Source organism: Billgrantia kenyensis (assembly GCF_013697085.1).
GTDB lineage: Bacteria > Pseudomonadota > Gammaproteobacteria > Pseudomonadales > Halomonadaceae > Halomonas > Halomonas kenyensis.
This window is the reverse complement of sequence record NZ_JACEFT010000012.1, coordinates 57,672-112,735: the sequence shown is the minus strand read 5'-3', so window position 1 is coordinate 112,735 and position 55,064 is coordinate 57,672. Positions and strand designations below refer to the sequence as shown.

Sequence of the window (55,064 nt, the reverse complement as noted above, 5' to 3'; positions counted from 1 at the left end):
CCACAAGAGAATTCGTGCATGCGCCTCTCTCTACTCACCGCCAGTGACGTTCAGCACGACCTGGCCAAGGCCGTCCGCCGCCGACGCCGCGAGCTGAAACTCTCGCGCAACGCCCTGGCCGAGCGAAGCGGTGTGCCGGCACCGACCATCAAGCGCTTCGAGAGCACCGGCCAGATTTCGCTGCGCCAGTTCCTGCTGCTTTGGCAGAGCGTGGACCGGCTGGAACGTGTCGCGGCGCTTGCAGCCCCCCCGCCGAGCACGCCGCAAAGCATCGAGGAGGTGCTGCGCGATGCCTGACTTCGTTCCGGTAAGGCAGCTTGAGGTACTGCGCCGACTCAGTGATGGCCGTCAAATACGCATTGGGCGGTTGGCGCAGAGTCGCCAGGGTGTGTTCTTCCAGTATGACGACGCCTACTGTCGAGAGTTTCACAACCTCTCGCCGTTCCAGCTGGCGTTCGATACACGGCTGCAAGGCGCACCGCGCCAGCCTCATCATGGCCTGCACGGCCTGTTTGCCGATTCGCTGCCGGACGGCTGGGGTCTGATGCTGATGGATCGCCTTTTTCGTCAGCACGGCATATCGCCACATGACGTTACGCCAATGGACCGCCTGGCTTTCGTTGGCGAGCACGGCATGGGAGCCTTGAGCTACCGGCCTGCTTCCGAGCTTGTCGATTACGCTGAATCCTCCCCCTGGAGCAGCCTGGGTGAGCTTGGTGAGCAGGCCCGCCGACTCTTCGAAGGCCATACCGACACCGTGCTCACCGCCTTGGCCCAAGCCGGCAGTTCCGGCGGGGCTCGCCCAAAGGTACAGGTGTATCTTTCACCCAATGTCACTGACCTGGCCAGCACCCACCCACGCGAGGGGTTGGAACCCTGGCTGGTCAAGTTCACTTCGAGTGCGTTGGCATTGGGCCATGAGGAGGGGCTGTGCGAGGCGGCCTACCTGACCCTTGCCCGTCATGCCGGCATCGAGACACCCGAGTGGCAACTGATTTCGCCCCCTGAAGACTCCCCGGCGCTTGCCTGGCTTGCATTGCGACGCTTCGACTGCAGTGCACAGGGGCGTTACCACATGAGCAGTGCCTGTGGCTTGCTGGATGCCGATTTTCGTTCGCCGTCGCTGGATTATGAAGACCTGATCAAGGCCGGCCAGGTTCTGTGCCGCAAACCTGCCGTCGGAAAAGCGCTGTTTCGTCGCGCCATGTTCAACCTCTTCGCCTGCAATCAGGACGATCACAGCAAGAACTGGGCGTTTCTACTCGATGATGAAGGCCAATGGCGCCCCACTCCCGGCTACGATCTGACCTTCAGTCCCAGCCCCTATGGCGAACACACGACGGCGTTCAAGGGCCACGGCAGAAACCCACCCCTCAAGTCCGTTCAGGCGCTGGCCGAACAGGCCGGTTTCACTCGCTGGAGCGAAGCCAGGCAGGCGATAGAGAAAGTCGTGACGGCAGTCAACGGCTGGGAAACCGTTGCGAAGGAGTTGGGTGTCAGCATCCAGACACGACGGGAAATAGAGCGGCGGCTGGGGGCCATCCAAAAAGAAAACCGCCCACTGTGGGGCGGTTGAGCGTGCGACTGGCGTTCTATCAATCCCGCCCGAGCTGGGCGTTCATCATGTCGAACTGCTGCATCAGGTAGTCGCTGGTCTGATTCATCTGGGCGATCATGCCGTCGAGCTGGCCGAACTGAGTGCGGTAGCGGGTCAGGGTGGCCTCGATGCTCTGTTCCATGCGCAGGTAACGTTCGTTGAGGCTCTCGATGCGGCTCTCAGCACCGCTGATGGCGCCCCCCAGGGCACCGTGAGTGCCGCTGAGCTGCGTTACCGTCTCGCTGACCTGCCCGGCCAGGCCGCCCGTGGCGCTGTCGCCGGCAAAGAAGTCGCTCAGCTTGTCCTGATCGTTGGCGATCACCGAGTCCAGGCGGTCCTGGTCGATTTCCAGGGTCCCGTCTAGCTTGAGCGAGATGCCGATGTCGTTGAGCATGGAGAAGCCACCCTCTCCTGCCGCCACGCCGCCGGACAGCACGCTGCGCAGGCGCCCTTCGATGCTGCGTACGGCGCTGTCACCCAGCAGTTCGCCGGCAGACTCGGCATCCCCATCGAAAGCGGTGAGCTCGTTGATGGTGCCCTTCAGCGCATTGAAACCTTCGACGAAGCCGACAACGGCCTCGCGCACCGCGCGGGCGTCCTGCTCCACCGCCACGGTGCTGGTGCCTTCCTGATTGAGGTTGAGAGTCACGCCCTCGATGGCGCCTTCCACCTGGTTGGTGGCGCTGGAGATGGCGATGCCGTTGACGTTCAGCAGGGCGTTTTCACCGACGACATCGACGGCTTTAGCCGTTTCGCTGAAGCTCACGCCATCCGCCTTGGTCAGGTCGGACCAATCCATGCCGGTGATGGAGGCTTCCCGCCCGGTTTCGGTGGACATCAAGGCCAGGCGATGGCCATCGCCGTCGTTGACGATCGAGGCGGTAACACCGGCATCCTCGGCATTGATGGCGTCGCGAATGTCGGCCAGCGAGGCGTTGTCGGCGATGCTGACCGGCACACTGGTACCCTCTTCGCCAGCATGGGTGAACTCGAGGTTCAGCTCTCCGCCGCTACTCACCACCGGTTCGTCGATCGACTCGATTCCCTCCAGACGCGCCGTGGCATAGCTGCCGGCGGAAGCCAGGGTTTCAACGTCGACGACATAGCTGCCCACGCTGGCATCCGCGGTGGCTGCCGCCGACACGGCTTCGCCGCTGACACTGGTGGAGAGACTCTGGTAGAGGGAGGCGTCATTGAGGGCATTGGCTGCGCTCTGGAAGCCGGAGAGCGCGCCCTGAAGTTCGCCGTAGGCGGAGATCTTGACCTGCTGGGTCTCGATCTGACGCTCGATGGGCGCGAGCTTGCCACGTTCGGCTTCGTTGAGCTGGTCGAGCAGCCCGTTGAGGTCGAGTCCGGAGCCGATGCCGAGGGAGGAGATGCTGGCCATGAGGAACTGCCTTGTGCCGATGAATTCAGATACCGGTCATGAACTTGCCTGCCGGCACCTTCCTTGTCTCTCCCCTATCGGCGCCTGACGGGAAAACTTTAGGGAAAAATTGGAAAAATCACCGCGCGTGGATGATCACCTCGACGCGGCGGTTCTGGGCGCGCCCTTCCACGCTGTCGTTGTCTGACAGCGGGCGGGTGTCGGCCAGGCCTACCGCGCGCAGGCGCTGCGCTTCCACCCCTGCCCGCTCCAGGGCGTGAACGATGGCAATGGCCCGCGCGCTGGAGAGCACCCAGTTGGAGGGGAACTCGTCGGTCTGGATGGGGCGGCTATCGGTGTGGCCTTCCACCGCCACTTCGCCCTCGTGACGCTGGATCACCTCCACCAGGCGCTGAATCAGCGCTTCGCCGTCGTCGGTCAGCTCGGCCGCGGCGGTGGGAAACAGCAGTTGGTCTTCCACGCGCAGCTTGATGCCTTCCGCTACTCGCGTTGCCTCGACGCCCTCCAGATCCGGCAGGTAGGGGGCTTCCTGCAGGTTCTCGGCCAGCGCCTGCTGTAGTCCTTCGGCGGCACCGATGGCTTGCGGAGCAATTTCATGCACGTCTCTCGGAGGGCGGTCGGTCACGACCAGCACGAAGTCGCCCTGGGGGACTGCCGCGTTCGCCGCCAGCACCGGCGGGGAAGCCAGCGGTGACGGTGGCATCGGCTCCTGTGGTGCCATGTCCCGCTCCAGCAGGGCAAGCGGGGTCGGGGCGCTGAAAACCGGTAGCGTTTGCGCCACGAGCGGCTCTGCAGCGACGTGGCGCCGCGGCGGGCCAGACACCCCCAGCGCGGCAGAAATGGCCGACTGGCTGAGCCGGCCGGGCACCGGACGCGGTTCGGCCGGCACCGGCAGGGCCTGAGCCATCTCGCTGGGCAAGGGAATCGCGAGTGGGGTGAATGCTGCGGCCGGCTCCGCCTCGTCCGCTCGCCCCAGGTGGGAAAGCGTGAAGATCAGCACCATCAGCGCCACCATGAGGGTCATGATGTCCAGGTAGCCGATCATCCAGCCGCTCTCTTGATCGGCATCGTGATGGGTCGGCATGAGCGACTCGTGGCGCATGGTGCCACGATGCTCGCCGCCATTGGCATGAAGGGTGCTCATCGAAAGGGTGTCACCCGCTTGAGGATGGGGACGAAGTCGCCAAGCCTAACGGCTCGGGCGGGGGATTGAAACGGGGAAAAGCGCTACTTGCCGGCGCTTGATTGGCGCTCAGCCGGCGTGCTCCGGCACTCCGCTACGGGTTGCCAGGTAGCGGCTGGCAAAAAGCTCGGCCGGTACCGCGCGTCCCATCAGGTAGCCCTGGATCAGATCGACCCCGTGCCGGCCGAGGATCTCGCGCTGGGCTTCGGTCTCGACGCCGACGGCGGCCAGGCGCAGCCCCATCTCCCGGGCAAGCGCGGCCACCGCCGCAACGATGGCCGCGCTGCCCCGCTGGCCGCTGTCCAGGCGCTGGACGAAACGCCGGTCGATCTTGAGCACATTGACCGGCAGCTCCTGCAGGTAGCCGAGCGACGCATAGCCGGTGCCGAAATCGTTGATGGCGACCTGGCCGCCAAGTCGCCGCAGGCGCTTGAGCACCACGCTCGCCTGGTGAGGCTTGTCCAGCAGGGTGCGCTCGGCAATCTCGAACCCCAGCAGGCCGGGCGCCAGGCAGTGCTCCTTGAGCTTGGTGGCCACCCGCACCGGAAGGTCCTGCTGCCAGAACTGCCGCGCAGAGAGATTGATGCTGACTGGCACCTGCCCTGCCCCCTTGGCTTCCCAGGCGACCAGCTGCGAACAGATCTGTTCCAGCACGAAGTCATCGAGCTGCGGCAGCAGCGCCGCTCGCTCGGCCAGGCCGATGATGTCCTGCGGCGGCACGTTGCCGAGCAGCGGATGATGCCAGCGAACCAGCGCCTCGGCACCATGCAGCCTGCCGCTCTCTCGCTCGAATACCGGCTGGTAGTGTAGCTGCAGGCCCTCCCCCGTGCGAAGCGCTTCTCGCAGGGCTTTTTCGAGCGCACGCTGGCGATCGTCGAGCAGGTTCATCTCGTTGCGGAACAGGCGATAGCCGTTTCGCCCCTCCTGCTTGGCGCGGTACATGGCCACGTCGGCATTGTGCACCAGGCTTTCGGCCGTCGTGGTGTCGTCCGGATAGAGGCTGATGCCCAGGCTGCAGCCTATGTTGAACTCCTGCCCCTCGATCACGCAGGGCTCGGCCACGGCATTTATCAGACGCCGGGCAATGCGGGTCACCTCGTCGATCTCCTCGAGATCAGGCAGCAGTACCAGAAACTCGTCGCCTCCCAGGCGGGCCAGGGTGTCGTCCTCACGCAGGTGCGTCTGCAACCGCTCGGCGACCATGACCAGCAGCTCGTCGCCGAAGGCGTGGCCCAGGGTGTCGTTGACCTCCTTGAAGTGGTCCAGGTCGACGAAGATCACCGCCAGGCGGGTCTGGTTGCGATGGGCGTGCCGAATCGCCAGCGACAGGCGATCCTCCACCAGGCGCCGGTTGGGCAGGCCGGTCAGGGCATCGTAGTAGGCCAGCTTGCGAATGCGCTCCTCTTGCTCGCGCACGTTGGTGATATCGCTGAACTGCGCCGCATAGTGGGTCACCGCCCCGCTGTCGTCGGTGATGGCGGTAATGGTCAGCATTTCCAGGTAGAGTTCGCCGCTCTTGCGCCGATTCCAGATTTCACCGCGCCAGTAGCCGCTGCGCTTGAGTGCATCCCACATCTGGCGATAGAAGGTGGCATCATGTCGCCCCGAGGAGAGCACCTCTGGCGTCTTGCCGATCACTTCCTCTGCGGTATAGCCGGTCATGTGGGTAAAGGCGCGATTGACGAATTCGATGCGATTGGCGGGGTCGGTGATGATGACCCCTTCCAGCGAGGACTCGATCACGCGTTCGGCCAGCTGCAGGTTCTCACGCGACTTGGCAAGCGCACGATCGCGCTGCTCGAGCGCTTCGCGAAGATCCTGGAGATAGAGCTGCTCGGCACCGGCGAGCATGTCGCGGAAGCCGAGCAGCCCCACCACTTCGTCGGTATCATCCAGCACCGCCAGGTGGCGCACGCGGTGATTCATCAGCAGATCGCGAGCGGAAATCAGGGTGTCGTGCTGATGTACCGTCAGCAGCGGACGGCTGGCCAGCCCATCGATGGGCGTATTGCCGGGATGCCGCGCGACGAAACGCACCAGGTCACGCTCGGTCAGGATGCCAAGCTCGCCGTTGACGCACCTCACCACCACGGCGTCGCACTCGGAAAGGCGCATCGAGCGGGCGGCCTGGGCCAGCAGCAGATGACCTTCCAGCACCAGCACCCGCTGACGCATGGCGGCCTGCACTTCGCGCAGCCTCAGGTAGGGCTCGAGCCCCTGATTAAGGGCCACGTCGGTCTGCGAGAGGATGCCGACAGGCGAACCGGCATCGTCGACTACCAGGTAGTGTCGACGCCGTTCGGCATTGAAACGCAGCGCCGCCTCGCTCACCGAGGTCGTTTGCGCCAGGCTCACGACGGGATGACTCATCACGCTTGAAATCGGCTGTCGAACGGCATCGGGGTCGGCGAAGTTGATCGACAGGACATCGTGCTCCGTCCAGATGCCCAGCGGCTGTCCCGCCTCGATCACGATGATGGAGCTGCACTGGCGTGCGGCCATGCGTTCGGCGGCCATCCACAGCGGCGTTTCCGGTTCGCAGGTCAATAGCCCGGTCTGCATGATGCGATCGATGGGTAGCTCTTGGCTCATGTCCCCTCACTGGCTGGCTATTACTGCTGGCGACACCTGCGGAAAGGCCAAGAGCAAAGGCATGTCCGAAGATTGGCTTGCTCTCGAGGTGTTAACAATCCGTAACGCCATTCTATCCACTTGGCTGCATATTGCATCAACGCAGGGGAAATCAAATTAACGCTGCGACATCGTGTCGCCGGCACAAAAGTGCACAAAAGCATTCAAGTCTTGCGACAGGCTGCCGATAAGACCCATGGGAGAGGCTGTCGCTGGCAGCCTTGGGGAGGATGCTGGGCGCCAGCATCACGTAAGACATATATAAAAGGAAAACATCAAATGTCTTCGCCATTGACCGATGCCACCAATGCCTTGAGCACCTCGGCTCTGCATGATCTGACACCGCGCCAGCGCAAGGAGAGCGTGCTGGCTTCACTGCCCTCAGCCGGCAGCATGCTGGCCCAGGCGGAAAGTCATGGAATATCGCCCGGCCAGGCCGACCTGGTCGAGCCGATTCAGCGCATCAATGAAGTGCTGAAGCAGTATGGCGTGGAATTCGAGCTCAATGACACCTCGCGCGTCATTACTCGTATCGTGGATCGCGAATCGGGCGACGTACTGCGCCAGATCCCCGCAGAAGAAGTGCTGGCCATCGCCGAGCGACTGGATGAGCTTCAGGGCAACCTGATCAGCATAAAAGCCTAGGCCATGCCTGAAAACTGCCTGCGCTTGGCCATACAGCGTTAAAAATCAGTGCCGGGCGCAGGGCGCAGGCACTTTCCAGCCTCAGACCTGCATATTCATGACGTCCTTGTAGGCACTCACCAGGCGATTGCGCACCTGAAGCCCCATCTGGAAGGCCACGCTGGCCTTCTGCATGTCCACCATGACGTCGTTGAGCTCGACGTTGGGATCGCCTGCCTGGAACGCCATGGCCTTGGTATTGGAAGCCTGCTGCAGGCGATTGATACGCTGGATCGAGGCCTGCAGCTCACCGGCAAAGCCGCCCTGCCCCACCTGAGTGGAAACCTGCTGCCCCTTGGCGACCTGGCCGCCGGCCTGGGTGGCCATGGCCTGCATCTGCGCCAAAGCCGACTGGATGGCAGGTGAACTCATGTTCCGCACCCCTCGTCTCGAATGGTTGTCCTGTTCGCCTAAAAGGCCGCTGCAACGGATCGCCGCAACCGACCATGGCCGAATGTAGAGCAAGACTAGCAGGTTACGAAATCCACCAAGCGACCAATTGGAAGGTAAAAGAGGGGCTTTTCCCGCCTTTGGACTGGATGGCGGCTCGCATAATAGCGTTCATCATAGTTACGCCCCTTGCAGGGCGGCCAGAACGCGGTGAACGGATGCAGTCAATGCCTTCTTCCAGCAACACTTACCACGCAGACAAGTGCCCACTCTTGCGGGGGCGCGAATGAGCAACGGCGCCACGACGCAGGAGCGTCAGGACTCCTCATCCAGCGCTACGACCACGGCGATGGTGGAGCGACTCCAGCAGCAGCTGCGCGGCAACCCGCTGATCGCCGTGCTGATCGGCGGCGCGGCGATGATCGCCATCGTGGTCGCACTGCTGATGTGGGCGCGCGCCCCCGAGTATCGCGTTCTCTACAGCAACCTCACGGAAGCCGACGGCGGCCGCATCATCAGCGAGCTGGAAAGCCGCGGCGTGCCCTATCGCTTCAGTGAAGGCGGCACCGCCCTGATGGTACCCGGCGATGCCGTACACAGCCTGCGCCTGCAGCTGGCCGAGCAGGGGTTGCCGCGCGGCGGCAACGTCGGCTTCGAGCTGATGGACAACCAGGCCTTCGGCGTCAGCCAGTTCGCCGAGCAGGTCAACTTCCAGCGCGGTCTCGAGGGTGAGCTGTCCCGCTCCATCGAATCCCTGGGTCCGGTGTCGCGGGCTCGCGTGCACCTGGCCATGGCCCGTTCGTCGGTGTTCGTGCGCGACCGCGAGCCCGCCAAGGCCTCGGTGATCGTGACGCTGGAGTCGGGCCGGGTCATGGGCGACGGCCAGGTCAGCGCCATCGTTCACATGGTGTCCAGCAGTGTTCCCGACCTCGCCGCCGAGAACGTCACGGTGGTCGACCAGAACGGCCGCCTGCTGTCGCAGACCAGTTCCCAGGGCCGCGGTCTCGACGCCACCCAGCTCGACTACATCGCCGAGGTGGAGCGCTCCTTCCAGCATCGCATCGAGAATATCCTGGCTCCGATCCTCGGCCGCGATAACATCAGCGCCCAGGTGGCCGCCCAGATCGACTTTTCCCGCCGCGAAGAGACTTCCGAGCGCTTCGGCCCCAACCAGCCGCCCAACGAGGCGTCGGTGCGCAGCCGTCAGTCCAGCCTCTCCTATAACGGCGGCGACGACATGGCAATGGGTATCCCCGGCGCCCTCAGCAATACCCCTCCGGGAGTGGCCCCCTCGCCCATCGAGCTGCCCACCGATGAGGACGGCGAGTTCACCGAGGAAGCCGAACAGAGCCTGCAAGCCCTGAACAACCTGCGCCAGGATGACGTGGTCAACTTCGAGGTCGATCGCAACATCCAGCATATCCAGCACCGCCAGGGCGAGGTGACCCGTCTGACCGCAGCGGTCGTGGTGGATTACCGCGAAGAACGCGACGAAGACGGCGAGTGGCAGCGCGTGCCGCTGAGCGAGGCTCAGGTCGCCCAGATCGAGCGCCTGGTGCGCCAGGCCATCGGCTTCTCCCCGGCACGAGGCGACGAGATCGAAGTGGTCAACAGCCCGTTCAGCCGCGACGTGGCGGAAACCGAGGAGCTCGAGTGGTGGCAGTCGCCCGAGGTCCATGAGCTGGCCCTGACCATCGGCCGCTATTTGCTGGTGGCCCTGGGTATCCTGCTGGGCTACCTGCTGATCCTGCGCCCGCTGATCAAGCGTCATACCGAGCAGCCGGTGCTGGCCTCCGCCCCGGGTACCGGCCTGCAGGTCCGCGTCGGTGACGAGAGCGAGCCGGCCGAGGGCGAACTCGAGGCCCAGGGCGAGGAAGACGACGAGCTGCGGCCTTACCAGAAGCCGAAGCGCAAGCGCCGCTCGTCGGCCTACGAAGATCATCTGGCCGAGCTGCGCGAGCTCGCCCAGGAAGACCCCCGCATGATCGCGATGATCGTACGCAGCTGGATGAACAAGCATGAGTAGTACCCAAGCGATGAGCGGCACTCGCCGCAGCGCCATCCTGATGCTGGCCCTCGACGAGGACAGCGCGGCAGAGGTGTTCAAGTTTCTCTCGCCCAAGGAGATCCAGCTGCTGAGCATGGAGATGGCGGAGATGGAGCAGGTTTCCCACGAGCAGATGCAGCAGGTCATGCTGGAGTTCAGCCGTGAGACCGAGGAGTTCATCGCGCTCAACCTCAACTCCAGCGAGCACATCCGCTCGGTATTGACCAAGGCGCTGGGCAGCGAGCGTGCCACCGGCCTGATCGAGGACATCCTGGAAAATCAGGGCAGCAGCAGCGGTATCGATTCGCTCAACCTGATGGAAGCCTCGATGGTGGCCGAGCTGATCCGCGACGAGCATCCGCAGATCATCGCCACCATTCTGGTCCATCTGGAGCGCCATCAGGCCGCCGACGTGCTCGAGCATTTCGAAGACAAGCTGCGCAACGACGTGGTACTGCGTATCGCCACCTTCAGCGGCGTGCAGCCGGCCGCTCTGCAGGAGCTCACCGAAGTGCTGTCGGGCATGCTCGACGGCCAGAACCTCAAGCGCAGCAAGATGGGCGGCGTGAGAACTGCAGCAGAAATCCTCAACCTGATGAACTCCTCGCTGGAGGAGACCGCCATCGAGACGGTGCGTGCCCACAGCGAGGATCTGGCGCAGAAGATCATCGACGAGATGTTCCTGTTCGAGAACCTCATGGACCTGGACGATCGCAGCATTCAGCTGGTGCTCAAGGAAGTCGACACCAACTCGCTGGTGGTGGCGCTCAAGGGTGCCCCCGAAGGGCTCATGGAGAAGTTTCTGCGCAACATGTCACGGCGCGCGGCCGACCTCATGCGCGAGGACATGGAGGCCCGGGGCCCGATTCGGGTCTCCCAGGTCGAAGCCGAGCAGAAGGCCATTCTCCAGGTGGTACGTCGCCTGGCGGATTCCGGCGAGATCATGCTGAGCGGCGGGGACGACGCCTATGTCTGAGCGCTCGCCCTCCTCCGCCGAGCGTCACGCCCCCTGGCGCCGCTGGCAAATGGACGAACTGGAGTCGGAGCGCCAGAGAAGCAGCTCGCCCGCGGCGCTGGACCCCGCCGATGAGGCCAGGCGCCGTGCCCAGTTCCAGCGCCAGGCCGAGCTCAAGGCGCTGCGCGAGAAGGTCATGCAGGAGGCCCGCGAGGAAGGCCACCGAGCCGGCTTCGAGGCAGGACGCCAGGAGGGCCATGCCCAAGGGCTGCTGGAAGGACGTGAGGAAGCCCGGCAAGAGCTCGAGCAGCAGATCCACGCTCTGGCAGCCCCGCTTCAGCCGCTTGCCGAGCAATTCACCGCCGCCCTTGAAATGCTCGACGAGGAGATCGCCAACGACCTGGTGGAGCTGGCCTTGGCGACCGGCCATCAGCTCGCCGGCGAGGCGCTCAAGGCGCGGCCCAAGCAGGTGCTGGAGCTGGTCCAGGCACTGATGCACACCGAGCCGCCGCTGGTGGGACAGCAGCGCCTGTGGCTGCACCCAAAGGACCACAAGCTGGTCGAGGAGCACCTCGGTGCCGAGCTTGAGGCGGCTGGCTGGAAGCTGCAGCCAGACCCCCTGCTCACCCGCGGCGGCTGCCGGGTCACCAGCGCCAATGGCGAACTGGACGCCACCTGGGAGAGCCGCTGGCAGGCAGTGAAATCCCAGGTCAGGCGGCGGCGTTCGGCCACCACCGACGATGGCAACGAAGGATAGGGCAGCAACATGACGCAACCCGCGGCATCGACTCCCAATGCGCACCAGGCACGCTGGCAGCAAACGCTGCAGCACGTGCGCGCACGCGTGGAGACGGTGCCCGGCTATCGCACCAGCGGCCGGGTGCTGCGTGCCACCGGCATGGTGATCGAAGCCGTCGGACTGCGCGTAGCCCTGGGCAATGCCTGCCGCATCGAACTGCTCGCTCCCGGCGGCAACGAACCGCCCCGCTTCGCTGAGGCCGAGGTGGTCGGTTTCAACGGCGAGCGCCTGCTGTTGATGCCTCTTTCCGAGATCAGCGGGCTGATGCCCGGCGCCCGCGTCTTCCCCCTGGGCGATGGCCCGGATCATGCGGCGCGTCGGTTTCCGCTGGGCGAATCGCTGCTGGGGCGGGTCGTCGACGGCAACGGTGAGCCCCTGGACGGCCTCGGTCCGCTGGACGACGCGCCGCGTGCTCCGCTCACCACCCCGCCACTCAACCCGCTCAAGCGCGCTCCCATCGACGAGCAGGTCGACGTCGGCATTCGTGCCATCAATGCCCTGCTCAGCGTCGGCCGAGGCCAGCGCATGGGGCTGTTCGCCGGCTCCGGGGTGGGCAAGTCGGTATTGCTCGGCATGATGGCCCGCTACACCGGCGCCGAGGTCATCGTGGTGGGGCTGATCGGCGAGCGTGGCCGCGAGGTGCAGGACTTCATCGACAACATTCTCGGCCCCGAGGGGCGTCGCCGTGCCGTGGTGGTGGCAGCCCCTGCCGACACCTCGCCGCTGCAGCGCCTGCAGGGCGCCGCTTATGCCACGCGCCTGGCTGAAGCTTTCCGCGACGAGGGCAAGAACGTCCTGCTGATCATGGATTCGCTGACCCGCTATGCCATGGCCCAGCGTGAAATCGCGCTGGCCATCGGCGAGCCGCCGGCCACCAAGGGCTATCCGCCCTCGGTGTTCGCCAAGATCCCCAGCCTGGTGGAGCGTGCCGGCAATGCCGAACGCGGTCGCGGCTCGATCACGGCCTTCTATACGGTACTGACCGAGGGCGACGACCAGCAGGATCCCATCGCCGATTCGGCGCGGGCCATTCTGGATGGCCATATCGTGCTTTCACGCACCCTGGCCGAGGCCGGGCACTATCCGGCCATCGACATCGAGGCGTCGATCAGTCGCGTGATGGCCCACATCATCGACGACCAGCAGCTGACCATGACCCAGGCCTTCAAGCGCCTCTTCTCACGCTATCAGCGCAATCGCGACCTGATCAGCGTAGGCGCCTATAGCCCCGGTCACGATCCGCAGCTGGACGAAGCGGTACAGCGCTACCCGCTGCTGGAGCAGTTCCTCCAGCAGGGCATGAATGAAAACGCCTCGATCGAGGCCTCTCGACAGGTTCTGGCTGAAACCCTGGGAGTCAGACAATGAGTGCAACATCACAGCTCGCGATGCTCAGCGACCTGGCTCGCGATGCACGCGACCAGGCGGGACAGCTGCTGGCCGGCGAACGTCAGAACGAGCGCAACGTGGCGGCTCAGCTGGAGTCGCTCAATCGCTATCGGCTCGAGTACGCCGAGCGACTCCAGCAGGCCATGCGCGAAGGCATCGACCCGGCCAGCATGCACAACTACCAGCAGTTCCTGGCCTCGCTGGACGGTGCCCTGCAGCGGGCAAGGCAGGCCCTCGATGCCCAGCAGCAGCGGGTCCAGCACAGCCAGCAGCAGTGGCAGCAGGAACAGAAGCGGCTCTCGGCCTTCGATACCCTGGTATCGCGGCGCGATGCCGAGCGGCAGCGTCAAGAAGCGCGCCGGGAGCAGCGGACCAATGATGAAATGGCAGCCGGACGGCTACTACGCCAGCGCACCGGCCAGCCATGAGTCGGTAAGGAGAAGAACATGAATATCCAGATGATCCTGTCTGCCCTGCCGACGCATCCCTCCGGCAAGCTGGAGCCAGGTGCAGCCCCGGGCCAGTTCGCCCTGGCCCTCGACCAGGCCGGACAGCTGTCCCAGCAGCACGGGCATGCCGAGCTGGCGAATCTCAAGCCCGGCGATGACCTGGCTCGGCCCCTGACGCAAGCCTTGCCTCAAAACATGGCAGCCCAGCAGGCTCTGCTGCAGGCGCTGCATGGCGAGCAACCGCTTGACAGCGAGGCCGGCCTCGCCCAGTCCGATGCGCATCTTGACGAGATCATGGCGCGGCTGGCGCTGATCGATGCCAGCTACTCCCAGGACCCTCAGGCAAGCGAGGCAATGGAGGCGCTCGCAATGCTCAATGTCCCGTTGCAAGAGGGAGCTGAGTCCGAAACGGCGGCGCTTGGATCGCCGCAGGTCGCTGCACTCGCAGCCGCCGTCGCCACGGATTCGGCTCGCCCCGCTGACGCCGACGCCAGCGCACGCCGCACCGACGCCTTGCCCATGTCGGCCAACGCCGGCCAGGCACTGCCTGGCGAGGCGCGACCCGGCACTCCCGCCGCAGCCAACCTTGCCGCTGTGGCAGCCGAGCCCAGCCAGGCCAATGCGGCGACACCGGCTCGCCCGGCAAGCGACGGCTCCGTACAGGCCGGCGCCCTGGCCAAGGTCGCCGCGCCGCAACCCGGCGCCAGCGAACTGCGCGCCCCGGTCACCGACACGGCACGCGGCGGCTTCGTGCCGGAAGCGGCCACCCTGCCACAGCCTGCCAGCACGTCGTCAGGCCAGCCCAGCCCCGCGACACAGCCCGCCCTGCCAGTCCAGCAGGCGGCTGTTGCCACTCCCGTCCAGAGCCAGGCGTGGCCCGGCCAGCTGGGCCAGCAACTGGTGCAGTTCGTTCGCCTTGGCGGCGAGCAGCAGGTCGAGATGCGCTTGAACCCGGCCGAGCTTGGCCCGCTTTCCGTCACCCTGAAAATGACGGAACAGGGTGCCCAGGCCCAGTTCCTGGCGGCTCACTCCCAGGTCAGGCAGGTGCTCGAGCAGGCCATTCCCCAGCTGCGCGAGGCGCTTGCCGAACAGGGCATCACGCTTGGCGACACCTCGGTGGGTGAGCAACGGCGTCAGGATGCCCAGGCCTTCGCCGGCCAGAACGGCGAGCAGGGCCGGCAGGGTACGGCCCAGGGTGAGGCCGGCGCCGAACTGGCGGCCGCCGAAGATCCCGGCGCGGCCACATCCGGCGCCACCGCCGTATCGCTGGATGGCCGGGTCAACCTCTACGCCTGAGACAAAAAGCCAAGATAAGCCCATTCGCGCGGCCTGTTCCTACCATCGCACGCCGCGCGGCTTCGGCATAATCCAACCCATTAGCGGGATTCACATACGAAAGGCAAGGCAATGGCAAAATCGACGGGTGGCTCCTCCAAGCTCCTGTGGCTCATGATACTGCTGGTTCTGGTTTCCATGGCGGCTGCCGGAGCGGCCATCTACATGGTCATGAACGAGCGGGAAAACAGTGGCGAAGCCAGTGCTCAGGCCCAGCAACTCCAGCGCCAGGCGCCGATCTTCGTCAAGATCGATCCGTTCACCGTGAATCTTGCCGATGACAACTTCGGCTCGCGGCTGCTCTATACCGGAATCTCGCTGAAGGTCGGCAACAACGACACCCAGGAGATCCTCAACGAGCACATGCCGCAGGTCCGCAGCCGGCTGCTGATGCTGATTTCCGGCAAGCAGGCGAACGAACTGACCTCCCCGGAAGGCAAGCGCCGTCTCGGCGAGGAAGTCATCGCCGTGCTCTCCGAGCCTCTTACCCAGCCGCAGCCCTCCCTGGACATTCGGGACGTGCTGTTTACCGAGTTCATCGTGCAATAACCGGGTGCCCCTGCCACCATGTCCCAAGACGATCTGCTGTCACAGGATGAGATCGACGCCCTGCTCAAGGGCGTCAGCGGCGACGACGAACCCGTTGCACGAAACGACGGCGATACGCGCGTTCGTCCCTATGACCCGGCGACCCAGCATCGCGTCATCCGCGAGCGCCTGCAGGCGCTGGACATCATCAACGAGCGCTTTGCCCGGCATTTCCGCATGGGGCTGTTCAACCTGCTGCGGCGCAGTGCCGATATCACCGTCGATTCGGTGCGCTACCTGAGCTACAGCGAGTTCTCGCGCAACGTACCGGTGCCGACCAACATCAACATCATCGGCATGAAGCCGCTGCGTGGCTCGGCGCTCATCGTGTTTCCACCGAACCTGGTGTTCATGGTGGTGGACAACCTGTTCGGCGGCGACGGCCGCTTCCTGACCAAGTCGGAAGGCCGCGAATTCACCAACACCGAGCAGCGCATCATCCAACGCCTGCTGCACCTGGCCATCGAGGCCTACGAGGAGTCGTGGAAATCGGTCTACCCGTTGCAGATCAGCTATCTGCGCTCGGAGATGCAGTCGAAGTTCGCCAACATCACCAACTCGCCCAACGAGATCGTGGTCAATACGAACTTCAACATCGAGGTGGGCAATCTTTCCAGCAGCTTCCAGATCTGCATTCCCTACTCGATGATCGAGCCACTGCGCGACCTGCTGGCCAATCCGCTCAGCGACGGCCATCACAACCAGGACGGCTCCTGGAGCAAGCGCATGGCCGGCGAGCTGCGCCGCTCCGAAGTCGAACTGATCGCCAATTTTGCCGAGATCCCCACCCGTATCGCCCATGTGATGGCGCTCAAGGTGGGCGACGTGCTTCCCCTGGAGCTGCCCGAGACGGTCACCGCCAGCGTCGACGGCGTTCCGGTGATGGAGTGCGACTACGGCAGTCAGCACGAGCAGCGCGCGCTGCGTGTGAGACGCATCATCGACCATGGTGCACAGAACCCGGTGTCAAAGGACGCCTTCATCAAGGGCGCAGCGCCTCAAGCCAAGGAATCCAAGCATGACTGATCCCAAGAAACCCGATCAGAACGTTTCCGACGACGATTGGGCCGCCGCCATGTCCGAGCAGGAAACCGAGCCCAAGACCGACGACGACCCCTGGGCCGAGGCCATGGCCGAGCAGGAGGCCGCCGAGGCATCTGCCGGGGCCGAGGACGACCCCTGGGCGGAAGCCCTGGCCGAACAGGAAGCGACCGAAGCGGCCGCGGCCGAAGCGCCGGCAGCGTCCAGCTCACCTGCCCCCGCAGCCCAGTCCGCTGGTGACCGCGTCTTCCGGCCGCTGGATGGGGGCGGTGAAGGCGGCGCGCCGCGCGACCTGGAAATGATCATGGACATCCCGGTCAAGCTGACCGTGGAGCTGGGGCGCACCAAGTTGACCATCAAGCAGCTGCTGGAACTGGCCCAGGGCTCCGTGGTCGAGCTCGACGGGCTGGCCGGCGAACCGATGGATATCCTGATCAACGGCTACCTGATCGCCCAGGGCGAGGTCGTCGTGGTCGATGACAAGTACGGTATCCGCATCACCGAGATCATCACCCCTTCAGAGCGGGTGCAGAAACTCAACCGATGAGCAAGACTCCCTCTCCCGCAGCCGAGACAGGGCTCGAGACCCTCGCCGTCGGTGGCGATGCCCTGGTGGGCATGGCCACCCTCGGCAAGACCGCTGCCGCCCTGGCACTGGTCATCGCCATCATCCTGCTGTGCACTTCATTGCTGCGCCGCTGGGGCCCGCAAAAGCGCGCGGCCGGCGGCCACCTCCAGGTCATCGGCAGCGCTGCCCTCGGCAGTCGCGAGCGCGTGGTGATCGTCGAGGTCGAAGGCACCTGGCTGGTACTCGGCGTCGGTGGCGGCCAGGTCAACAAGCTGCATGACCTGCCGGCACCGGCCCGGCCGGTTGACGCTGCGCCAAAACCGCCGGGCGAAGGCGATCGTTTCGCCACCCGCTTTGCCCGTGCGCTCAAGCAGAATGCCGGCCTGGGCGGCGCCGGGCGGTGAGAGTCATGATTCATTCCCCTCGTTCGCTGCACGTGCTGGCCCTGGGTATTGCGCTCGCACTTGCCATGCTGCCGCTGGGTGCGTATGCCCAGCAGATACCGGGTATCATCAGTCAGCCGCTGGACGACGGTGGCCAGCAGTGGTCGATCCAGCTGCAAACTCTGCTCCTGCTGACTTCACTGGCCTTCCTGCCGGCCGCGCTGCTGATGATGACCAGCTTTACCCGCATCATCATCGTGCTGAGCCTGCTGCGCACAGCCATGGGCACCCAGGCCACGCCGCCCAATCAGGTGCTGCTGGGCCTGGCCCTGTTCTTGACCTTCTTCGTCATGTCGCCGGTGATCGGCATCGCCTATGAGACAGCCTGGGTACCGCTCACTGCGGAAGAGATCAACTTCGAGGAGTTCCTGCTGCTGGCCCAGGAGCCCTTCCGCGAGTTCATGCTGGCCCAGACTCGCGAGCCCGACCTGGCAATGTTTGCGCGCCTGGCAGAAGTCGGTCCCATGCAGGGCCCGGAAGACGTGCCCCTGCGTATCCTGGTGCCGGCCTTCGTCACCAGCGAACTGAAGACGGCCTTCCAGATCGGCTTCACCATCTTCATTCCCTTCCTGATCATCGACCTGGTCGTGGCCAGCACGCTGATGTCGCTGGGCATGATGATGGTACCGCCTGCCACCATCTCACTGCCGTTCAAGCTGATGCTGTTCGTGCTGGTGGATGGCTGGCAGCTGATCATCGGCTCGCTGGCGGAGAGTTTCTTCATATGAAGGCCACAATGACAAGCTGGGCGCCACAGCCCGGCGAGGAGTCACGATGACACCGGAAATGGTCATGGGCATCGCCTACCAGGGCATGCGCGTCACGCTTTTCCTGGCGGGACCACTGCTGATCACGGCGCTGCTGACCGGCCTCACCGTGAGCCTGTTCCAGGCCGCCACCCAGATCAACGAGATGACGCTGTCGTTCATTCCCAAGATCCTCGGGGTCTTCACCGTACTGGTCTTCGCCGGCCCCTGGCTGTTGAAGCTGATCACCGACTTCACCCGCAATCTCTTCACCAGCATCCCCAGCATGCTGATGTGAGTCGGCCATGGTCGAGGTGACGTTCGATCAGCTGCATGGCTGGCTGGTAATCCTGCTGTGGCCCTTCGTACGCATCCTGGCGTTCTTTGCCGCCGCGCCGCTGTGGGGCCACTCCAGCGTTCCCAACCAGGCCAAGATCGGCCTGGCCTTCCTGGTCACGCTGGTCATCGCCCCGGTATTGCCTCCCATGCCCGACGTGCCCCTCGTCTCCTGGGCGGGTTTCGGCATCATGGTGGAGCAGATGCTGATCGGTATCGCCATCGGCCTGGTCATGCATGTGGTCTTTGCCGTGGTGCAGGCGGCGGGTGAGTTCATCGGGTTGCAGATGGGCCTGGCCTTTGCCTCGTTCTTCGATGCCGGCAGCGGGACCAATACCATGATCCTGTCGCGGATCTTCTTCATGGTCGCCCTGCTGCTGTTCCTCGCCCTGGGCGGCCATTTGATGCTGCTCGAGGCGCTGGTGTCGAGCTTCTACGGGCTACCCATCGGCATCGCTGCCTTCAATCCCGCCGCCTTCGAGATGCTGGTGCGCTACGGAGGCACCATCTTCGTGTCCGGTATGTCACTGGCGCTGCCGCTGGTCGGCTCGCTGTTGATCATCAACCTCGCCATGGGCATTCTGAACCGCTCCGCCCCCCAGCTGACGGTATTCAATATCGGCTTCCCCACTTCGCTGACCGTCGGCCTGGTGCTGCTGATGGTGCTGATGACGGATATGGCGCGCTTCCTGCAGCGCCTGTTCAGCAACGGCATCCAGTTCATCTATTCGCTGATCGATATGCTGGCTCCGCTCACCTGAGCCGTTCCCTGCGCTGATAGCACATGCTGCTGGCCCAAAAAAAGCCGCACCGGCGAACCGGAGCGGCGAAAGAGACCCTATTGGAGTTTTCACCGTTAAGGTCTGCAGGGAAGCGGTATCGCTCGAAAAGTGACGGCGTCCCTGCCGAAGACCTTAGAGGTAGTTGAAGAGCGACATGCCCTTGACATCAACGAAGGCTTTCTGGGAAGCCTGCAGGCCAACCTGGCGCAGGCTGTAGTCGGCAATGGCCTTGCTGTAGTCGAGGTCGACCAGGTCAGAGAGCGTCTTGTCGTAGTTCATCATTCGATTGCCGGCCACGGCGTCGACCACGTCCAGTTCGTTGAGGCGAGCGCCCATGGAGGCCCGAACTGTCAGAACGTTATCGAGGCTGTTGTCGAGCTCACGCATCACGGAGTTGATGGTGTTGCGGTAGTGAGCGCGGTTCTCGGGGGAGCCCTGCTGGTCGAGCTCCAGCAGGTCGATGGCATCCTTGAGCGACTTGAACAGGTCCTGGTTGGCATCGGCGTCATTGGCCGGGCGCAGCTGAAACTGATCGCCATCGGCAGGTGTACCCTCGAGCGTGATGCTGACACCACCCACGACGATGGTCTCTCCGGGTTGGTACGGCTGGTTGAGAATCGGATCCCCGTTGGCATCCAGAACATAATCCCCATCAGCGTCCACCGCGCGAATAACGGCGTCGCCAAGGGCATCGACATCAAACTGAAGGGTGAAACTGCTACCAAAAGCAGGATCATCGGCATCGACACGGTTTGGGCCACTGGTGAAGGCCACTGACCCTGCGTTGGCATAGTAGCCACCCTGGACTCCAAGCCCGCTGGGTTCCGCCGGTGCAGTCTCGCGCTCGGCCCGGGCCACATAGCCTGAGCCGGAGGGGACGCTCTGGAAGACTGCCTTGCCGTTGTCAGCCACCGGCATCAGCCGCGAGGCATCGATACGCTGCTCACGCGTATTCGTGTCACCCTTGTACTCGGTGCCTGAAACGCCTTCGCCGGAGGTGCGCGCAAAGGGCGGTGCATTGTCCTGATAGCCGCCGAACAGGTAGCGACCGTTACCGTCGGTGGCATTGGCCTGGCCGATCAGTGTCTCGTAGATGCCGCGCAGCTCGGAGGCCACCGACTGACGGTCGACATCGCTCAGGGTATCGCTCGAAGCCTGTACCAGCAGCGTCTTGGCGCTGGTGATGGCATCTGCAGTACTGTTGAGGACACTTTCGGCCTGGGCCAGGGAGTTACGTGCCGATATTCGCGCATCGGCAAACTGCTGGGTTACCGCCTTGGCCTGGGAAACGCCCACGGCACGCGATGAAGCCTGCGGGTCGTCGGAGGGGTTTACCACCCGGCGTCCGCTGGCGATCTGCTGGCTTACCTTGAGGAAATCGCCCTGCTGGCGATTCATGGATGCCACGCTCTGGTCGAACATGGTTACGGTGCTGATACGCATCGTCTGACTCTCCCCAAGTATCAGTTACGCAGGCCGAGGATGGTATCGAACACCGTGGAGGCGGTATCGATCACCCGGGCATTGGCCATATAAAACTGCTGGTAGCGGATCAGGTTGGCCGCCTCCTCGTCCAGGTTGACGCCGGACTCGGATTGCTGCACTGCCTTGAGCTGCTCGGTGAGTCCCTGGCGCGCGTCGAGATTGACCTTGACGATATTGGTCTGGTTACCCACGTCGCTGACCATGCCGCCATAGGCCTGGCTCAGCGACGAGCGACCTGCCACCAGGGCCTCGCTCTGCAGGTTCTGCAGCGCCAGGGCATTGCGGTTGTCGCCGGTGCCGGAGGCTGCGACGGACAGTGACAGGGTCGCATCTTCTCCATCACCGGGGACGCTATCGACGACGAACTCGACGCCATCCAGGTTGATACGGTCGCCCGGCTCGATACCGATGGCGCCATCATAGGGCTGGCCATTGACAGTGAAGTCGCTCGGATCCGGCGTGGTGACAGTCGTCACACCGCCAGTGGTCGAGAGAGTGAAATCATGCGCGGTAGCGTTGCCGAAGGCACCCGCCTCCGCGCGCAGGCCGGAGACAGCGAGATCGCCTCCCTTCGCCACGAAGCTGCCCGCCGCGATCTTGTCCAGATCGATGATCTGCGACTCCATGTTGGCCGCCGCCCGTCGTACGGGCTGCACCTCGAACCGATCACCGTTGTTAGGCGTATCGCTGAACTCGAGCGTCATGCCGCCGAAGCTCAGCACATTGTCCTCCCAGCTGATTTCGCCGGAGGGTACCGCCTGGCCATTGTCCTTGCGCGTGATCTGCGGTTCACCGCCTTGGAAACGAATGGTGTAGTCGGTGGCACGCAGCTTGTCGATATTGGCCGCATCGAAGCTGGCGGTCTCGATTTCTGCGTCGCTGGTATTACGCGGGAAGGAGTAGGCCTGAGGCTGACCGATGCTGAAGAAATCCCCGCCCTGGTTACCATCGAGGTCCTGGCCCAGGCGATGCTGTTCGTTGAACCCCACCGCCATGGAAACGGCCAGTTGGCCGATCTGGTTCTGGGTCTTGTCCAGGGTTTCGGCACGGAAGGTCATCAGCCCCCCCAGGGCACCGCCCTTGATGGTGCTTTCCGGCAGGGGGATCAGGCTGCCCCCGGAATCCTTGTAGCCCAATACGGTACGCTGCGGGTCGTTGGGCGCATCCATGGCTTCGAGCTTGTAGTGGTTGGTGCCGGAAACCAGCGGCTGGCCGTTGGGCAGGCTGATGTTGTAGCTCTTGCCGTCCTGGATCTCCAAGCGAAGGTCCATTCGCTCACTGAGCTCTGCCACCAGCTGGTCGCGCTGGTTGAGCAGGCTGTTGGGCGCAGAGCCGCTGCGGGCACGGGCCAGGGCGATCTCGCGATTGAGGGTCGCGAGCTGCTCGGTCATGTTGTTGATCTGGGTGACTTCGTCCTTGATCTGGCCGTTGATGCCCTCCTGCATGTCCTGCAGGTAGCTATCGAAGGCACGGAACTGGGCGGTCAGGGTATTGGTGGTGCCCAGCACGCCCTGGCGCGCCGCCGGGTCGGAAGGCGCACCCGCAAGGTCCTCGAGCGAGGAGAAGAAGTTCTGCATCAGCGGCGCCAGGCCCGCCTCGCGGTCGGCCAGCAGGTTGTCGATCTGGCTGATCTGGTTCTCGTAGGTCTTCAGCGCGCTGGACGAACTGGTGGCGGCATTGAGCTGCGACGCCACGTACTGGTTGAACTGGCGCTGGATGTCATTGACCTGAACGCCGGCATCGGCACGGCTCTGGCCGAGGATCGTCAGTTCCCGGTTATACCCCGGGGTGTAGACGTTGCTGATGTTGTTGCTGGTGGTGTTCAGCGCGTTCTGCGCGGCATTGAGGCCGCTCAGGCCGACGGAAAAAATGGTGCTCATTGTGTCGTTTCCTTTCGCCAATGCCTGGTATATCGGCCTGAAACCGGGCAACTTTAGGGATCAGTTGCAGAATCGGGCGCTGAGTTCAGTAGCTGAAAAAGACCAGTGAATCGCCGCGCTGCTGGCCCATGGGTCCCATGCTGTTCATCACCGCAATCAGCTTGTCGGCATAGGCCGGGTCAGTGGCGTAGCCACCCTCCTGCAATGCCCTGGCGGCCTGCTCGGCACTGCCTGCGGTAGTCACTGCCGCATAGCGGGGGTTGTTGCCGATCAGGCGCGCATAGTCGGTAAAGGCCTCCTCGAAGGAGCCATAGACGCGGAAGGTATCGACCACACGCGTGCGCTTGCCGTTGATGTACTCATGGGTGGTGATGTCGGTGGTGCGCCCCTGCCAGCTGCTTCCGGCCTTGATGCCAAACAGGTTGTAGCTGTTGCCACCATCGGCAGTGGCAATCTCGTGACGCCCCCAGCCGGTTTCCAGGGCTGCCTGAGCCAGGATCAGCTCGGCCGGCACACCGGTCTGGCGGCTGGCGGCCTGGGCCGGAGCCGAGAGCCGCTGCATGAAGCGCTGCACGTGCTCGCCACGAGGTGCAGACTCGTTGTTACGCGAGGCGGAAGCCGGGATAGAGTCGCCAGCCGCGGGTTGTGCCGATTGAGCAGGGGCCGACGGCTTGGCATCGACCGCTGCCATGAAGCCACCGCGCAGCGCTTCCAGCTCATCGAGGAAACTGGCCGGCATGGTGACGGGCTCGGCATCTGCCACGGGAGAGGAGGCCTGGCGATCCGCCGCCGGCTCCCCTGTCTCTTCCTCTTCAGGCTGAATCGCATCCTGCAAGACCCGCGGCGTGCCGCGAGGGATACCGGCAATCAGCTCGCTGAGCTCCCGGTCGGCCACACTGGAACGGGACTCGGAGATGCCCAACTGGGTTTCCAATTGCGCAACCAGGTGATCGGCCAGGCCGATACCGCGACCGGCCATGGTCTGGGCCCACTGCTGGTCCAGCATCGACTGGTAGAACTCGCCCTGCTGGCTGTCCAGCAGCCCGCCCGAAGGAATGGTGTCACGCATGCTCTTGAGCATCATTTGCAGGAACAGCGCCTCGAACTGCTGGGCGGCGCCACGCAGGCCGGCTGCCTCGTCGTTCCGCGCCGTGTGCTTGAGCCGCTCGAGGCCCTGTACGTCGAGAGCGAACTGGCTGCCCATGTCCTGGATGCTCATCAGATGATCTCCAGGTCGGCGCGCAGCGACCCGGCGGCCTTGAGCGCCTCGAGAATCGACATGAGGTCGCTGGGTGTGGCGCCGAGTGCGTTGAGCGCATTGACGACATCCACCAGGTCGGCGCCTTCGACCATGCGCAGGTAGGCGTCCTGCTCCTGCAGTTCGATCTCGGTGTCGGGCACGACAACGGTTTCGCCTTCGCCGAACGGTGACGGCTGGCTGACCAGGAAGCGGGTGTCGATGACGATCGACAGGTTGCCATGGGCCACGGCGGCACGCTGCAGGGTTACCGCGCTGTTCATTACCACCGAGCCGGTGCGTGCATTGAAGATGACCTTGGCCGGCGCGTCCACTGGCGTGACGCGGATGTTCTCCACCTGGGCCATGAAGTTGACCCGCGAGTTGGGGTTCATGGGGCCGTCGAGGGCGATGACCCGGCCATCGCGGGCAGCCGCCACCGGGCGCCCGAACTCGCTGTTGATGGCATTGACCACTCGCTGGACGGTACCGAAATCGGCCTGCTTGAGTTCCAGCTCGAGCAGGCCGGCGTTGGCCCCGAGGTCCAGCGCCACCTCACGTTCCACCATGGCGCCGCCGGCGATGCGCCCACCTGCCAGCTGATTGACCTGAACCTGGGCACCCCCCGCCTGCGCTCCGGCCCCACCCACCAGCAGATTGCCCTGGGCAATGGCATAGGTATCGCCGTCGGCGCCCTTCAGCGGGGTCATCAGCAGGGTACCGCCACGCAGGCTGCGCGCGTTGCCGATGGAGGAGACGTTGACGTCGAGCCGCTGCCCGGGCCGCGAGAATGGCGGCAGGTCGGCGGTGACCATCACCGCGGCGACGTTGCGCAACTGCATATTGGTGCCAGGCGGCACGGTGATACCGAGCTGGGACAACATGTTGGTCAGGCTTTGCCCGGTGAACGGTGCCTGCATGGTCTGGTCGCCGGTGCCGTCAAGCCCGACCACCAGGCCATAGCCCACCAGCACGTTGTCGCGCACGCCGGCAAAATTGGCGATTTCGCGAATGCGTTCCGCCTGCGCCGGCAGCGCCAGCAGGCACATCAGCACCAGCAGGGTCAGCTTCGCTGCCAGCGAAGCTAGACGGTTTGGCTTGGAGGTCATGGTATCGGTCATGGTCGCCTCGCTCGCGATCGTCAGAAAGGCGAAATGTTCAGGAAGAAGCGCTGCAGCCAGCCCATGTGCTGCGCTTCACTGATATAGCCGCTGCCAACGTACTCGATTCGCGCATCGGCCACGGAGGTGGAAGGCACGGTGTTCTGGCCGGTGATGGTGCGCGGATTGACCACCCCCGAGAAGCGAATGAACTCCACGCCCTGGTTGATGGCGATCTGCTTCTCGCCGCGCACCCGCAGGTTGCCGTTGTGCATCACCTCGAGCACCGAGACGGTGATGGTACCGGTCATGCTGTTGCTGGCCTGAGAGCCGCCCCCGCCGGCGAAGTCGCTTTCGCCGGAGAGGTTGCCGGAGAGGTCGACGCCCTGCTCGGCCAGGCGCTCCAGCACATCGGGCAGCGCCGAAATATCGAGCCCTGCCGAGCCGCTGCGGTTCATGTTGGACTGCGAGTTCTTGCTGGCACTGACCTGCTCATCCAGCACGATGGTGAGAATATCGCCCACCATGCGCGGGCGGCGATCCTCGAACAGAGGCTGGGAGCCACGTTGCGCCTGGTAGATGGAGCCATTGGCCATCCGCGGCGGCGGCTCGATGATGCTGATCTGCTCCTGCTCGCCCACCACGGAAGCGCGCGGCACCTGGGCACATCCGCCCAGGGCCAGGATTGCGATAGCGACAACCGCCATGACCATCTTCATGACCGAAGTCCTCGCCTCCGAGAGAGTAACCGTACCTTTCATGCTTGCTCGCTTCCGGCCATCCAACCAGGGTATGTCATTGACTTGACGATCAGAGCTGGCTCAGGCGAGCCAGCATCTCGTCGCTGGTCTGCACCGCACGGCTGTTGATCTCATAGGCCCGCTGGGTCTGGATCATGCTGACCATCTCCTCCACCACGTTGACGTTGGAGGTTTCCACGTAGCCCTGGAACAGCCGACCGGCGCCGTTCATGCCCGGCATGGTCTCGTTACGCGGTCCGGAAGCCGTGGTTTCGCGATAGAGGTTGCCGCCGATGCTCTCGAGCCCGGTCGCGTTGACGAAAGTGGAGACGGTGATCTGCCCCACTTCCAGCGACTGGCTGACGCCGGGCTGGGTCACCGAGACGATGCCGTCCTCGCCGATGGAGATCGACAGGGCGTTGTCAGGGATGATGATGGCCGGCTCGAGCGGATAGCCGTTGGCGGTGACCATCTGGCCGTTCTCGTTGAGCTGGAAGCTGCCGTCACGGGTATAGGCGGTGTCGCCATCCGGCATCAGCACCTGGAAGAAGCCGTTGCCGTTGATGGCCAGGTCGCGTGAGTTGTCAGTCTGCTCGAGTCCGCCCTGGGTGTGCAGACGCTCGGTCGCCACCGGACGCACGCCGGTACCGACCTGCATGCCCGAGGGCAGGCGGTTCTGGACGTCGTTCTGGGCGCCGGGCTGACGCAGGTTCTGGTACAGCAGATCCTCGAACACCGCCCGCGAGCGCTTGAAGCCATTGGTGCTGACGTTGGCCAGGTTGTTGGAGATGACATCCAGCTTGACCTGCTGGGATTCCAGGCCGGTCTTGGCCGTCCACAGTGACTTGATCATGATTCTTTTTCCTTGACCCTACGGGCCTTCAGCCCGGGATAGAGGGCATCAGCCTTGAATGGAAAGCAGATTATTGGCCCGCTGGGCGTTCTCATCGGCGGTGCTGATCACTTTCATCTGCATTTCGTAGCGCCGGGCTACGTCGATCATGGCGACCATGGCCTCGACCGCGCTGACGTTGCTGCCTTCCAGTGCCCCGCTGGCCACACGCGCCTCATCGTTCGCTTCCAGCGCTGCGACTTCGCCCTCGGCATCGGGCGGCATGCGGAACAGGCCGTCATCGCCACGCACCAGATTCTGCTCGGCCGTAACCAGCTTGAGCCGGCCCACGTCGACCAGGGCGGCGGGATTCTCGCCTTCACCGATGGCACTGAGGGTGCCATCAGCACCCACGGTGACGCTGGAGCCCAGCGGCACGATGATGGGTCCACCGTCGCCGATCACCGGACGCCCGGCCACGGTGACCAGGCCATCGCCATCCACCGAGAGATCGCCGCGACGGGTGTAGGCCTCGGTGCCATCGTCGGCCTGGACGGCAAGCCAGGCGTCGCCTTCCAGCGCCACGTCCAGCTCACGCCCCGTGCGGGTGATGGGGCCGGGGCTGAAGTCGCTGCCCGGGGTGGTGCCGGCCACCGACACACGGGTCGGCAGTTCGCCGTCGCCCTGTACCGGTACGGCGCGCATGGCATGCAGCTGGGCGCGAAAGCCGCTGGTCGAGACGTTGGCCAGGTTGTGGCTGACCACCGACTGCTGGTCCATGCTCTGCTTGGCCCCGCTCATGGCGGTGTAGAGGATGCGATCCATCGGTCAGGCTCCGGCGGCGCTTAGCGCAGGTTGATGGCGGTCTGCAGGAGCTCGTCCTGGGTCTTGATGGTCTGCGAGTTGGCCTGGTAGGCCCGCTGCGCCACGATCATGTCGACCAGTTCGCGCGCCATGTCCACGTTGGAGGTTTCCACGGCGCCGGAGACGATGCCGCCCAGCAGGCCGGTACCCGGTGCGCCGACCAGCTCCTGGCCGGACTCGGCGGAAGCGCGCCAGACGTTGTCACCGGCTGGCGTCAGGCCCTCGGGATTGCGGAAGCTGACCAGGGCGATCTGTCCGGCGGGACGCGACTCCTCGTTGGAGTAGTTGCGCATGATGGTGCCATCTTCGTCGATGGTGATGCCCACCAGGGTGCCGGAGGTATAGCCGTTCTGGGTCAGGCTGCTGACGGTGGAGCTGTTGCCGAACTGAGTGGAGCCGGCGAGGTTGAGGTTGAAGTTGACATCCTCGGCGCCATTGGTGGAATTGAAGGTCAGTGCCTGCTGGCTTCCAGTCAAGCCTGCAATGGCTTGCGTTCGCGCCAAGACTGCCGCATCAAGCTGTGTTTGTGCACTAGCTAACCCAGCAACACCTGTACCTACTCCAGCGTCTCCATCAGCCAGTGCTGTAAAAACGGCATCATAGTCTGCTAGCGTCGGAGTAGCACTCATCAAATCGGCTATTACTTCATTGATGTCTGCCTCTTCTGTGCTACCTGCTCGCGGATTAAGCCTGCCATCAGCTAATGCAGCTTGCAGCTCTGCCCCCATGGCAGGCGGTGCCATCGGGTCAAGTTCATCCTCTAAACCCGCAAGTTCCTCCAGGAAGGAGTTATATGCATCCACCTCAGCCTGTTCACTTTCAACGTTGTCAAAAACCGCTTGGTCAATAACATCGCCAACACCAACCAGTGTTCCATTCGAGTTGAAACGCATCATGAAGTCGTTGTCGGCATCGTAGTTACCGTCAGCCACGACCTTGGCCTGCCAAAGGTTTTCACCCACCTTCTCGTAGTAGACGGTGGTATTTACCGGATTCCCCAGTGAGTCGTAGACGGTGAAGTTATTGGCATAGTGATAGCTGATCTCGGTGCCGCCCACCTCGGCTACGCTGAGGTCGTCGCTAATGTTCTTGCGCGAGTCCAGGTTGAGGACGGTGCTGGTATTGGTCGTCGCACTGGCCTCGAGCTCTTCCGCGGAGACGTTCAGCGGTACCGGCTGGCCGCCCACCTGCACCTGGCCTTGGGCATTCAGGCCATAACCCATGATCTGGAAGCCCTGGGCGTTCACCAGATCGCCGTTGGACTGCATGTTGAGCTGACCGTTGCGCGAGTAGACCACTTCGCCGCTGGTATCCATGTAGCGGAAGAAGCCCTCACCGGCCACCGCCAGGTCGAGGCTGCGGTTGGTGGACTCGATGTTGCCTTCGCTGAAGTTCTGCAGCACGGCAGAGACCCGCGTACCCAGGCCGACCCTGGAGTTGGCGAAGACGTCGGAGAACTGGACGTTGGAGCCCTTGAAACCGACGGTCTGAGAGTTGGCAATGTTGTTGCCGATGGTTCCCAGCTTCTGGGACTGCGAGTTCAGCCCGCTCAGCGCTTGTGAAAAGCTCATTTTTCGTTCCTCTGCCTACCGGCGAATTTTGCCGCTATACGCGGTTCTATTATCTGAAATCAAAGAATCTGCTTGATCTGGTCGAGCCCGACCTGGCCATAGATGGCGCCGAGGTCGAGCTTGACACCACCGTTGTCGTCAGGCGGCGTTACCCCACCGACAATGGCGTAGTTGAGCGTCGTGGCATCCACTGCCTTGTCGCCGCTGGTGGCCTCGATGCGCACGCGATAGGAGCCCGAGGCCGCCGCCTCGCCCTCGCTGGTGCGGCCGTCCCAGGTGAACGAATCCACACCTGCCTTGACCGGACCGATATCGTAGCGGTTGACCACCTGGCCGCTGGCATTGGTGATCACCACGCGCACGTTGTCGGCTGACCGGGGCAGTTCGATACCGAACGGCGTGGTATGCAGCTCGCCGTCCTCGTCGTGCTCGAGCAGCACGCGGTCACCCGGCACCAGCACGCCCTGGCCGATCAGGCCGGCGGCCTGCAGGCTCTGGCCGGCGTTCATCTGGTCGTTGATGCCCTTGAGCGTCTTGTTGAGATCCTCGATGCCGCTGACGGTATTGATCTGCGCCAGCTGCGTTGTCATCTCATGGTTGTCCATGGGATTGAGCGGATCCTGATGCTGCATCTGGGCGATCAGCAGGGTCATGAAATTGTTGCGCAGCTCGGTGGACTGGCTGGCATCGCGAGCCGAAGGGCCACCCTGGTTCATGCGCGTGACGACATTGGCATCGATGGTATTGGACATGGCTATCAACCCTCACCCAGCGTCAGCGTCTTGAGCATCATCTGCTTGCTGGTATTCATGACTTCGACGTTGGCCTGGTAGGAGCGTGACGCCGAGATCATGTTGACCATTTCATGCACCGGCTCGACGTTGGGCATGGCAACGTAGCCCTCCTCGTTGGCCAGCGGATGCTCGGGGCGATACTCCATGCGCAGCGGAGAAGGGTCCTCCACCACTTCGCGCACACCGACACCACCGATGCCCTGCCTGCCCTGCAGGCGCGACTCGAACATGACCTGCTTGGCGCGGTAGGCCTCGCCGTCGGGACCGGCCACGCTGTCGGCATTGGCCAGGTTGCTGGCCGTGACGTTCATGCGCTGCGACTGGGCGCTCATGGCCGAGCCGGCGATATCGAACACGGAAAACATCGACATGATAAGATCTCTCTCGTCTGATCCGGCTGGTTATTCCGGCTGCATGGCGCTCTTCAGCCCCTGGATGCGGCTGTTCATGATGGTCAGTGCGGCCTGGTAGCGCACCGCGTTGTCGGCGAACTGGGTACGCTCGCGGTCCATGTCCACGGTATTGCCATCCAGGCTGGGCTGGTCGGGCACCCGGTAGAGCAGGTCCTGCCTTGGCGCTGCCATGGCCTGCCCCGCCAGATGACGCTCGGAGGTACGTGCCATGGCAAGCCCGCTGCCTGCCGGCCGGCCCTGCTCGACTGCCTTCTTGAGCTCACTGGCGAAGTCGATGTCACGCGCCTTGTAGTTCGGCGTATCGGCGTTGGCAATGTTGCTGGCCAGCACCTGGTGGCGCTGCTGGCGCAAACCCAGCGCCTGCTGGTGGTAACTAAAGGCGGCCTCGAGCTGGTCGATCATGCCGGCACTCCCCTGCGATCCCGGGTGGAAAACATGCGGAACTTCTTGAGGTTGAAGAGTAACGACACCGCTGTCATTCCAATGGTCCAAACAGGCCCCTTTTCCTCGCTCATTTCCACTCTTTCAGTCCACCGCCCCCCGCTAGAATCCAGCCATCACCCCCATGCCGGACGGTCTGCCCAATGCGCCTGCCCCGCCCCACCCTGCTGGTTTCGCTGCTTCTGGCCGGCCTGCTGTCGCTGACGTCAGCCACGGCCGACGACAGCGAGCTGCTGCAAGCCGTGCATGGCTTCCTGCATGAGCAGGCCAGCGCCATGGGCGATGAACTGGTCATCGAACTGCATCCTCCTTCTGCCAGGCTGCCGACCTGCGAGGCGCCCGAGCCGTTTCTCACGCGAGCAGGCGAAGTGCCCCTCGGCCGGGTTTCCGTGGGCGTTCGCTGTGGCCAGGATGGGCGCCAGGTGCGCTACCTGCAGGCCGTTATCGGCGTCATCGGCGAATACCCGGTGCTGTCCGAACCGCTCTCGGCAGGACAGACAGTGCGACGCGAGCATCTGGTCATGCAGTCGGGAAACCTGGCCGACCTGCCCAATCGGGCGCTACTCGAGGTCGAGGAGGTCGTGGGCCAGGTAGCGACACGGGCGCTCAACCCCGGGCAGCCGTTGCTCGAGCACCAGTTCCGCAGCCTGCCCCTGGTGGAAAGAAACCAGCGGGTCACGATCGAAGCCAGGGGACGAGGCTTTCGCATTGCCCGCGAGGGCCAGGCGCTGGAGCCCGGCGCCCTGGGCGATCGCATCCGCGTACGCCTGGACAACCGTGAGGTGATGACCGCAGAGGTGGTCGACAAGGGCGTCCTTGTCGTAGACTTCTGACAACGACTCCGATGACAATGCCCCTGCACACCGAACGAATGCGCTCTGCCGTCACATCCGCAAGCCGCGTGGAAACTCCTGGCGCAAAACGAGGCCTAAAGTTTTTCCACGCGCTGCCGATAGCAGGTAAAAGCATTCGGTCATGAGGCGACTAACGTGAAGATCAACAGCCAGAACCCCTTGACTCGCCCGCCCCAGGCGACTCAGCGCGAAGAGGCCCAGCCGGTCAAGGGTGCCACGCCTTCGGGAAAACAGGATTCCGGCCCTTCGGCCGCGACCCACTTGAGCCACAAGGCCGCCGACGCATCGCGCGACATCGACATGGCGCGGGTCGAAGAGATTCGCGAAGCCATTCGTGAAGGCCGCCTGGAAATTCGCGCCGAGCGTGTTGCCGACTCCCTGATCGAGTCGCTGGCTGCGGAGAGCCGTGAATCATGAGCCTGGCCAGGCTTCTTCGTGAACAGCAGCAGCGCCTGGACGGCATACTCGACCTGCTTCGGCAGGAGCGCACGCTGCTTTCCAGCGCCGAGATCGACAGCGAACGGCTTGCCGATCTCGCCAAGGGAAAGCAGGAACTGCTGGCGAAACTGGAAGCCAGCGAAACCCTGCGCCAGGGGGTGCAGCGCCGACTTGGCTATGCCGACGGCGCTTCCGGTGCACGCCAGGCTGCAGCCGATGCCGGCTGTGAGGCAGAATGGGCTCACACCCTCGAGCTGACCCGGGAGGCCCAGCGTCTCAATACACTCAACGGTGAACTGGTCGGCCTGCGCATGGAGCAGAACACGAGGCTGCTCGACTTCATTCACCAGGCTGCCGAAAAAACCGTCTACCGCGCTAGCGGTCAAGTGGCGGCGCAGCCGGGCCGCATCAACGCCTCCGTCTGATCATCCGGGGCTCAGAGCGACGCCTGATGCACAGCCCCATGCATCGCCCCCTTCTTGGCCCACTTCTTGTGACTTGCACGATTTCAGCCTCGGCACTCGACTTGCCGGGGCTGCCACTGTGATCTGCTACCACAGGCTGTCGACCAGGTCTTCATCCGAGGCCGCGATGACTACGGTATTGCGCCCTGCTGCCTTGGCCTGATAGCTCGCCTGGTCGGCACGAGCCAGCACGGGCTCGATCGAATCATCTCCCTCCTGAAGCGCCGTGACGCCCATGCTCAGGGTGATGCTGTAGACCTTGCCTGCACTGCTCACCGTCACTTCGGATACGGCACGACGCAGGGACTCGGCGATCTCGCCAGCCTGTTTGAGCGTGCAGCTGGGCAACAGGACGGCGAATTCATCCCCGCCCTGACGAGCCACGTGGTCGCTGCGGCGCACTTCCCAGGCCACGACCTGCGCAACACGCCTCAGCATCTCGTCACCCATGGCATGCCCGCCTTCGTCGTTGATCGGCTTGAAGTGATCGAGGTCGAACAGGATCAGCACGGAAGGAGTGCCGGTCTTGGCGTATTCGGCCAGCGCTTCCTCGAGACGTCGCTCGAAACCACGCCGATTCAGCAGGCCTGTCAACGGGTCGTGCTCGGCCTCCCAACGCTGCAACGCTTCCTGCTGGCGCCGCTCGGTGATGTCCTTGACCATGCCGACGAAGCCCAGCGGCTGGTCGTTGCCCTTCACCTGGCTGGCATGCACCTCGACCCACAGGGTAACCCCGTCCGGACGCAGGAAACGCAACTGACGGACAAAGTCGCTCCCGGTGGCAAGGGTATGGCGCCACATGTCCTGGGTGCCCTCCCTGTCGTCGGGGTGGATCCGCTCCCACCAGTCACGCGCGGTAGTCATCACATCGAACCCGAGCAGCTCCAACAGCGACGGATTCAGGTAATTCACGTGCCCCTTGAGGTCTGCCACGAACATGCCAAGAGGGGTAGAGCCGAGCACGGCATCGAGGAAAGCCTGGCGATCACGCAGGTTTTCCAGTGCCGTCAGCCTTTCGCGCTCAAGCCGGTTGAAACTGCTGGCGACCTGACTCAGCTCCTGCATGCTGGTGGAGAGCTCGAGGTAGCGCCGCTTTCCAGCGCCAACCTGAGCGATCTGCCGCTCGAGCCGATGCAGGGGCTTCAGCAGGCGCTGAACCAGCCAGCGCATGGTAACCAGCAGCAACATGGCAAGCACCAGCCATGCCCACCAGAGCCTGATCAGGAAATCGCCCAGCGGCTCCTGCACCTGCGCCTGGGGCAGCGCCACCTTGACGACCCAGTCTGCCGGCCAGATCTGACGATAGGCCATCAGAGCCGGGGTATCGCCGGCACCGTTGGCAACGGTCTCCCCCTCCCAGCCGAGCAATGCCAGCTCGAGAGCCTCGGAGTCGTCGAAGGAATCGACCCCTGACACCCTTGGATAACGACGCGGATGAAAGAGCAGTTCGCCGCCCGCCGTAAGCACCGACACGTAACCATTTTCGCCCAGCCGAATCGCTTCCAGGCGTCGGAACATGCCGCCATGACTCAGGTTGACCATGCCGCCGACGATCCCTGCAAAACTGCCTTGCTCGTCGAATCTCGGCACCAGCATCAGCACCAGGGAGTCGCCGCTGACCCTACCGGTGAATGGGCGGCTCACATATGGCCACGGGGAGTGGCGAACCCTATTGAAATACTCGGTTTCCGCGGTCTCGAGCCCGGCACGCCCCGGAATTTCTGGTAAGTCCGCCATGACGCGACCATCGGCCTCGGTGACCATCAGGCCTTCGAACCACTCCAGCAGGACCTGATGGCTCGCCAGCCGCTCCGACAACTCCTCCGGCTCCACCCCCCTGAGCGAGCGCTCCAGCCGCTCCAACGCACGCAGCCTGCGGTCAACCTGCTCGGTGAGGTCATTGGCGATCAATTGGGACTCGTAGCGCAGGTGGGCCAGGTTGGCTTCATCGACGAGATCCTTGCCGAACTGCCAGGCCAGCATCAGTACGGCGCCGACTGTCACCAGCCAGGTCATCACCAACCCGGTCAGCAGGCGCCCCTGTAGCGAGAAAAACGAGCGGGCAAGGGACCCGATACGCGTCGTCACGTGAAAGCATGTCCTTCAAGTCAAGGTTGGCTGGTCGCCTGTCAATAAAGTGACAAGCCTCGACGCCTTCCCTTGGCAGCCCTGCCCCGGCAGCAGCGGTCAGTACTGTTATCGGCACGACTTAAGCGAACTTGAGCTCTGCAAGTGCATCCAATATCTTACGCTGCCAAACTCCGTCCCTCTCAACGAAACCGCTTGTTTCCCTCAAGTTCAGCAAACTGAGGACGATAATCTCCCTTAGCCCTCTCAATCATGAAATAGACAAAGCTCACAGATGACCCAATCCGGTAACCGCCCTCCGAGCAAGCAGGTTCACATGCTTGCCCAGCACCCTGCTCGGCTCGTCCAGCATGCCTTTGAGCAGAGCCAGACCGGCATGGTCCTGACCGATGCCGAAGGCAGGATCGTGCTGGTCAACGATGCCTTCTGCCGTATTGCCGGCAGCGACCGCGGCGAGACAACCGGTTGGGCGATCGAGCACTTCTTCGTGTCCCTTAGCCCTCCTTCCAGGCTGCCCACCTCCATGGATCGGGCGACGGGCGAGCCGCGTTCCTGGCAGCAGGAGGTGTTGTGCCGCCAGAGCAATGGCGAGTCGGTACCTGTCCTGATGTCAGTGGATGCGCTGCTCGACGATCAGCATGTCGTGCATCACCTGCTGTATTCCTTCGTCCGGCTCAGTGCCTCGGCTGGGGAACTGCCGAATGACCGACACTGGATTCACATCGATTCCATGACCGGCCTGCCCAACTGGCTGCTGTTGAGGGATCGACTCAGCCATGCCTTGGCCCAGGCCGAGCGCGCGGACACCACGTTGGCCATGCTGTTCATCGACATCGACCGCTTCAAGGCGATCAACGATGCCGTTGGCCACCTCGAGGGGGACCGCATGCTGGGGGAAATCGCCAGGCGACTGCAACAGGAAGTACGCAGCAAGGACACCCTGGCTCGGCTTGGCAGCGACCAGTTCGTGGTTCTTCTGGAGAAAGACGGTACCGCCGAGGCCGCCCAGGCCGTGGCCGAACGGCTACAGGAAGCCCTGGAGCCGCCGTTCACTTCCGGCGACCGCTACCTGCTGGTGACGGCATCGGTCGGCGCAGCTCTCTACCCAGGCGACGCCGAGGACGAGGAAACGCTGATCGCAGCGGCACGAAGCGCCATGTTCACTGCGCGCAAGAAAGGGCCCGGTCGCCTGGCCTTCGTCGACCACCGCCTGACCTCACGGCTCAAGGAGAAACACCGGCTCGAGGGCTTGCTCACTGAAGCCATCCATATGCCGGATCGTCATTTCGTGCTGCATTACCAGCCCGAGTTCGACCGCCATACGCTGCAATGCACCGGGCTGGAAGCTTCTCTGCGTTGGAAGCACCCCGATCGCTGGCAGCACCCCCCCTACCACTATCTCGAGAGTGTCGCGCGCCTGGGGCTAGGCGTACGGCTCAACCGCTGGATGATCCAGACGGCCATCGCAGCCCATCGCCAATGGGGAACGGACCACTCCCCCTTGGGAAAGCTTGCGGTCTCGATCCAGCTATGTGAAGCCCATCTGGCACACGACACCTACGACCACCGACCGCTGGACCATTTCCTGCAGCATCAGGATACGTCGACTTTCGAATGGCTGGCATTGAAGGTACCTGCGCAGTGCCTGGGCAGCGACCTGGAAATGGCCAACCATATGCTCAAGCGACTCGAGCAGCTCGGCATTCGCCTCGCCGTCGGCGAACTCGGTAGTGACCCGGTGGATCTCGCCTGGCTGTCTCGCCTGCCCTTCCGCAAAGGCACCATCGATGCCCACCTGACCACGGCGTATCGCGATGGGCTGCGCCTGGTAGAGGCCTCTTGCCGCATGCTCAATGCGCTGGACATCGAGCCGGTGATCACCGGCATCGACGACGAAGCCGTGGCCACCTTGCTGGAATCCACCTCTTGCCGCCTGGTACAGGGCAACCTCTACTGCCCGGCCATGTCGGCAGATGCAGTAGCCCAGTGGCTTGACGAGCACCCACCCCTCACCGACGAGACCTGACCCCGTGCCGATTCACGCCTCGTTGCCACGGGCCAGGTCGAGCTGATCGGGATACCGCGGAGGATAGGCCTCGAGATAAGCCTGGCTGACTCGCAACACACGCGCATCGTCATGCTTGCCGCCCGCCAGTTGGAAGCCGACGGGCAGGCCATCCGGCGTGAAACCGCAGGGAACCGAGGAAGCCGGCTGCTGGCTGAGGTTGAACGGATACGAGAAAGGCGCCCACTCTTCCCAGTCACGCATGCCGCTGCCCGGCGGCACGTCATGGTTGAGTGCAAACGGTCGCACCGCCACCGAGGGCGTCATCACCAAGTGATAGCGCTGGTTGAAGTGCTCCAGGCTCTCCGTCAGCCGCGCCCTGTCCCTGAGGGCGTAGAACATGTCCAGCGCGGTCAATTGCTCCGCGCGCTTTGCATCCGCCACCAGGCCGGCGTCGAGCAACCGGCGCTGGCGTTCGCTGTGTTCGCGGTAAACCGCCAGTGATGCGGTAAACCAGAGCGTATTGAAGATGCGGATAGGAGACTCGAAGCCCGGATCGACTTCTTCCACCTCGGCGCCGAGCGACTCCAGCCGCTTCGCGGCCTCGCGCACACACTCGGCCACCGCCGGGTCCACCCTGGCATAGCCCAGGGTGGGAGAAAAGGCGATACGCATGCCCTGGACGCCGCTGCCAAGCTCCTCCCCCCAACTCTCCGGCTGCCCGCGAAGCGCATAGGGGTCGCGATAATCGTAGCGACCGATGACGTTGAGCATGAGCGCCGCGTCTGACACGGTGCGGGTCAATGGCCCCAGGTGCGACAGCGTGGGCTCCTCGGATCGCGGCCACTCCGGCACCCAGCCGAAGGTGGGCTTGAACCCGAACACGCCGCAGAAGGAAGCGGGAATGCGTATCGAGCCCCCCGAGTCACCGCCCTGGTGCAGAACCCCCATGTTGAGCGCCGCCGCCACGGCGGCCCCGCCAGACGACCCCCCCGGCGTGAGCCGTGTATCCCAAGGATTGGCCGTGGCCCCGAAAACGCGATTGTCGGTGATGGCCTTCCAGCCGAATTCCGGCGTATTGGTCTTGCCCAGGATGACTGCACCTGCCTCGCGCAGTCTGCGCGCTGGTGGCGCATCCTGCTCGCAGGGAGCATCCGACACCGTGAGCGAGCCCTTGCGCGCGGGCAAGCCGACGGATTCGGTCAGATCCTTGAGCGAGACAGGGATTCCATCGAGCGGGCTGAGCGGGCGCCCCTCCCGCCAGCGCTGGGTCGATGCCGCAGCGGCGGCATTCGCACCTTCTCTGTCGACGATGACATAGGCATTGACGGTGCCGTTGAAGCGATCGATTCTCTCCAGGGCCGCTGCCGTCGCCTCCTCGGGCGAAGCCTGGCCGCTTGCGAAGAGCCGGCGAAGCTGATCTGCATCCATGGCGCCAAGGTCGGTGCTGCTCACTAGAACCTCCGTTTTCCAAGCGAACCCCTACAGTGTGGAAAAACCAGCGCAAAAGGCCAAATCCGGGTGTGCAATCTGAGATAGCGCAAAGGCCGGGATTCAGCGACGCCGGTCGCGGCCAGCCAACCAGCTACCCGCTGCCACACCAACCCACGCTCCCATGGCTGCCAATACGGACGGTTATTGCGAGAGACCGGCAGGGGCTTCGTCTCCAACGTCGTCGTGTCATGACAAGGTGGCCCAGCGAAACGCAGCGGTTTTGTGTTCAGCGGCCTCCAGAGACTAAGCTCGTTTAGCGGGCATGGGCTTTGCCAAGAGGAATGTCGTCATGAATAAAGCCCTGGTTGCTACTGCCTGCGCCATTGGGGTCGGCGCTGGCGTTCATTTGCTCAGCAGCACAACGGAGGAAGCCGTTGCAGTGGACCCTGGAGGGCTGACGCCAGATCAGCAGCGCTACTGTGACAGGGTCGACCAGTGGTACAGGGAAGAAATGCTGGATGTGGAACCGAAATGGCGCCATGGCCACCCCGACGAACGCGGCACTTATGCCGAATGGTGCACCGACATGTAGACCATCCCGCCTGGAGCAAGGTCGCTCGGATGAGCCCACCGTGTCACGGCTTAACTGACTGATAGCAGGGACCCAGTGGGTGCGCAACTAGGGAAGCGAGGGCCATCCGTGGCCGCAGTGCGTCCTTGCCGTGGCGCCGTGGGGGGTGCCCTCCCTGGGATTCTGCAGGGGATTGATCAGCGTTTCCTTACGCGTCAGCGCCACACTTCAAAAGTAGCAGACGAAGCGAGACCGCGTTTTTATCCATGTTATGGCCACTTGTAAGCGATCAACCTCACCACTTGTAAGATATCGCCTACACGTAGCGCACGACATCACGTTAACCCAGGCATCGCCGGTCCCAGGGAGCCACCTGCCGCCCTGGCCCTGCGCTTCCGCCTGGCGCACGAAAAAGCCGCTTGGCGCGATGCGCTAAGCGGCTGATTCATCATGTCTTGTTGGTGGAGCCTAGCGGGATCGAACCGCTGACCTCAACACTGCCAGTGTTGCGCTCTCCCAGCTGAGCTAAGGCCCCACAGGTTCCCGCCAGGCGAGAACGAGGCGAATCTTACCTATCGCATACGGGCTCGTCAACACCTGTACGCAAGGAGTCCCTGCGTTGAGAATAATGGGGTATCCGTATGCTCGTTCAATTTCCCTTACGTGGCGAGTATGGCAAGCTTGCCCCAGAACTCCCCCGAGTTCAGCGAGGATCGCGGAATCCGTTTCAAGCTTCGTGGGGCGAGCATTCGCCACCGCCAGCTTACGTAATGACGAGGATGTCAGCCTTGATCAAGGTGCTTATAGTCGATGACCACCATCTGGTTCGAACCAGCATCGCCCGCCTGCTGGAAAATGAAGAGGACATCGAGGTAGCGGGCGAAGCCGCCAGTGGCGAGGAAGCCATCACCCTATGCCGCAAGCTGGAGCCCGATGTTGTGCTGATGGACTTGCGTATGCCGGGCATCGGCGGGTTGGAAGCCACACGCAAGATCATGCGCAACAGCACCGACGTGCGCATACTGGCACTGACCGGCTTCATGGAAGACAACTTCGCCCAGCGCATGCTAGAGGCGGGCGCCGGCGGCTTCATCAGCAAGGATACCCAGGTCGTGGACATGGTCGAGGCCATTCGCAGCGTCTTCGCCGGGCACCGCTACATCAGCCCCGATATCGCCCAGCGCCTGGTGCTGTCCAAGTTCGACTCGGAGGAGAACCCCTTCGACCAGCTTTCCCAGCGCGAGCTGCAGGTCGCCATGATGATCGTCAACTGCCAACGTGTCTCTGAAATCTCGGATCGCCTGTTCCTCAGCCCCAAGACCGTCAATACCTATCGCTACCGCATCTTCGAGAAGCTTGGCGTGCAGACTGACGTGGAGTTGACACACCTGGGGCTGAAGCACGGCCTGGTCGAAGGGTTCGACACCACCAGCTGAATGGGCGTTTCTGGTAATCTGTAGCTCCATGCCAGACAGCCAGCGCACATGACCTTCGATTCAAGGCAGTTCCTCGCCAACCTGACCCAGTCCCCGGGCATCTACCGTATGCTGGATGAACGCGGCGACACGCTCTACGTGGGCAAGGCAAAGCGTCTCAAGGCCAGGCTGGGCAGCTACTTCCGCGGTGCGCTCAACGCCAAGACCCAGGCCATGGTGTCGCGCATCGCGGATGTCCAGGTCACGGTGACACGCAGCGAGATCGAGGCACTGCTGCTCGAGCAGACGCTGATCAAGGAGCTGCGGCCGCCCTACAACATCCTGCTGCGTGACGACAAGTCATACCCTTTCGTCTTCGTCAGCGATCGCCACCCTTACCCCGCACTCGAGTACAAGCGTGCCCGCAAGCGCCACGGGGACGGCCGCTACCTGGGCCCCTACCCTAGCAGCGGCGCAGTGAGGGAAAGCCTGTCGCTGGTACAGAAGATCTTTCGTATTCGCAACTGCGAGGATAGCGTCTTCTCCCATCGCACCCGCCCCTGCCTGCAGTATCAGATTCAGCGCTGCAGTGCGCCCTGCGTGGGCTATATCAGCGAAGAGGATTACCGCCGCGACCTCGAGCATGCGGTGATGTGTCTGGAGGGGCGCAGCGAGCAGGTCACCCAGGAGCTGACCGAGGCCATGGAATTGGCCAGTCGCAACCTCGCCTTCGAGGATGCCGCCCGCCTGCGCGACCAGATCCAGCACCTAAGGCAACTGCAGCAGCGCCAGTTCGTTGACACCGAGGGCGGCGATGCCGATGTCTTTGCCCTGGCGGAGGGTGAAGGCGCACTGTGCATCTCCGTGCTGGCCGTGCGTCAGGGTCGGCTGCTGGGCGCTCGTCACCATGCGCCGGGCAACGGCCTGGGCCTGGATGCCGCCGAGCTGCTGGGTGAGTTCGTCAGTCAGTTCTACCTGGGCCAGGGGCGAGAAGTCCCGCGTGAGGTGATCACCAGCCTGCCGCTGCCCGACAGCGAGATCCTGGAAAGCGCCCTGGCCAGTCGCGCCGGACGACGCATACGCGTGACGCACAGCGTGCGCGGCCATCGCAGCCAGTGGCTCGAGCTGGCCAGGACCAACGCCGAACAGCAGCTGTCCAGCCGCCTGGCAAGCCAGGGAGAGCTCGATCGCCGTTTCAAGGCCTTGCAGGAAGCCCTGGATCTCGACGCGCCCCCCGAACGCATCGAGTGCTTCGATATCAGCCACAGCCATGGCGAGGCAACCGTCGCTTCTTGCGTGGTGTTTGATCGTAACGGGCCACGCAAGTCGGACTATCGGCGCTTCAATATCGAGGGCGTGGCAGCGGGTGACGACTATGGCGCCATGCGCCAGGCCCTTGGCCGGCGATTCCGGCGCCTGGTGGAAGGCGAGGGTATGGCGCCTGACGTTCTGCTGCTGGACGGCGGCAAGGGTCAGCTCAACCTGGCTCACGACGTACTGGACGAGATGGGCCTCGGCCAGATCAGGATGCTGGGCGTGGCCAAGGGCAGCACGCGCAAGGCAGGCCTGGAAACCCTGTTCATTGAAACCATCGACAATACCCTCGACCTACCCGCCTCTTCGCCGGCCCTGCACTTGATCCAGCACGTGCGCGACGAAGCCCACCGCTTCGCGATTACCGGCCACCGCAACCGTCGCGACAAGGCGCGCCGCAGCTCTGCCCTGGAAGGCATCGCCGGGATCGGCCCCAAGCGACGTCGTGAGCTGCTGCGATTCTTCGGCGGCCTGCAGGGTGTCAGGCAAGCCAGCCGCGAGGAGCTTGCCCGCGTTCCCGGCATCAGCGCCGCGCTTGCGGACACGATTCATCGTTCGCTGCATGGATGACAGGACGCGGTACAGATAGAATGGGGCCAGATTTTGCCTGGCCATCGAATGTATCATTGGCCAGCAAACTCACCCCCCGGCTGCTTTGATCTCTGGCAAGGACTTCGTGTCAATGAACATCCCCAACATCCTGACGCTGGCAAGAATCGCCTTCATCCCGCTGCTGGTGGTGTTCTTCTACCTCCCCTACTCCTGGAGCATGCCGGTGGCGGCCGGCCTGTTCGCGCTCGCCGCCGTGACCGACTGGCTCGATGGCTACCTGGCTCGTCGCTGGGATCAATCCACCCCCTTCGGCGCGTTTCTCGACCCCGTGGCCGACAAGCTGATGGTCGCCGTGGCTCTTGCCCTGCTCATCGAGCGCTTCGACAGCATCTGGCTGACCCTGCCTGCCCTGGTGATCATCGGCCGAGAGATCGTGATCTCGGCTCTGCGCGAATGGATGGCCGAAATGGGCAAGCGCGGCAGCGTCGCGGTCTCCTGGCTGGGCAAGGTCAAGACGACCCTGCAGATGATTGCCCTGCTGCTGCTGCTGGCTTTCGCGCCGGGAACCCAGCTCTCCCTGCTCGGTGTCGTCACCCTTCATGCCGCCGCCATCATGACCCTGTGGTCGATGGTCATGTACCTGCGCGCGGCCTGGCCCCACCTGAGTCGCGCCATGTAATCGGCGCCCCTCTGACACCAACAAGTGATTGACATCAGCGAGCTTCTCCGTATAATTCGCACTCGAGTCAAGCGGGAATAGCTCAGTGGTAGAGCATCGCCTTGCCAAGGCGAGGGTCGGGAGTTCGAATCTCCTTTCCCGCTCCAATCTCTTGCGGGTCAAGCTCCAGGAGAGGCGGTATCGAGAAGGTCATGAGCCGGTTTGCCGGTGCGATCGATCTCTTCCCCGTTACAACGACTCATTGAGGCTGGATGGCAGAGTGGTTATGCAGCGGACTGCAACTCCGTGTACGCCGGTTCGATTCCGACTCCAGCCTCCACTCCTTACTCCGTTCAGCTGCCTGCTCGAAACCGTGCCGCCCGGATGGCGAAATTGGTAGACGCAAGAGACTTAAAATCTCTCGGTGGCAACACCGTGCCGGTTCGAGCCCGGCTCCGGGCACCAGGCTCTTCGTTATCCCACACCCCTTCCTATCCAGCCGGACTTCTTTGCGGCATGCTGTCTGACGCAACAGGCTTCAGCGAGACTGCGCATGGCCCCAAGCACACCGGCTCGTAGCGAACATGATGTACTGGTCATCGGCGGAGGCGTCGCCGGACTGACACTTGCCCTGCATGTCGCCGACAGGCGTCGAGTCACCCTGATACGCCCCGCCAGCGACGATCAGGGCGCCAGCCGCTGGGCCCAGGGCGGCATCGCCGCGGTACTCTCTCCCCACGACAATTTCGATGCCCATGTGGAGGACACGCTCGTCGCCGGTGACGGGTTGTGCGACGGGCGAGCCGTGCGCTTCACCGTGGAGCAGGGGCCAGCAGCGATCGAGTGGCTGCTCTCCCTCGGGGTTCCCTTCACCCGCGACGAGAGCCCCGGCGCCAGCTACCCCTACCACCTGACCCGCGAGGGCGGACATGGTGCTCGCCGCATCATTCATGCCGAGGATGCCACCGGCCTTGCCGTGCTGGATACCCTCCAGCAGCATGTCCAGGCACATCCGTCCATTACGATCCGCGACGACCTGGTTGCCATCGGCCTGCTGGCCGACAGCCGGAACCACTGCCGTGGCGCGCGCTGCCTGGATGATCAAGGCCACCTGCACGAGATGGTGGCAGGCGACACGGTGCTGGCTACCGGCGGCGCCAGCGGCATCTACCGGCATACCACCAGCCCTCATCCGGCCAGCGGCGAAGGCATGATGATGGCCGCCGAACTGGGTGCAGAGCTGATGAACCTGGAATTCCAGCAGTTCCACCCGACCTGCCTTTACGACCCAGAAGGTCCGCCGTTTCTAGTCAGCGAGGCAGTGCGCGGCGAAGGCGGCCGGCTGTTCAGCACCGACGGGCGCCGTTTCATGCCGGACCTCGACTCCCGCGCAGAATTGGCCCCCCGGGACATCGTCGCTCGCGCCATCGATGCCGAGATGCAGCGTACGGGCTCCCCGCACGTGTGGCTTGACCTGACGCACCTGGGCGATACGGCGATTCGACACCACTTTCCCACGATCCACGCCCACTGCCTCGGTCGCGGGCTGGACATCACCCGGCAGCCGATACCCGTCGTGCCCGCGGCCCACTACAGCTGTGGCGGCATTGCTACCGATCTTGACGGCAGCACCAGCGTGCCGGACCTGCATGCCATTGGCGAGGTGGCCTATACCGGCCTGCATGGCGCCAACCGCATGGCCAGTAATTCACTGCTGGAATGCCTGGTCTATGCGCGCAGCTGCGCAGCCAATCTGCGACACCGTCATCCTTCTTTCACGGCCCCACTGACAGCCGCTGCCGGTGGCAACGCCCAGGTCGACGCCCAACGTATCGACAGCTGGCGAACCGCCATGCGCGACATCATGAGCCGACATGTGGCGATCGTACGCCGCGACTCGGGGCTCGATACGGCGGCCAGGGAATTGGCGGAATTGGATAGCAACGTGAGCAGTGCACTCGAGGATGCAGCGCCTGCGGTGAAGCTGGCGAGCCTGCGGCATGCCGTGCGCCTGTCACGCCTGACAGTCATGGCAGCACGCATGCGCCGAGAATCGCGTGGCCTGCACTTCAACCCGGACTGCCCAGGTCAGGCGCCTGCCGCCCTGCCCTCCCGGCTCCGGCTCTCAGATCTGCCACGCTTCGACTGAAGCGACACACCTGGCCCCCTCAGCGAACCAGAGCCCGCCGTAGCTGGCGCAACGCCGAAGCCGGCGCGCTATCGGGCCACAGCCATGTGGTGCGCCCGTCTATCTCCAGCGCAATCAGCCAGGGGCCCAGATAGGTGCAGCCTGGCCTGACCGGCACGGCCTCGTCAGCCGACTCGGGTCGCCATGACCAGGACCACCCACCTTGTGGCTCAGGCAGCATGTGCAGTTCGCCACGCGCCTGCCCGCGCCACAGCCATCCACCCAGCAGCAAAAGCCACGCCACTGCCGGCACCGCCAGCCAACCCGGACCATGAATCAGGACGACGGTGGTCACCGCCAGGGCCAGCAGCCACTGGCAACACCAAGCCAGCCTAGATGGGACGATGGGAATCGTTGTCGGGGTTCTCGGCATGTTGCTGAATGAGAGTGACGATACGTTCGAACTGAGGGGCGGGAGGCTCGCGCTGCATCAACCAGCCGAACAGATCCTGATCCTCGCCCTCGATCAGTGCGCGATAGGCTGCCTGATCCTCGGCGCCAAGCTGGTCGTAGCAGTGCTCGAGAAAGGGAATCAGCAGCAGGTCGAGTTCCCACATCCCGCGCCGAGAGTGCCAGTAGAGCCGCTTGCGCAGGGCGGCGGCATCGGGGGTATTCGCTTCGCTCAACGTTGGCCTCGGTGACAAGAATGACTGGGCTGCCCAGTATACCGGACTCCTGGAAATGAAGCAGTGCTTGGAGCAGGTTTGCGACTTTTCCTTGACCATGGTCGTAGTGCGTTGTTTTATCACGATTTGAGCAGTATGCTGACGGAAGAATAAGAATGCCGCCCCGGTCCCACCGGACCGGGAATCGCCTGGAGATGACCCGATGACCAAATCCGAATTGATCGAACAGATCGCCATGCGTCAGCCTGAGCTTTCGGTCAAGGAAGTCGAATCCGCGGTTCGCCTGATCCTTGATGACATCACCGACACCCTGGCCGAGGGGGGGCGGGTCGAAATCAGGGGGTTCGGCAGCTTTTCCTTGCACTATCGGGAGCCGCGGGTAGGGCGCAATCCCAAGACCGGCGAGCCGGTCGCACTGGAGGGCAAATTCGTGCCACACTTCAAGCCTGGGAAGGAGCTTCGCGAGCAGGTCAATGCCAGCCGCGCCCTCGGCTATTAATATCATCGTCATTCACAAGGGATAGACTCATGCGTTGGCTAAAAGGCCTCATCCTGGCCATTATCCTGCTGGCGGTACTGCTGGTCGGCATCCTGTTCGCCGTCAACAACCAGCAGACGGTACCGCTCAACCTGATCTGGCTGGAGTTGCCGTCGGTTTCGCTCTCGGTGTGGCTGCTGGCCGCCCTGGTGTGCGGTGTCGTGCTGGGCATGCTGGCAATGACAGGCGTATGGCTGAGGCTACGCACTGCGCTATCCCGAGCCCAACGCTTGAACCGCCAGCAGCGCAAGGAACTCGACCGCCTGCGCGTTCAGGAGCTCAAGGAATTGCCGTAAATGCCCGATACCCTGCTGCTTGTCCTGCTGATGGCCGCCGTTGCCATCGGCTGGTGGCTAGGCCGACGCGAGCGACAGGGTAAGCGCGATTCTGCGTCACCGAATACGCTCTCGCGAGATTATTTCGTCGGCCTCAACTATCTGCTCAACGAGCAACCCGACCGCGCCATCGAAACGTTCGTCAGTGCCCTCGAGGTCAACAGCGAAACGGTCGACACCCATATCACCCTGGGCAACCTCTTCCGTACGCGCGGCGAAGCCGACCGCGCCGTAAAGATTCACCAGAACCTGCTCGCTCGCCCCACCCTGACCGCCTTGCAGAGCGATCAAGTTCAGCTGGAGCTGGCCCGCGACTTTTTCCACCTGGGGCTGTTCGACCGCAGCGAAAGACTGCTTCAGCAGCTGGTGCGGGAATCCAGCCACGATGACATTCGCCATGCTGCCAAGCGTCTGCTGGCCGACCTCTTCGACCGCGAAGGGGAGTGGCAGGCGGCCTTTGAAGTGGCCTACCCGAGCCTGATTCGCCAGCACGACGACATTCGCCGCGCTGCGGCCCACTGGCTCTGCGAGCTGGCCGATCAGGAGCGCCACTCGGCCAGTCCGGGGCTTGCCCGCAAGCACCTGCGTCGCGCGCTCTCCACCGACCCGCGCTGCGTGCGCGCCAATCTGCTGTTAGCGGCCATGGCCCAGGATACCGGGCACTATCGCGACGCCATCCGCATCCTGATGCGCATCCCCGATCAGGATCTCGACATGATGCCGATCGTGCTCGACCCCCTGCATCACGCCTATACGATGCTCGATGACGAGGCCGGCCTGGTTGCCTGCCTGGAGGAGCTGCTCACCCGCGCCCACGTTACCAGCCTTATCATCCTGCTGGCTGAAACCCAGCGACGGCGGCTCGGACTGCAGGCCGCCATCGAGCTGGTCAGTGAGCAGCTGAATCGCGCCCCGAGCCTGGGTGCACTCGACTACCTCCTCGATCTTTACCAGCAACAGCAGCAGGCGCAGGGCGTCCCTGACAACCGCCTGCAGTTGCTCAAGCAGCATACCCATACACTGCTCACGGCTCGCCCACGGCATCGCTGCCAGCGCTGTGGCTTCGCCGGACAGCCGCTGCACTGGCAATGCCCCAGCTGCCGCAGCTGGGGCACGACCCGGCCCATCACGGGGATCGAGGGGGAGTAAGCTCCTTCTCGATGTCCAGCAATGCCGCCATGGGATCCTCTGCCTGGGTGACCGGCCGGCCCACCACCAAGTGAGTGCTCCCCGCCGCCATGGCCTCGGCCGGCGTCATCACGCGACGCTGATCGCCCTGCGCCGCACCCTGTGGCCTGATGCCCGGCGTCACCTTGAGGAACTCAGGCCCACAGAGCTCGCGCAGCCTGGCGGACTCCTGGGCCGAGCAAACCACTCCATCCAGGCCACAGTCGCGTGTCAACAAGGCCAGCCGCTCGACATGAGTCGCCGGAGGAGCGCTGACCCCTACCTCCAAGAGATCATCCGCCGTCATGCTGGTCAGCACCGTGACCGCGATCAGTCGTGTTTCGAGACCGTGACGCTCCAGCCGTTCACGTGCTGCCTCCATCATTCGCCTGCCGCCGCCGGCGTGCACGTTGACCATCCATACACCCTGCTCGGCAGCCGCCTGTACGGCAGCCGCCACGGTATTGGGGATATCGTGGAACTTGAGATCCAGAAAGACCTGAAAACCGCGCCCATGCAGCGCCTCGAGGACATCGGGGCCGCTACGTGTGAAGAGCTCCTTGCCGACCTTGACGCGACAACGCTCTGGGTCGAGCCGGTCGGCCAGGCACAGGGCGGCATCGAGCGAAGGGTGATCGAGAGCAATGATCAATGGCGAATCACAAGACACGTTGGGCCTCCGGCTGAATGACAGAATGCGTGATTATACCAGCCAGGGGCGACTAACCGTTCATCCTGGCCTGAACTATGCTCATAACTAGCGTGTAACAAGCGCGACGCGTTTCTTCACGAGGTTTCAGGCAACGACAACGACAATATCCTGCGCCGATGGACCGGGAGGACTCCATGACTAGTGAGCAACGCATTGGCCCCATCGCCCTGCCAGATAATCGCGCCCAGCGCGTACTCTCCGCCCTGCTCGAGGGTTCCGGCGTCACCCTGAACGGCGACGCGCCCTGGGATCCCCAGATCTACCACCCCGATTTTTGCTCGAGACTTCTGCGCCACGGCTCGCTTGGGCTTGGCGAGTCCTATATGGACGCCTGGTGGGAGTGCGACAGCATCGACGAACTCGCCTGCCGCTTGCTGCAACACGGCCTGGGCGAACGAGCACGCCCACCATCGGATCGCCTGATGTATCGCCTCCAGGCGGGGTTGATCAACTTGCAGAGCCGGGCCCGCGCCTACATGGTCGGCGAAGCCCATTACGACCTCGGCAACGACCTCTTCGAGCGCATGCTCGACCCCACCATGTGCTACTCCTGCGGCTACTGGAAGGAGGCAGAGAGTCTTCACCAGGCTCAGCTCGCCAAGCTCGAACTGGCCTGCCACAAGCTGGATCTGCGCCCCGGGATGCATGTGCTGGACATCGGCTGCGGCTGGGGCAGCTTCGCCGAATATGCTGCGAGGCATCACGGCGTTTCAGTCACCGGGATCACCATCTCGCGCGAACAGGCCGCACTGGCACGCGAACGCTGCACCGGGCTGCCCGTGGAGATAGCACTGATGGATTACCGCGACCTGGAGGGCTGCTATGATCGCATCGTCTCGATCGGCATGTTCGAACACGTCGGACATCGCAACTATTACCTCTACTTCCAGACCGTGAACAGGCTGCTGGCGAAGGGCGGCCTCTTCCTGCTGCATACCATCGGTTCCAATACTTCCGAAGTCTGCGTCGACCCGTGGATTGACCGCTACATCTTCCCCAACGGCATGCTCCCTTCGGCCAGGCAGGTGGCAGAGGCAAGCGAAGGCCAGCTCCTGCTGGAGGACTGGCACAACTTCGGGCCCGACTACGACAGGACGCTGATGGCCTGGCGCGACAACTTCGACAGCCACTGGCAGGAACTGGCGGGGCGTTACAGTGAGCGCACCCGCCGCATGTTTCGTTACTACCTCTCGGTCTGCGCGGGTGCCTTTCGCGCACGAGACCTGCAGCTATGGCAGATCGTGTTCTCCAATGACCGCCGACCGCGGTATGACGCCCCTCGCTAACCGCAGGCCAAAGGCAGCGGCTTGTGCACTGTCTCAAATTGCTGACAAAATATGTCGCCGATTTCCTACAGGTCACGACAGGTGCGTTACGCAGTGTTACATCGTATATTAGTCCTTCGCTAAACGGCTCATCCCTTCATACCAGCTGCTTCGCGCCCAGGACTGCCGGGAAGCTCGCCGAGCCGTGACAGAACAAGCACGTTTGTACCTGCCCAGCGCAGGATAAAAGGGTACACCCGCATGACAGAAGAAAACGCCATGACGGGTGGGGGTCTGGACGAGCCGGTCGGCTTGCATGCCTTCGCCGCACGGCTGCCTGGGGTCATTTTTCAGTTTCATCGTGACCACAATGGCCATATGCACTTCCCCTACCTGGCCGGGAGCGGCACCGGCTTGCCTGGCATCGACCGCGACAGGCTGAGCCAGGACGCGCGCCATATGCTCGAGCGACTGAACGCCGAGGACTATCCGCGCGTCATGGCCGCCATCGAGCGCTCGGCGCGCTGGCGGGTGCCCATTGCCACCAAGTTTCGCCTGCGCCTCCCGAGTCGTCGCTCACGTTGGGTCGCATTACGTGCCCAGCCCGAAGACGCCAAGACCGGCGTCCTGTGGCATGGGCTGATGATAGACATCACCGAACAAATGGCAGAAGAGACGAGGCTGCGCCGGCTGTCGGATACCGACGACCTGACCGGCCTGGCCAATCGGCGCCGCTTGATTTCCCGGCTGGACGAGGAAATTGCCAGGAGTACGCGTCATGGTACGCCGCTGTCGTTGATGCTCATCGACCTGGACCATTTCAAACAGGTCAACGATACCTGGGGACACCTCCAGGGCGACCAGGTACTGACGGAGTTCGCCAGCTTGAGTGATCGGCTACTCCGTGAAGAAGACATCATCGGCCGGCTTGGTGGAGAGGAATTTGCCGTGGTTCTGCCGCTGACGCCACTGGTGGCGAGCCGCCCCCTGGCCGAACGTCTACGGGCTGCCATCGCCGAGCACGATTTCGGCCTTTCACCCGGACAACTTACGGCCAGCATCGGCCTCGCCGAGTACCGCCTGGGCGAGCCCAGGGACACCCTGATCGACAGAGCCGACCAAAGCCTGTACGCAGCCAAGCGCCAAGGACGAAACCGTGTCGTCAGCTGAGCGCTGCCTTCAACCGGACCGCTTACGCCGCTGCGTCCAGCGCATCACGGCATGCAGCGGCAGGTAGAGCACGAATGGCCAGACGAGCAACAGCAGCACCAGATAGGTCAGCGAGCCGAGCATATCCTGATGAGCGCCGAAAGGGCCGTGCACCCAGTTGATGTTGCGCTCAGGGTCAGTGAAAAGATAGCTCAATGGCAACAGCAGCCAGGTCAGGCCTGTCTGCCACCACAAGGCGCGACGCTCGTAGCCCAGTTTCAGCACGGCAAAGCCTGCGACCAACGGCAGAACGACATGATAGAGCGACAGCACCCTGGCCAACCGGGGGTGTTCGGGATCCAGCATGTATTCGGTACCGCCGATGGGATGCACCCCGGTCAGCCATGCCACGCCGACATCCAGAGTCCAGAAGGCACCGACCAGAGCCACGGAAAGCCACTGCATGGACAGCAGCAGCCGATGCTCCCACCACAGGCCAACGAGAATCAGGAAGCTGGCTACGTTACATAGCCAGAAATAGTTCTGAGGCCCCAGCATTACCGCATAGGCCGGCGCCCAGAACAGGATCCAGGCCGTGAACGCCAGCTTGAGCCAGAGCGGCAAGGCGCTATGCTGGTGCATTGATAACTCTCCTCTCATTCGGCGACCCAGCCTGACCATGCTCATGGCAATAGCCTAGTCGCAGACCGACGCTCCAGGAGGCAGCATGACCCAACTATCTCGCCAACCTTGTGAAGCCTGCCGGAAACACTCACCCACAGTATCGGAAGCCGAGATCAAGCTGTTCAAGCCCGAGGTTCCCGAGTGGCGGATTGTTAAGCGCGATGGCATCATGCAGCTTGAGCGGGCCTTTACCTTCGACGATTTTCGGCAGGCCCTGGCTTTCACCAACCGTGTGGGTGAGATCGCCGAGGCCGCCGGCCATCATCCGGCACTGTTGACCGAATGGGGCAGGGTCACCGTGAACTGGTGGACCCACAAGATCAATGGCCTGCACCGCAACGACTTCATACTTGCCGCCAGAACCGACGAGGTAGCGAAATAAATGTTCGAACATATTGAGCGGGTTCCCGGGGACGCCATCCTCGGCCTGATCGAGGCCTTCAAGAAGGACACCAACCCCCAGAAGGTCGATCTCGGCGTCGGCGTCTACAAGGATGGCCAGGGCAACACGCCGGTGATGCGCGCCGTCAAGGAAGCCGAGGCCCTGCTGCTCAAGAACGAAACCACCAAGACCTATATCGGCTCCCACGGCGCTCCGGAATACGGCGAAGTGATTCTGCCCATGGTACTGGGTAAAGACTCACCGGTTCTCGCCGCCAAGCGCGCCAGTGCCACCCAGTCCCCCGGCGGCACCGGTGCCCTCAGACTGGCGGCCGACTTCATCAGCACCCAGCTTCCCGGCAAGGGCATCTGGGTCAGCGATCCCACCTGGCCTAACCACCACGGCATTTTCACTGCTGCGGGCATCGACCTGCACAAGTACCCCTATGTCGATGCCGAGAACCGCCTCGACTTCGACGGGATGCTGGCCGCGGTCAAGCAGATCCCCGCCGGCGACGTCATCGTGCTGCACGCCTGCTGCCACAACCCCACCGGCTTCGACCTGGACCGCGACCAGTGGCAGCAGATCCTCGAGGTGGTGCGTGAGCGCAACCTCCTGCCGCTGATCGACTTCGCCTATCAGGGCTTCGGAGAAGGCCTGGACGAAGACGCCTACGGCGTACGCCTGATGGCTGAAAGCCTGGACGAAGTGATCATTACCAGCTCCTGCTCCAAGAACTTCGGTATCTACTGCGAGCGTACCGGCTGTCTGATCATGGTGGCGAAGGACAGCGAGCAGATGGAGAACGTTCGCTCCCAGGTCGCCATCGTGGCACGTGAGAACTACTCCAACCCGCCCGCCCATGGCGGTGCCATCGTCAGCGAGATCCTGCACTCCGCCGAGCTTGCCGCCCTGTGGCGCGAAGAGCTTACCGAGATGCGCGACCGCATCAACACCCTGCGGCGCGATTTCGTGGAGGCGCTGAAGCCCTATGGACTCGACCAGAAATACGCCTGTGTTGCCGAGCAGCGCGGCATGTTCTCCTATACCGGCCTCAAACCGGAGCAGGTAGACCGACTGCGCGACGAGTTCGGCATCTACATGGTGCGCTCGGGTCGTGCCAACGTCGCCGGCTTCTCCCAGGAGAACCTGCCCTACCTGGCCAAGGCCATCGCCGCGGTCAACTGAGCCTTGTTGCGGAAACGCCATGTCCCGGCCGGGGCATGGCGTTTCGCATTCTCAGGTTGCGCTCGGTAGCATCTCAGGCGCTAGAGCCATCGAAGAGCGGCCGCATGTTCTCGATCAGATAGCGGTCGTCGAACCCGGCCTCCTCTTTCAAAGCCTCCAGGTCCGGCAGGGTGATCGAGTGGCGGTCGCGAATGACCAACCCGTCATCGCCCAGGGCGGTAAAGGTGCGACTCACATGCACGGGACTCAGGCCCAGGAGATCGGCGAGCACTTCCTGGGACAGGGGCAGTCGAAAGCTCTCCTTGCCGCTGCCCTGGGTCTGCCTGAGGCGCTGGAACATCTCCAACAGGAAGTGGGCCAGCTTCTCGCGCGCATTGCGCCTCGCCAGATTGACCAACCGCTCGGTAAGCATCACCTGCTGGCGGCTGGCGATGGCGAAGAGAATCGACGTCAGCGAGTAGGAGCAGCGGAAGATATTGGTCAGGTTCCGGTGAGGGAAGAAGCAGACCTCGCCATCCTCGACCATCTGCACGCCCGCCAGGCGCTGCGAAAAGGCAAACTCACGAAGACCGATGATATCGCCTGGCAGGTAGATATCGAGGATCTGGCGCGTCCCATTTTCGAGATTGCGATAAGAGAACGCCCAGCCTCGCTTGAGGGTGCAGAAGTCATGCGCCTGGTCCCGTTCGTCCCACAGGTGGATCCCTGCCCGCACCGGCGTAGCGTTGTCCTCCAGCTGGATCAGCAGGCGCCTGTCCTGATCCGACACGGGAGCGTAATAATTGAAATGACGTACGATGCAGCTGTCTTTGGCAGCCTCTTCAGAGCTCATCGACACTCCCCTCTGTACGAGCATGACGGAATAGACCAACGCCGAGTTGACCAAACAGTCAGGACGAAGGCAGACTGAAGCTGCCTTGTATACAACCCCAAATACACAAGAGGCTCAACATGGCGGCTTCCCCCGTGCACTACCCTTGGTACAAGAAGGAGGACACCGACGCCTTCTTCGCCCTTTTTCAAAACAATATCGCGAATTTCGTCATCATTGCCATCACCATGCTGGGCATGGGCTTTCCTGCCTCGATCGTCTTCGGCCAGGTGCTGCCAGGCGCCGCCGTCGCGGTAATGATAGGCAATTTCTACTATGCATGGAGCGCGGCGCGGCTGGCTCGCAAGGAGAATCGAGCGGACGTCACCGCCCTCTCCTACGGCATCTCCACGCCGGTCATGTTCGTGTTCCTGTTCGGCGTGCTGCTCCCTGCGAAGCAGCTCACCGGCGATGCCGAACTGGCCTGGAAGGTCGCCGTCGCCGCCTGCTTCATCAGTGGCGCCATCGAAGCGTCTGTCAGCCTGATCGGGCGCTGGGTACAGTATCACCTTCCCCGAGCCGCCATGCTGGGCGCCGTGGCCGGCGTGGCGCTGACCTTCATCGCCGGCGAAATGCTGTTCAAGACGCTGGAAATGCCGGTCATCGGCCTGCTGGTCCTGGCCATCATCATTGTCGGGCTCATCGCCCGGGTGGCCATGCCCTTCCGCCTGCCGACCTCGCTGTTTGCCATCATTGTCGGCACTGCCATGGCCTATCTGATCGGGGATGCGGGCGGTGAGCGTTTCAGCGACGCCTTCACCCACCTCGGCTTCTATCCGCTGCTACCCAACCTGGCCTGGTTCGAAGGTCTGGGACTGCTCTTCACCGGGATGCTGGCAGTACTCACGGTAGTGCTGCCAATCACGCTCTACAACGCCATCGAGACCATGAACAATGTCGAAGCCATGGAAGCGGCGGGCGACAAATACGATGTTCGCGAGTGCCAGGCAGTCGACGGTGCCGGCACCATGCTGGGCGCCCTGTTCGGCGGCGTCTTCCCCACCACGGTCTACATTGCCACCGTGGGAGCCAAATGGATGGGAGCGGGACGCGGGTACAGCATCCTCAACGGTGCGGTCTACGCGATTGCCACCATGTTCGGTCTGATTGCCGCCATGGCCGCGATCATCCCGGTCTCGGTAGTGGCCCCGATCCTGGTCTTCGTCGGCATGTCGATGATCGCGACCGCCTTCCAGAGCAACGATACCCGCTATTACCCGGCCGTGGCCCTGGCCATGCTGCCCTACTTCGCCAACTACGTAATGACGCGCTTCAACAACGCTGCCGGTGAAGCCGTGGAAGGCATCTCGGCAGGCATCGTGCCGTTGGGCCAAGGTGCCATGTTCATGGCCATCTTGATTGGTGCCATGACTGTCTCGGTGATCGATCACCAGTTCCGTCGTGCCGCCGCCTTCGCCGGCGTCGCGGCCGGCTTCTCCTTCGTCGGGCTGATGCATGC

The 55,064-nt window shown here is 63.4% G+C and carries 55 protein-coding genes and 4 tRNA genes (1 of these 59 only partly in view); 36 read left to right on the top strand and 23 right to left on the bottom strand.

Going from position 1 to position 55,064, the window contains the following annotated elements:
- Positions 1-18 precede the first annotated feature (18 nt).
- Both H1D44_RS11600 and H1D44_RS11595 read left to right on the top strand, forming a co-directional pair.
- Complete coding sequence (locus tag H1D44_RS11600; RefSeq protein ID WP_181515007.1) at positions 19-297, top strand: helix-turn-helix domain-containing protein; 279 nt, start codon at positions 19-21, stop codon at positions 295-297.
- Positions 290-1,576 (top strand): type II toxin-antitoxin system HipA family toxin, encoded by a 1,287-nt coding sequence (locus H1D44_RS11595; RefSeq protein WP_181515006.1) that lies wholly within the window; start codon positions 290-292, stop codon positions 1,574-1,576. Before H1D44_RS11600 ends, H1D44_RS11595 begins: the two co-directional genes overlap by 8 nt.
- 19 nt (positions 1,577-1,595) lie before the next feature.
- On the opposite strand, the gene fliD is transcribed toward H1D44_RS11595, so the two are convergent.
- The 3 genes from fliD to H1D44_RS11580 form a co-directional block, all read right to left on the bottom strand.
- A complete protein-coding gene (fliD, locus tag H1D44_RS11590; RefSeq protein ID WP_181515005.1) occupies positions 1,596-2,984 on the bottom strand; it encodes a flagellar filament capping protein FliD in 1,389 nt (462 codons plus the stop codon).
- A gap of 118 nt (positions 2,985-3,102) precedes the next feature.
- Entirely contained in the window at positions 3,103-4,128 is a 1,026-nt protein-coding gene (locus H1D44_RS11585) for an OmpA family protein (protein ID WP_181515004.1), read from the bottom strand.
- A 108-nt stretch (positions 4,129-4,236) separates the two neighbouring features.
- Complete coding sequence (locus H1D44_RS11580; protein ID WP_422671666.1) at positions 4,237-6,684, bottom strand: EAL domain-containing protein; 2,448 nt, start codon at positions 6,682-6,684, stop codon at positions 4,237-4,239.
- Positions 6,685-7,077: 393 nt separating this feature from the next.
- On the opposite strand from H1D44_RS11580, the gene H1D44_RS11575 reads away from it, so the two are divergent.
- Positions 7,078-7,443, top strand: a complete 366-nt coding sequence (locus tag H1D44_RS11575) for a flagellar protein FlaG (protein WP_181515002.1) — start codon at positions 7,078-7,080, stop codon at positions 7,441-7,443.
- Between the two features lie 81 nt (positions 7,444-7,524).
- On the opposite strand, the gene fliE is transcribed toward H1D44_RS11575, so the two are convergent.
- Entirely contained in the window at positions 7,525-7,854 is a 330-nt protein-coding gene (fliE, locus tag H1D44_RS11570) for a flagellar hook-basal body complex protein FliE (protein WP_181515001.1), read from the bottom strand.
- A 304-nt stretch (positions 7,855-8,158) separates the two neighbouring features.
- Here fliE and fliF point away from each other — a divergent pair, with 304 nt between their 5' ends.
- The 13 genes from fliF (at position 8,159) to fliR (ending at position 19,329) form a co-directional block, all read left to right on the top strand.
- Positions 8,159-9,898: a flagellar basal-body MS-ring/collar protein FliF gene (gene fliF, locus H1D44_RS11565; RefSeq protein WP_181515000.1), complete on the top strand. Its 1,740-nt coding sequence runs from the start codon at positions 8,159-8,161 to the stop codon at positions 9,896-9,898.
- Complete coding sequence (gene fliG, locus H1D44_RS11560) at positions 9,891-10,895, top strand: flagellar motor switch protein FliG (protein WP_220128055.1); 1,005 nt, start codon at positions 9,891-9,893, stop codon at positions 10,893-10,895. The genes fliF and fliG overlap by 8 nt, the downstream gene beginning before the upstream one ends.
- Entirely contained in the window at positions 10,888-11,631 is a 744-nt protein-coding gene (locus H1D44_RS11555; protein WP_181514999.1) for a flagellar assembly protein FliH, read from the top strand. The genes fliG and H1D44_RS11555 overlap by 8 nt, the downstream gene beginning before the upstream one ends.
- Before the next feature lie 9 nt (positions 11,632-11,640).
- Positions 11,641-13,041: a flagellar protein export ATPase FliI gene (gene fliI, locus H1D44_RS11550; protein ID WP_238984512.1), complete on the top strand. Its 1,401-nt coding sequence runs from the start codon at positions 11,641-11,643 to the stop codon at positions 13,039-13,041.
- The gene (gene fliJ / locus H1D44_RS11545; protein ID WP_181514998.1) at positions 13,038-13,490 is read left to right on the top strand and encodes a flagellar export protein FliJ; all 453 of its coding nucleotides are present in this window, start codon (positions 13,038-13,040) and stop codon (positions 13,488-13,490) included. The genes fliI and fliJ overlap by 4 nt, the downstream gene beginning before the upstream one ends.
- Before the next feature lie 18 nt (positions 13,491-13,508).
- Positions 13,509-14,807, top strand: coding sequence for a flagellar hook-length control protein FliK (locus tag H1D44_RS11540; protein ID WP_181514997.1), 1,299 nt, complete (start codon positions 13,509-13,511; stop codon positions 14,805-14,807).
- 111 nt (positions 14,808-14,918) lie between these two features.
- The gene (gene fliL, locus H1D44_RS11535; RefSeq protein WP_181514996.1) at positions 14,919-15,395 is read left to right on the top strand and encodes a flagellar basal body-associated protein FliL; all 477 of its coding nucleotides are present in this window, start codon (positions 14,919-14,921) and stop codon (positions 15,393-15,395) included.
- An 18-nt stretch (positions 15,396-15,413) separates the two neighbouring features.
- Positions 15,414-16,460: a flagellar motor switch protein FliM gene (fliM, locus tag H1D44_RS11530; protein WP_181514995.1), complete on the top strand. Its 1,047-nt coding sequence runs from the start codon at positions 15,414-15,416 to the stop codon at positions 16,458-16,460.
- Positions 16,453-17,022, top strand: coding sequence for a flagellar motor switch protein FliN (fliN, locus tag H1D44_RS11525; protein WP_181514994.1), 570 nt, complete (start codon positions 16,453-16,455; stop codon positions 17,020-17,022). Before fliM ends, fliN begins: the two co-directional genes overlap by 8 nt.
- Positions 17,019-17,447 (top strand): flagellar biosynthetic protein FliO, encoded by a 429-nt coding sequence (gene fliO, locus H1D44_RS11520; protein ID WP_181514993.1) that lies wholly within the window; start codon positions 17,019-17,021, stop codon positions 17,445-17,447. The genes fliN and fliO overlap by 4 nt, the downstream gene beginning before the upstream one ends.
- A 65-nt stretch (positions 17,448-17,512) precedes the next feature.
- Positions 17,513-18,214: a flagellar type III secretion system pore protein FliP gene (fliP, locus tag H1D44_RS11515; protein WP_275299095.1), complete on the top strand. Its 702-nt coding sequence runs from the start codon at positions 17,513-17,515 to the stop codon at positions 18,212-18,214.
- A gap of 46 nt (positions 18,215-18,260) precedes the next feature.
- Positions 18,261-18,530, top strand: a complete 270-nt coding sequence (gene fliQ / locus H1D44_RS11510) for a flagellar biosynthesis protein FliQ (RefSeq protein ID WP_181514992.1) — start codon at positions 18,261-18,263, stop codon at positions 18,528-18,530.
- A 7-nt stretch (positions 18,531-18,537) separates the two neighbouring features.
- Positions 18,538-19,329 carry a flagellar biosynthetic protein FliR gene (gene fliR, locus H1D44_RS11505; protein ID WP_181514991.1) on the top strand — a complete coding sequence of 264 codons (792 nt, stop codon included), beginning with the start codon at positions 18,538-18,540 and terminating at the stop codon, positions 19,327-19,329.
- A gap of 153 nt (positions 19,330-19,482) precedes the next feature.
- Here the strand turns inward: fliR and flgL are convergent, their stop codons facing one another.
- From flgL to flgB, 11 genes are all read right to left on the bottom strand, one after another.
- Entirely contained in the window at positions 19,483-20,793 is a 1,311-nt protein-coding gene (gene flgL / locus H1D44_RS11500) for a flagellar hook-associated protein FlgL (RefSeq protein WP_181514990.1), read from the bottom strand.
- A gap of 20 nt (positions 20,794-20,813) precedes the next feature.
- A complete protein-coding gene (gene flgK, locus H1D44_RS11495) occupies positions 20,814-22,715 on the bottom strand; it encodes a flagellar hook-associated protein FlgK (RefSeq protein ID WP_181514989.1) in 1,902 nt (633 codons plus the stop codon).
- 85 nt (positions 22,716-22,800) lie between these two features.
- On the bottom strand, positions 22,801-23,934 hold the full coding sequence (flgJ, locus tag H1D44_RS11490) for a flagellar assembly peptidoglycan hydrolase FlgJ (RefSeq protein WP_181514988.1): 1,134 nt from the start codon (positions 23,932-23,934) through the stop codon (positions 22,801-22,803).
- On the bottom strand, positions 23,934-25,001 hold the full coding sequence (locus H1D44_RS11485) for a flagellar basal body P-ring protein FlgI (RefSeq protein ID WP_422671665.1): 1,068 nt from the start codon (positions 24,999-25,001) through the stop codon (positions 23,934-23,936). Before H1D44_RS11485 ends, flgJ begins: the two co-directional genes overlap by 1 nt.
- A gap of 92 nt (positions 25,002-25,093) precedes the next feature.
- Positions 25,094-25,771, bottom strand: coding sequence for a flagellar basal body L-ring protein FlgH (locus H1D44_RS11480; protein WP_238984511.1), 678 nt, complete (start codon positions 25,769-25,771; stop codon positions 25,094-25,096).
- Between the two features lie 91 nt (positions 25,772-25,862).
- Positions 25,863-26,645: a flagellar basal-body rod protein FlgG gene (flgG, locus tag H1D44_RS11475; RefSeq protein WP_181514986.1), complete on the bottom strand. Its 783-nt coding sequence runs from the start codon at positions 26,643-26,645 to the stop codon at positions 25,863-25,865.
- A 48-nt stretch (positions 26,646-26,693) separates the two neighbouring features.
- Positions 26,694-27,449: a flagellar basal body rod protein FlgF gene (locus tag H1D44_RS11470; RefSeq protein WP_181514985.1), complete on the bottom strand. Its 756-nt coding sequence runs from the start codon at positions 27,447-27,449 to the stop codon at positions 26,694-26,696.
- A 20-nt stretch (positions 27,450-27,469) separates the two neighbouring features.
- Positions 27,470-29,059, bottom strand: coding sequence for a flagellar hook protein FlgE (locus H1D44_RS11465; RefSeq protein WP_181514984.1), 1,590 nt, complete (start codon positions 29,057-29,059; stop codon positions 27,470-27,472).
- Between the two features lie 59 nt (positions 29,060-29,118).
- Positions 29,119-29,811, bottom strand: coding sequence for a flagellar hook assembly protein FlgD (gene flgD / locus H1D44_RS11460; protein WP_181514983.1), 693 nt, complete (start codon positions 29,809-29,811; stop codon positions 29,119-29,121).
- A gap of 5 nt (positions 29,812-29,816) precedes the next feature.
- On the bottom strand, positions 29,817-30,224 hold the full coding sequence (gene flgC / locus H1D44_RS11455) for a flagellar basal body rod protein FlgC (protein ID WP_181514982.1): 408 nt from the start codon (positions 30,222-30,224) through the stop codon (positions 29,817-29,819).
- Between the two features lie 30 nt (positions 30,225-30,254).
- On the bottom strand, positions 30,255-30,668 hold the full coding sequence (gene flgB / locus H1D44_RS11450) for a flagellar basal body rod protein FlgB (protein ID WP_181514981.1): 414 nt from the start codon (positions 30,666-30,668) through the stop codon (positions 30,255-30,257).
- 182 nt (positions 30,669-30,850) lie between these two features.
- On the opposite strand from flgB, the gene flgA reads away from it, so the two are divergent.
- From flgA to H1D44_RS11435, 3 genes are all read left to right on the top strand, one after another.
- Entirely contained in the window at positions 30,851-31,540 is a 690-nt protein-coding gene (flgA, locus tag H1D44_RS11445) for a flagellar basal body P-ring formation chaperone FlgA (protein WP_181514980.1), read from the top strand.
- A gap of 156 nt (positions 31,541-31,696) precedes the next feature.
- A complete protein-coding gene (flgM, locus tag H1D44_RS11440) occupies positions 31,697-31,978 on the top strand; it encodes a flagellar biosynthesis anti-sigma factor FlgM (protein WP_181514979.1) in 282 nt (93 codons plus the stop codon).
- Positions 31,975-32,424, top strand: coding sequence for a flagella synthesis protein FlgN (locus H1D44_RS11435; protein WP_181514978.1), 450 nt, complete (start codon positions 31,975-31,977; stop codon positions 32,422-32,424). Before flgM ends, H1D44_RS11435 begins: the two co-directional genes overlap by 4 nt.
- 126 nt (positions 32,425-32,550) lie before the next feature.
- Here the strand turns inward: H1D44_RS11435 and H1D44_RS11430 are convergent, their stop codons facing one another.
- Positions 32,551-34,551, bottom strand: a complete 2,001-nt coding sequence (locus tag H1D44_RS11430) for a sensor domain-containing diguanylate cyclase (RefSeq protein WP_338073482.1) — start codon at positions 34,549-34,551, stop codon at positions 32,551-32,553.
- Between the two features lie 316 nt (positions 34,552-34,867).
- Here H1D44_RS11430 and H1D44_RS11425 point away from each other — a divergent pair, with 316 nt between their 5' ends.
- Positions 34,868-36,577, top strand: coding sequence for a putative bifunctional diguanylate cyclase/phosphodiesterase (locus tag H1D44_RS11425; RefSeq protein WP_181514977.1), 1,710 nt, complete (start codon positions 34,868-34,870; stop codon positions 36,575-36,577).
- Between the two features lie 12 nt (positions 36,578-36,589).
- On the opposite strand, the gene H1D44_RS11420 is transcribed toward H1D44_RS11425, so the two are convergent.
- Positions 36,590-38,011, bottom strand: coding sequence for an amidase (locus H1D44_RS11420; RefSeq protein ID WP_181514976.1), 1,422 nt, complete (start codon positions 38,009-38,011; stop codon positions 36,590-36,592).
- A 328-nt stretch (positions 38,012-38,339) separates the two neighbouring features.
- Between H1D44_RS11420 and H1D44_RS11415 the strand changes: the two genes are divergently transcribed.
- Positions 38,340-38,582 carry a hypothetical protein gene (locus tag H1D44_RS11415; RefSeq protein ID WP_181514975.1) on the top strand — a complete coding sequence of 81 codons (243 nt, stop codon included), beginning with the start codon at positions 38,340-38,342 and terminating at the stop codon, positions 38,580-38,582.
- A gap of 438 nt (positions 38,583-39,020) precedes the next feature.
- Here H1D44_RS11415 and H1D44_RS11410 read toward each other — a convergent pair.
- Positions 39,021-39,096 (bottom strand) — tRNA-Ala (locus tag H1D44_RS11410).
- A gap of 253 nt (positions 39,097-39,349) precedes the next feature.
- Here H1D44_RS11410 and uvrY point away from each other — a divergent pair.
- The 7 genes from uvrY (at position 39,350) to nadB (ending at position 44,649) form a co-directional block, all read left to right on the top strand.
- A complete protein-coding gene (gene uvrY / locus H1D44_RS11405) occupies positions 39,350-39,997 on the top strand; it encodes a UvrY/SirA/GacA family response regulator transcription factor (protein WP_181514974.1) in 648 nt (215 codons plus the stop codon).
- A 48-nt stretch (positions 39,998-40,045) separates the two neighbouring features.
- Positions 40,046-41,860 carry an excinuclease ABC subunit UvrC gene (uvrC, locus tag H1D44_RS11400; protein ID WP_181514973.1) on the top strand — a complete coding sequence of 605 codons (1,815 nt, stop codon included), beginning with the start codon at positions 40,046-40,048 and terminating at the stop codon, positions 41,858-41,860.
- 112 nt (positions 41,861-41,972) lie between these two features.
- Positions 41,973-42,521 carry a CDP-diacylglycerol--glycerol-3-phosphate 3-phosphatidyltransferase gene (gene pgsA / locus H1D44_RS11395; RefSeq protein ID WP_181514972.1) on the top strand — a complete coding sequence of 183 codons (549 nt, stop codon included), beginning with the start codon at positions 41,973-41,975 and terminating at the stop codon, positions 42,519-42,521.
- 71 nt (positions 42,522-42,592) lie between these two features.
- A tRNA-Gly gene (locus H1D44_RS11390) sits at positions 42,593-42,667 on the top strand.
- Between the two features lie 99 nt (positions 42,668-42,766).
- A tRNA-Cys gene (locus tag H1D44_RS11385) sits at positions 42,767-42,840 on the top strand.
- Positions 42,841-42,878: 38 nt separating this feature from the next.
- Positions 42,879-42,965 (top strand) — tRNA-Leu (locus tag H1D44_RS11380).
- An 88-nt stretch (positions 42,966-43,053) separates the two neighbouring features.
- Positions 43,054-44,649 carry an L-aspartate oxidase gene (nadB, locus tag H1D44_RS11375; protein WP_181514971.1) on the top strand — a complete coding sequence of 532 codons (1,596 nt, stop codon included), beginning with the start codon at positions 43,054-43,056 and terminating at the stop codon, positions 44,647-44,649.
- Between the two features lie 19 nt (positions 44,650-44,668).
- Here the strand turns inward: nadB and H1D44_RS11370 are convergent, their stop codons facing one another.
- Entirely contained in the window at positions 44,669-44,983 is a 315-nt protein-coding gene (locus H1D44_RS11370; protein ID WP_181514970.1) for a hypothetical protein, read from the bottom strand.
- 37 nt (positions 44,984-45,020) lie between these two features.
- Complete coding sequence (locus H1D44_RS11365; protein WP_181514969.1) at positions 45,021-45,314, bottom strand: FAD assembly factor SdhE; 294 nt, start codon at positions 45,312-45,314, stop codon at positions 45,021-45,023.
- Between the two features lie 202 nt (positions 45,315-45,516).
- Between H1D44_RS11365 and H1D44_RS11360 the strand changes: the two genes are divergently transcribed.
- From H1D44_RS11360 to lapB, 3 genes are read left to right on the top strand one after another with little or no spacing between them, the layout of a single operon-like run.
- Complete coding sequence (locus H1D44_RS11360) at positions 45,517-45,813, top strand: integration host factor subunit beta (RefSeq protein WP_181514968.1); 297 nt, start codon at positions 45,517-45,519, stop codon at positions 45,811-45,813.
- A gap of 29 nt (positions 45,814-45,842) precedes the next feature.
- Entirely contained in the window at positions 45,843-46,148 is a 306-nt protein-coding gene (locus H1D44_RS11355) for a LapA family protein (RefSeq protein ID WP_181514967.1), read from the top strand.
- Complete coding sequence (gene lapB, locus H1D44_RS11350; RefSeq protein WP_181514966.1) at positions 46,149-47,336, top strand: lipopolysaccharide assembly protein LapB; 1,188 nt, start codon at positions 46,149-46,151, stop codon at positions 47,334-47,336.
- Here the strand turns inward: lapB and pyrF are convergent.
- Positions 47,314-48,024 (bottom strand): orotidine-5'-phosphate decarboxylase, encoded by a 711-nt coding sequence (gene pyrF / locus H1D44_RS11345; RefSeq protein ID WP_181514965.1) that lies wholly within the window; start codon positions 48,022-48,024, stop codon positions 47,314-47,316. The genes lapB and pyrF overlap by 23 nt on opposite strands.
- A 176-nt stretch (positions 48,025-48,200) precedes the next feature.
- On the opposite strand from pyrF, the gene cfa reads away from it, so the two are divergent.
- Entirely contained in the window at positions 48,201-49,352 is a 1,152-nt protein-coding gene (cfa, locus tag H1D44_RS11340; protein WP_181514964.1) for a cyclopropane fatty acyl phospholipid synthase, read from the top strand.
- A 240-nt stretch (positions 49,353-49,592) separates the two neighbouring features.
- Positions 49,593-50,501 carry a GGDEF domain-containing protein gene (locus tag H1D44_RS11335; RefSeq protein ID WP_181514963.1) on the top strand — a complete coding sequence of 303 codons (909 nt, stop codon included), beginning with the start codon at positions 49,593-49,595 and terminating at the stop codon, positions 50,499-50,501.
- A 9-nt stretch (positions 50,502-50,510) separates the two neighbouring features.
- Here H1D44_RS11335 and H1D44_RS11330 read toward each other — a convergent pair whose 3' ends face one another.
- Positions 50,511-51,122: a hypothetical protein gene (locus tag H1D44_RS11330; RefSeq protein WP_181514962.1), complete on the bottom strand. Its 612-nt coding sequence runs from the start codon at positions 51,120-51,122 to the stop codon at positions 50,511-50,513.
- Positions 51,123-51,207: 85 nt separating this feature from the next.
- Between H1D44_RS11330 and H1D44_RS11325 the strand changes: the two genes are divergently transcribed.
- On the top strand, positions 51,208-51,546 hold the full coding sequence (locus H1D44_RS11325) for a 4a-hydroxytetrahydrobiopterin dehydratase (protein ID WP_181514961.1): 339 nt from the start codon (positions 51,208-51,210) through the stop codon (positions 51,544-51,546).
- The gene (locus H1D44_RS11320) at positions 51,547-52,734 is read left to right on the top strand and encodes an amino acid aminotransferase (RefSeq protein WP_181514960.1); all 1,188 of its coding nucleotides are present in this window, start codon (positions 51,547-51,549) and stop codon (positions 52,732-52,734) included. It abuts the gene before it with no gap.
- Between the two features lie 73 nt (positions 52,735-52,807).
- On the opposite strand, the gene H1D44_RS11315 is transcribed toward H1D44_RS11320, so the two are convergent.
- Entirely contained in the window at positions 52,808-53,566 is a 759-nt protein-coding gene (locus H1D44_RS11315; protein ID WP_181514959.1) for a Crp/Fnr family transcriptional regulator, read from the bottom strand.
- A 119-nt stretch (positions 53,567-53,685) separates the two neighbouring features.
- Between H1D44_RS11315 and H1D44_RS11310 the strand changes: the two genes are divergently transcribed.
- On the top strand, positions 53,686-55,064 hold the 5' portion of the coding sequence (locus H1D44_RS11310; RefSeq protein ID WP_238984510.1) for an NCS2 family permease. It continues 205 nt past the right edge of the window; 1,379 of the gene's 1,584 nt are visible here — the first part of the coding sequence; its start codon is at positions 53,686-53,688; the stop codon falls past the right edge of the window.

What these genes read in the sequence shown, in the direction of transcription:
- H1D44_RS11600 (WP_181515007.1), top strand. Translation starts at nt 19, where the DNA reads ATGCGCCTCTCTCTACTCACCGCCAGTGACGTTCAGCACGACCTGGCC.
- H1D44_RS11595 (WP_181515006.1), top strand. Translation starts at nt 290, where the DNA reads ATGCCTGACTTCGTTCCGGTAAGGCAGCTTGAGGTACTGCGCCGACTC.
- fliD (WP_181515005.1), bottom strand. Translation starts at nt 2,984, where the DNA reads ATGGCCAGCATCTCCTCCCTCGGCATCGGCTCCGGACTCGACCTCAAC.
- H1D44_RS11585 (WP_181515004.1), bottom strand. Translation starts at nt 4,128, where the DNA reads ATGAGCACCCTTCATGCCAATGGCGGCGAGCATCGTGGCACCATGCGC.
- H1D44_RS11580 (WP_422671666.1), bottom strand. Translation starts at nt 6,684, where the DNA reads ATGGCCGCCGAACGCATGGCCGCACGCCAGTGCAGCTCCATCATCGTG.
- H1D44_RS11575 (WP_181515002.1), top strand. Translation starts at nt 7,078, where the DNA reads ATGTCTTCGCCATTGACCGATGCCACCAATGCCTTGAGCACCTCGGCT.
- fliE (WP_181515001.1), bottom strand. Translation starts at nt 7,854, where the DNA reads ATGAGTTCACCTGCCATCCAGTCGGCTTTGGCGCAGATGCAGGCCATG.
- fliF (WP_181515000.1), top strand. Translation starts at nt 8,159, where the DNA reads ATGAGCAACGGCGCCACGACGCAGGAGCGTCAGGACTCCTCATCCAGC.
- fliG (WP_220128055.1), top strand. Translation starts at nt 9,891, where the DNA reads ATGAGTAGTACCCAAGCGATGAGCGGCACTCGCCGCAGCGCCATCCTG.
- H1D44_RS11555 (WP_181514999.1), top strand. Translation starts at nt 10,888, where the DNA reads ATGTCTGAGCGCTCGCCCTCCTCCGCCGAGCGTCACGCCCCCTGGCGC.
- fliI (WP_238984512.1), top strand. Translation starts at nt 11,641, where the DNA reads ATGACGCAACCCGCGGCATCGACTCCCAATGCGCACCAGGCACGCTGG.
- fliJ (WP_181514998.1), top strand. Translation starts at nt 13,038, where the DNA reads ATGAGTGCAACATCACAGCTCGCGATGCTCAGCGACCTGGCTCGCGAT.
- H1D44_RS11540 (WP_181514997.1), top strand. Translation starts at nt 13,509, where the DNA reads ATGAATATCCAGATGATCCTGTCTGCCCTGCCGACGCATCCCTCCGGC.
- fliL (WP_181514996.1), top strand. Translation starts at nt 14,919, where the DNA reads ATGGCAAAATCGACGGGTGGCTCCTCCAAGCTCCTGTGGCTCATGATA.
- fliM (WP_181514995.1), top strand. Translation starts at nt 15,414, where the DNA reads ATGTCCCAAGACGATCTGCTGTCACAGGATGAGATCGACGCCCTGCTC.
- fliN (WP_181514994.1), top strand. Translation starts at nt 16,453, where the DNA reads ATGACTGATCCCAAGAAACCCGATCAGAACGTTTCCGACGACGATTGG.
- fliO (WP_181514993.1), top strand. Translation starts at nt 17,019, where the DNA reads ATGAGCAAGACTCCCTCTCCCGCAGCCGAGACAGGGCTCGAGACCCTC.
- fliP (WP_275299095.1), top strand. Translation starts at nt 17,513, where the DNA reads ATGCTGCCGCTGGGTGCGTATGCCCAGCAGATACCGGGTATCATCAGT.
- fliQ (WP_181514992.1), top strand. Translation starts at nt 18,261, where the DNA reads ATGACACCGGAAATGGTCATGGGCATCGCCTACCAGGGCATGCGCGTC.
- fliR (WP_181514991.1), top strand. Translation starts at nt 18,538, where the DNA reads ATGGTCGAGGTGACGTTCGATCAGCTGCATGGCTGGCTGGTAATCCTG.
- flgL (WP_181514990.1), bottom strand. Translation starts at nt 20,793, where the DNA reads ATGCGTATCAGCACCGTAACCATGTTCGACCAGAGCGTGGCATCCATG.
- flgK (WP_181514989.1), bottom strand. Translation starts at nt 22,715, where the DNA reads ATGAGCACCATTTTTTCCGTCGGCCTGAGCGGCCTCAATGCCGCGCAG.
- flgJ (WP_181514988.1), bottom strand. Translation starts at nt 23,934, where the DNA reads ATGAGCATCCAGGACATGGGCAGCCAGTTCGCTCTCGACGTACAGGGC.
- H1D44_RS11485 (WP_422671665.1), bottom strand. Translation starts at nt 25,001, where the DNA reads ATGTGCCTGCTGGCGCTGCCGGCGCAGGCGGAACGCATTCGCGAAATC.
- H1D44_RS11480 (WP_238984511.1), bottom strand. Translation starts at nt 25,771, where the DNA reads ATGAAGATGGTCATGGCGGTTGTCGCTATCGCAATCCTGGCCCTGGGC.
- flgG (WP_181514986.1), bottom strand. Translation starts at nt 26,645, where the DNA reads ATGATCAAGTCACTGTGGACGGCCAAGACCGGCCTGGAATCCCAGCAG.
- H1D44_RS11470 (WP_181514985.1), bottom strand. Translation starts at nt 27,449, where the DNA reads ATGGATCGCATCCTCTACACCGCCATGAGCGGGGCCAAGCAGAGCATG.
- H1D44_RS11465 (WP_181514984.1), bottom strand. Translation starts at nt 29,059, where the DNA reads ATGAGCTTTTCACAAGCGCTGAGCGGGCTGAACTCGCAGTCCCAGAAG.
- flgD (WP_181514983.1), bottom strand. Translation starts at nt 29,811, where the DNA reads ATGTCCAATACCATCGATGCCAATGTCGTCACGCGCATGAACCAGGGT.
- flgC (WP_181514982.1), bottom strand. Translation starts at nt 30,224, where the DNA reads ATGTCGATGTTTTCCGTGTTCGATATCGCCGGCTCGGCCATGAGCGCC.
- flgB (WP_181514981.1), bottom strand. Translation starts at nt 30,668, where the DNA reads ATGATCGACCAGCTCGAGGCCGCCTTTAGTTACCACCAGCAGGCGCTG.
- flgA (WP_181514980.1), top strand. Translation starts at nt 30,851, where the DNA reads ATGCGCCTGCCCCGCCCCACCCTGCTGGTTTCGCTGCTTCTGGCCGGC.
- H1D44_RS11435 (WP_181514978.1), top strand. Translation starts at nt 31,975, where the DNA reads ATGAGCCTGGCCAGGCTTCTTCGTGAACAGCAGCAGCGCCTGGACGGC.
- H1D44_RS11425 (WP_181514977.1), top strand. Translation starts at nt 34,868, where the DNA reads ATGCTTGCCCAGCACCCTGCTCGGCTCGTCCAGCATGCCTTTGAGCAG.
- H1D44_RS11415 (WP_181514975.1), top strand. Translation starts at nt 38,340, where the DNA reads ATGAATAAAGCCCTGGTTGCTACTGCCTGCGCCATTGGGGTCGGCGCT.
- uvrC (WP_181514973.1), top strand. Translation starts at nt 40,046, where the DNA reads ATGACCTTCGATTCAAGGCAGTTCCTCGCCAACCTGACCCAGTCCCCG.
- pgsA (WP_181514972.1), top strand. Translation starts at nt 41,973, where the DNA reads ATGAACATCCCCAACATCCTGACGCTGGCAAGAATCGCCTTCATCCCG.
- nadB (WP_181514971.1), top strand. Translation starts at nt 43,054, where the DNA reads ATGGCCCCAAGCACACCGGCTCGTAGCGAACATGATGTACTGGTCATC.
- H1D44_RS11360 (WP_181514968.1), top strand. Translation starts at nt 45,517, where the DNA reads ATGACCAAATCCGAATTGATCGAACAGATCGCCATGCGTCAGCCTGAG.
- H1D44_RS11355 (WP_181514967.1), top strand. Translation starts at nt 45,843, where the DNA reads ATGCGTTGGCTAAAAGGCCTCATCCTGGCCATTATCCTGCTGGCGGTA.
- lapB (WP_181514966.1), top strand. Translation starts at nt 46,149, where the DNA reads ATGCCCGATACCCTGCTGCTTGTCCTGCTGATGGCCGCCGTTGCCATC.
- cfa (WP_181514964.1), top strand. Translation starts at nt 48,201, where the DNA reads ATGACTAGTGAGCAACGCATTGGCCCCATCGCCCTGCCAGATAATCGC.
- H1D44_RS11335 (WP_181514963.1), top strand. Translation starts at nt 49,593, where the DNA reads ATGACAGAAGAAAACGCCATGACGGGTGGGGGTCTGGACGAGCCGGTC.
- H1D44_RS11330 (WP_181514962.1), bottom strand. Translation starts at nt 51,122, where the DNA reads ATGCACCAGCATAGCGCCTTGCCGCTCTGGCTCAAGCTGGCGTTCACG.
- H1D44_RS11325 (WP_181514961.1), top strand. Translation starts at nt 51,208, where the DNA reads ATGACCCAACTATCTCGCCAACCTTGTGAAGCCTGCCGGAAACACTCA.
- H1D44_RS11320 (WP_181514960.1), top strand. Translation starts at nt 51,547, where the DNA reads ATGTTCGAACATATTGAGCGGGTTCCCGGGGACGCCATCCTCGGCCTG.
- H1D44_RS11315 (WP_181514959.1), bottom strand. Translation starts at nt 53,566, where the DNA reads ATGAGCTCTGAAGAGGCTGCCAAAGACAGCTGCATCGTACGTCATTTC.